The sequence below is a fragment of the Paraliobacillus ryukyuensis genome (assembly GCF_003315295.1).
GTDB classification, from domain to species: domain Bacteria; phylum Bacillota; class Bacilli; order Bacillales; family Amphibacillaceae; genus Paraliobacillus; species Paraliobacillus ryukyuensis.
Genome location: NZ_QNRI01000005.1, coordinates 1 through 57,671 on the forward strand (window position 1 = coordinate 1; position 57,671 = coordinate 57,671).

The 57,671-nt window shown below is 34.8% G+C and carries 63 protein-coding genes, 1 tRNA gene and 1 riboswitch; of the genes, 24 read left to right on the plus strand and 40 right to left on the minus strand.

Features of this window, described 5'->3' with window-relative positions; translation table 11 throughout:
• Positions 1-150: 150 nt before the first annotated feature.
• A riboswitch (TPP riboswitch) is annotated at positions 151-260 on the minus strand.
• 149 nt (positions 261-409) lie between these two features.
• On the plus strand, positions 410-1,114 hold the full coding sequence (locus tag DES48_RS08675) for a DsbA family oxidoreductase (RefSeq protein WP_113868529.1): 705 nt from the start codon (positions 410-412) through the stop codon (positions 1,112-1,114).
• Positions 1,115-1,277: 163 nt separating this feature from the next.
• Entirely contained in the window at positions 1,278-1,979 is a 702-nt protein-coding gene (locus DES48_RS08680; RefSeq protein ID WP_113868531.1) for a thermonuclease family protein, read from the plus strand.
• A gap of 90 nt (positions 1,980-2,069) precedes the next feature.
• On the opposite strand, the gene DES48_RS08685 is transcribed toward DES48_RS08680, so the two are convergent.
• Both DES48_RS08685 and DES48_RS08690 read right to left on the minus strand, forming a co-directional pair.
• Positions 2,070-3,152, minus strand: a complete 1,083-nt coding sequence (locus DES48_RS08685; protein WP_113868533.1) for a GGDEF domain-containing protein — start codon at positions 3,150-3,152, stop codon at positions 2,070-2,072.
• 109 nt (positions 3,153-3,261) lie between these two features.
• On the minus strand, positions 3,262-4,308 hold the full coding sequence (locus DES48_RS08690) for a M42 family metallopeptidase (protein WP_079709993.1): 1,047 nt from the start codon (positions 4,306-4,308) through the stop codon (positions 3,262-3,264).
• A 200-nt stretch (positions 4,309-4,508) separates the two neighbouring features.
• Between DES48_RS08690 and DES48_RS08695 the strand changes: the two genes are divergently transcribed.
• Positions 4,509-5,483: a S8 family peptidase gene (locus tag DES48_RS08695; protein WP_113868535.1), complete on the plus strand. Its 975-nt coding sequence runs from the start codon at positions 4,509-4,511 to the stop codon at positions 5,481-5,483.
• A gap of 69 nt (positions 5,484-5,552) precedes the next feature.
• Positions 5,553-5,942, plus strand: a complete 390-nt coding sequence (locus DES48_RS08700; RefSeq protein WP_170126191.1) for an SLAP domain-containing protein — start codon at positions 5,553-5,555, stop codon at positions 5,940-5,942.
• Positions 5,943-6,024: 82 nt separating this feature from the next.
• Here the strand turns inward: DES48_RS08700 and DES48_RS08705 are convergent, their stop codons facing one another.
• The 4 genes from DES48_RS08705 to DES48_RS08720 form a co-directional block, all read right to left on the minus strand.
• Entirely contained in the window at positions 6,025-6,255 is a 231-nt protein-coding gene (locus DES48_RS08705) for an excisionase family DNA-binding protein (protein WP_113868539.1), read from the minus strand.
• A 6-nt stretch (positions 6,256-6,261) separates the two neighbouring features.
• Entirely contained in the window at positions 6,262-7,143 is an 882-nt protein-coding gene (locus DES48_RS08710) for an RluA family pseudouridine synthase (RefSeq protein WP_113868797.1), read from the minus strand.
• Between the two features lie 151 nt (positions 7,144-7,294).
• On the minus strand, positions 7,295-7,846 hold the full coding sequence (locus DES48_RS08715; protein WP_079709193.1) for a TVP38/TMEM64 family protein: 552 nt from the start codon (positions 7,844-7,846) through the stop codon (positions 7,295-7,297).
• A gap of 38 nt (positions 7,847-7,884) precedes the next feature.
• Positions 7,885-8,385 carry an antibiotic biosynthesis monooxygenase family protein gene (locus DES48_RS08720; RefSeq protein WP_113868541.1) on the minus strand — a complete coding sequence of 167 codons (501 nt, stop codon included), beginning with the start codon at positions 8,383-8,385 and terminating at the stop codon, positions 7,885-7,887.
• Between the two features lie 141 nt (positions 8,386-8,526).
• On the opposite strand from DES48_RS08720, the gene DES48_RS08725 reads away from it, so the two are divergent.
• The gene (locus DES48_RS08725; RefSeq protein ID WP_113868544.1) at positions 8,527-9,762 is read left to right on the plus strand and encodes a GGDEF domain-containing protein; all 1,236 of its coding nucleotides are present in this window, start codon (positions 8,527-8,529) and stop codon (positions 9,760-9,762) included.
• 101 nt (positions 9,763-9,863) lie between these two features.
• Here the strand turns inward: DES48_RS08725 and DES48_RS08730 are convergent.
• A tRNA-Val gene (locus tag DES48_RS08730) sits at positions 9,864-9,935 on the minus strand.
• Positions 9,936-10,195: 260 nt separating this feature from the next.
• Here DES48_RS08730 and DES48_RS08735 point away from each other — a divergent pair.
• Positions 10,196-10,786, plus strand: coding sequence for a cell wall hydrolase (locus DES48_RS08735; RefSeq protein WP_113868546.1), 591 nt, complete (start codon positions 10,196-10,198; stop codon positions 10,784-10,786).
• A gap of 52 nt (positions 10,787-10,838) precedes the next feature.
• Here the strand turns inward: DES48_RS08735 and DES48_RS08740 are convergent, their stop codons facing one another.
• Positions 10,839-12,590, minus strand: coding sequence for a methyl-accepting chemotaxis protein (locus DES48_RS08740; RefSeq protein WP_113868548.1), 1,752 nt, complete (start codon positions 12,588-12,590; stop codon positions 10,839-10,841).
• A gap of 159 nt (positions 12,591-12,749) precedes the next feature.
• On the opposite strand from DES48_RS08740, the gene DES48_RS08745 reads away from it, so the two are divergent.
• Complete coding sequence (locus DES48_RS08745; RefSeq protein ID WP_113868550.1) at positions 12,750-13,178, plus strand: GNAT family N-acetyltransferase; 429 nt, start codon at positions 12,750-12,752, stop codon at positions 13,176-13,178.
• Between the two features lie 63 nt (positions 13,179-13,241).
• Complete coding sequence (locus tag DES48_RS08750) at positions 13,242-13,919, plus strand: DUF421 domain-containing protein (protein ID WP_079709187.1); 678 nt, start codon at positions 13,242-13,244, stop codon at positions 13,917-13,919.
• Between the two features lie 47 nt (positions 13,920-13,966).
• Here DES48_RS08750 and DES48_RS08755 read toward each other — a convergent pair whose 3' ends face one another.
• The 3 genes from DES48_RS08755 to DES48_RS08760 all read right to left on the minus strand — a co-directional run bounded on the left by DES48_RS08755 (position 13,967) and on the right by DES48_RS08760 (position 14,793).
• Positions 13,967-14,251, minus strand: coding sequence for a hypothetical protein (locus tag DES48_RS08755; RefSeq protein ID WP_113868552.1), 285 nt, complete (start codon positions 14,249-14,251; stop codon positions 13,967-13,969).
• A 57-nt stretch (positions 14,252-14,308) separates the two neighbouring features.
• Positions 14,309-14,473 (minus strand): hypothetical protein, encoded by a 165-nt coding sequence (locus tag DES48_RS15910; RefSeq protein ID WP_170126192.1) that lies wholly within the window; start codon positions 14,471-14,473, stop codon positions 14,309-14,311.
• A gap of 71 nt (positions 14,474-14,544) precedes the next feature.
• Entirely contained in the window at positions 14,545-14,793 is a 249-nt protein-coding gene (locus tag DES48_RS08760) for a hypothetical protein (RefSeq protein WP_079709185.1), read from the minus strand.
• A 203-nt stretch (positions 14,794-14,996) separates the two neighbouring features.
• Here DES48_RS08760 and DES48_RS08765 point away from each other — a divergent pair, with 203 nt between their 5' ends.
• The gene (locus DES48_RS08765) at positions 14,997-15,446 is read left to right on the plus strand and encodes a CotY/CotZ family spore coat protein (protein WP_079709184.1); all 450 of its coding nucleotides are present in this window, start codon (positions 14,997-14,999) and stop codon (positions 15,444-15,446) included.
• A 45-nt stretch (positions 15,447-15,491) separates the two neighbouring features.
• On the opposite strand, the gene DES48_RS08770 is transcribed toward DES48_RS08765, so the two are convergent.
• The 4 genes from DES48_RS08770 to mgtE all read right to left on the minus strand — a co-directional run bounded on the left by DES48_RS08770 (position 15,492) and on the right by mgtE (position 20,450).
• Positions 15,492-16,049, minus strand: coding sequence for a CotO family spore coat protein (locus DES48_RS08770; RefSeq protein WP_170126193.1), 558 nt, complete (start codon positions 16,047-16,049; stop codon positions 15,492-15,494).
• 146 nt (positions 16,050-16,195) lie between these two features.
• Entirely contained in the window at positions 16,196-16,975 is a 780-nt protein-coding gene (gene fabI, locus DES48_RS08775) for an enoyl-ACP reductase FabI (protein WP_079709182.1), read from the minus strand.
• 211 nt (positions 16,976-17,186) lie between these two features.
• Positions 17,187-19,055 carry a monovalent cation:proton antiporter family protein gene (locus DES48_RS08780; protein WP_113868556.1) on the minus strand — a complete coding sequence of 623 codons (1,869 nt, stop codon included), beginning with the start codon at positions 19,053-19,055 and terminating at the stop codon, positions 17,187-17,189.
• Positions 19,056-19,085: 30 nt separating this feature from the next.
• Complete coding sequence (gene mgtE, locus DES48_RS08785; protein ID WP_113868558.1) at positions 19,086-20,450, minus strand: magnesium transporter; 1,365 nt, start codon at positions 20,448-20,450, stop codon at positions 19,086-19,088.
• Positions 20,451-20,647: 197 nt separating this feature from the next.
• Here mgtE and DES48_RS08790 point away from each other — a divergent pair, with 197 nt between their 5' ends.
• Both DES48_RS08790 and prpE read left to right on the plus strand, forming a co-directional pair.
• Positions 20,648-21,811: an FtsW/RodA/SpoVE family cell cycle protein gene (locus DES48_RS08790; RefSeq protein ID WP_113868560.1), complete on the plus strand. Its 1,164-nt coding sequence runs from the start codon at positions 20,648-20,650 to the stop codon at positions 21,809-21,811.
• Between the two features lie 26 nt (positions 21,812-21,837).
• Positions 21,838-22,578, plus strand: coding sequence for a bis(5'-nucleosyl)-tetraphosphatase PrpE (prpE, locus tag DES48_RS08795; RefSeq protein WP_113868562.1), 741 nt, complete (start codon positions 21,838-21,840; stop codon positions 22,576-22,578).
• 31 nt (positions 22,579-22,609) lie between these two features.
• Here the strand turns inward: prpE and DES48_RS08800 are convergent, their stop codons facing one another.
• The 3 genes from DES48_RS08800 to yjbM are packed head-to-tail and all read right to left on the minus strand — an operon-like array spanning position 22,610 to position 24,953.
• Positions 22,610-23,488 carry an RluA family pseudouridine synthase gene (locus DES48_RS08800; RefSeq protein WP_113868564.1) on the minus strand — a complete coding sequence of 293 codons (879 nt, stop codon included), beginning with the start codon at positions 23,486-23,488 and terminating at the stop codon, positions 22,610-22,612.
• Positions 23,489-23,516: 28 nt separating this feature from the next.
• Positions 23,517-24,317: an NAD kinase gene (locus DES48_RS08805; protein ID WP_079709176.1), complete on the minus strand. Its 801-nt coding sequence runs from the start codon at positions 24,315-24,317 to the stop codon at positions 23,517-23,519.
• Positions 24,318-24,320: 3 nt separating this feature from the next.
• Positions 24,321-24,953 (minus strand): GTP diphosphokinase, encoded by a 633-nt coding sequence (gene yjbM / locus DES48_RS08810; protein WP_113868566.1) that lies wholly within the window; start codon positions 24,951-24,953, stop codon positions 24,321-24,323.
• Positions 24,954-25,138: 185 nt separating this feature from the next.
• Between yjbM and DES48_RS08815 the strand changes: the two genes are divergently transcribed.
• The 3 genes from DES48_RS08815 (at position 25,139) to DES48_RS08825 (ending at position 27,082) form a co-directional block, all read left to right on the plus strand.
• A complete protein-coding gene (locus tag DES48_RS08815) occupies positions 25,139-25,723 on the plus strand; it encodes a CYTH domain-containing protein (RefSeq protein ID WP_245911351.1) in 585 nt (194 codons plus the stop codon).
• Between the two features lie 82 nt (positions 25,724-25,805).
• Positions 25,806-26,207, plus strand: a complete 402-nt coding sequence (locus DES48_RS08820; RefSeq protein ID WP_113868568.1) for a globin domain-containing protein — start codon at positions 25,806-25,808, stop codon at positions 26,205-26,207.
• Positions 26,204-27,082 carry a ClpXP adapter SpxH family protein gene (locus DES48_RS08825; protein ID WP_079709173.1) on the plus strand — a complete coding sequence of 293 codons (879 nt, stop codon included), beginning with the start codon at positions 26,204-26,206 and terminating at the stop codon, positions 27,080-27,082. Before DES48_RS08820 ends, DES48_RS08825 begins: the two co-directional genes overlap by 4 nt.
• A 507-nt stretch (positions 27,083-27,589) precedes the next feature.
• Here the strand turns inward: DES48_RS08825 and pepF are convergent.
• From pepF to DES48_RS08885, 11 genes are all read right to left on the minus strand, one after another.
• Entirely contained in the window at positions 27,590-29,407 is a 1,818-nt protein-coding gene (gene pepF / locus DES48_RS08835; protein WP_113868572.1) for an oligoendopeptidase F, read from the minus strand.
• Positions 29,408-29,486: 79 nt separating this feature from the next.
• Positions 29,487-30,668, minus strand: coding sequence for a competence protein CoiA (locus DES48_RS08840; RefSeq protein ID WP_113868574.1), 1,182 nt, complete (start codon positions 30,666-30,668; stop codon positions 29,487-29,489).
• Positions 30,669-30,832: 164 nt separating this feature from the next.
• The gene (gene mecA, locus DES48_RS08845) at positions 30,833-31,522 is read right to left on the minus strand and encodes an adaptor protein MecA (RefSeq protein WP_113868576.1); all 690 of its coding nucleotides are present in this window, start codon (positions 31,520-31,522) and stop codon (positions 30,833-30,835) included.
• Between the two features lie 275 nt (positions 31,523-31,797).
• Complete coding sequence (gene spxA, locus DES48_RS08850) at positions 31,798-32,193, minus strand: transcriptional regulator SpxA (RefSeq protein ID WP_113868578.1); 396 nt, start codon at positions 32,191-32,193, stop codon at positions 31,798-31,800.
• A gap of 799 nt (positions 32,194-32,992) precedes the next feature.
• Positions 32,993-33,580: a GNAT family N-acetyltransferase gene (locus DES48_RS08855; protein WP_113868580.1), complete on the minus strand. Its 588-nt coding sequence runs from the start codon at positions 33,578-33,580 to the stop codon at positions 32,993-32,995.
• A 190-nt stretch (positions 33,581-33,770) separates the two neighbouring features.
• Positions 33,771-34,985: a putative glycoside hydrolase gene (locus DES48_RS08860; protein WP_113868582.1), complete on the minus strand. Its 1,215-nt coding sequence runs from the start codon at positions 34,983-34,985 to the stop codon at positions 33,771-33,773.
• 163 nt (positions 34,986-35,148) lie between these two features.
• Positions 35,149-36,078, minus strand: a complete 930-nt coding sequence (locus tag DES48_RS08865) for an ABC transporter ATP-binding protein (protein WP_113868584.1) — start codon at positions 36,076-36,078, stop codon at positions 35,149-35,151.
• Positions 36,078-37,127, minus strand: coding sequence for an ABC transporter ATP-binding protein (locus DES48_RS08870; protein WP_113868586.1), 1,050 nt, complete (start codon positions 37,125-37,127; stop codon positions 36,078-36,080). Before DES48_RS08870 ends, DES48_RS08865 begins: the two co-directional genes overlap by 1 nt.
• Positions 37,128-37,144: 17 nt before the next feature.
• A complete protein-coding gene (gene opp3C / locus DES48_RS08875; RefSeq protein ID WP_079709163.1) occupies positions 37,145-38,296 on the minus strand; it encodes an oligopeptide ABC transporter permease in 1,152 nt (383 codons plus the stop codon).
• Positions 38,296-39,228 carry an oligopeptide ABC transporter permease gene (gene opp3b / locus DES48_RS08880; RefSeq protein WP_079709162.1) on the minus strand — a complete coding sequence of 311 codons (933 nt, stop codon included), beginning with the start codon at positions 39,226-39,228 and terminating at the stop codon, positions 38,296-38,298. The genes opp3C and opp3b overlap by 1 nt, the downstream gene beginning before the upstream one ends.
• A gap of 159 nt (positions 39,229-39,387) precedes the next feature.
• Entirely contained in the window at positions 39,388-41,064 is a 1,677-nt protein-coding gene (locus DES48_RS08885; protein WP_079709161.1) for a peptide ABC transporter substrate-binding protein, read from the minus strand.
• Positions 41,065-41,371: 307 nt separating this feature from the next.
• Here DES48_RS08885 and DES48_RS08890 point away from each other — a divergent pair, with 307 nt between their 5' ends.
• Positions 41,372-41,734 (plus strand): DUF3899 domain-containing protein, encoded by a 363-nt coding sequence (locus DES48_RS08890; protein ID WP_113868588.1) that lies wholly within the window; start codon positions 41,372-41,374, stop codon positions 41,732-41,734.
• A gap of 308 nt (positions 41,735-42,042) precedes the next feature.
• Positions 42,043-43,038, plus strand: a complete 996-nt coding sequence (trpS, locus tag DES48_RS08895) for a tryptophan--tRNA ligase (protein WP_113868590.1) — start codon at positions 42,043-42,045, stop codon at positions 43,036-43,038.
• A gap of 213 nt (positions 43,039-43,251) precedes the next feature.
• Here trpS and DES48_RS08900 read toward each other — a convergent pair whose 3' ends face one another.
• The 6 genes from DES48_RS08900 to DES48_RS08925 form a co-directional block, all read right to left on the minus strand.
• Positions 43,252-44,016 (minus strand): DUF3603 family protein, encoded by a 765-nt coding sequence (locus tag DES48_RS08900; protein ID WP_079709990.1) that lies wholly within the window; start codon positions 44,014-44,016, stop codon positions 43,252-43,254.
• Positions 44,017-44,155: 139 nt separating this feature from the next.
• Complete coding sequence (locus tag DES48_RS16665; protein WP_079709158.1) at positions 44,156-44,365, minus strand: YuzI family membrane protein; 210 nt, start codon at positions 44,363-44,365, stop codon at positions 44,156-44,158.
• 121 nt (positions 44,366-44,486) lie between these two features.
• Entirely contained in the window at positions 44,487-45,725 is a 1,239-nt protein-coding gene (gene fabF, locus DES48_RS08910; RefSeq protein WP_113868592.1) for a beta-ketoacyl-ACP synthase II, read from the minus strand.
• A gap of 78 nt (positions 45,726-45,803) precedes the next feature.
• Entirely contained in the window at positions 45,804-46,739 is a 936-nt protein-coding gene (locus tag DES48_RS08915; protein WP_113868594.1) for a beta-ketoacyl-ACP synthase III, read from the minus strand.
• A 148-nt stretch (positions 46,740-46,887) separates the two neighbouring features.
• Entirely contained in the window at positions 46,888-47,850 is a 963-nt protein-coding gene (locus tag DES48_RS08920) for a BMP family ABC transporter substrate-binding protein (RefSeq protein WP_342769939.1), read from the minus strand.
• 105 nt (positions 47,851-47,955) lie between these two features.
• Complete coding sequence (locus DES48_RS08925) at positions 47,956-48,528, minus strand: NAD-dependent epimerase/dehydratase family protein (protein ID WP_113868596.1); 573 nt, start codon at positions 48,526-48,528, stop codon at positions 47,956-47,958.
• Between the two features lie 123 nt (positions 48,529-48,651).
• Here DES48_RS08925 and DES48_RS08930 point away from each other — a divergent pair, with 123 nt between their 5' ends.
• A complete protein-coding gene (locus tag DES48_RS08930) occupies positions 48,652-48,843 on the plus strand; it encodes a DUF2929 family protein (RefSeq protein ID WP_079709154.1) in 192 nt (63 codons plus the stop codon).
• Between the two features lie 54 nt (positions 48,844-48,897).
• Here DES48_RS08930 and DES48_RS08935 read toward each other — a convergent pair whose 3' ends face one another.
• Entirely contained in the window at positions 48,898-49,257 is a 360-nt protein-coding gene (locus tag DES48_RS08935; protein ID WP_211318484.1) for a hypothetical protein, read from the minus strand.
• Between the two features lie 104 nt (positions 49,258-49,361).
• Between DES48_RS08935 and DES48_RS08940 the strand changes: the two genes are divergently transcribed.
• Positions 49,362-50,180: an undecaprenyl-diphosphate phosphatase gene (locus DES48_RS08940; protein ID WP_079709153.1), complete on the plus strand. Its 819-nt coding sequence runs from the start codon at positions 49,362-49,364 to the stop codon at positions 50,178-50,180.
• A gap of 51 nt (positions 50,181-50,231) precedes the next feature.
• Complete coding sequence (locus DES48_RS08945; protein WP_079709152.1) at positions 50,232-50,933, plus strand: Crp/Fnr family transcriptional regulator; 702 nt, start codon at positions 50,232-50,234, stop codon at positions 50,931-50,933.
• 46 nt (positions 50,934-50,979) lie between these two features.
• Here DES48_RS08945 and DES48_RS08950 read toward each other — a convergent pair whose 3' ends face one another.
• A complete protein-coding gene (locus DES48_RS08950) occupies positions 50,980-51,291 on the minus strand; it encodes a metal-sulfur cluster assembly factor (protein WP_079709151.1) in 312 nt (103 codons plus the stop codon).
• A 79-nt stretch (positions 51,292-51,370) separates the two neighbouring features.
• Positions 51,371-52,135 (minus strand): dienelactone hydrolase family protein, encoded by a 765-nt coding sequence (locus tag DES48_RS08955; protein ID WP_113868598.1) that lies wholly within the window; start codon positions 52,133-52,135, stop codon positions 51,371-51,373.
• Positions 52,136-52,291: 156 nt separating this feature from the next.
• Here DES48_RS08955 and DES48_RS08960 point away from each other — a divergent pair, with 156 nt between their 5' ends.
• The 3 genes from DES48_RS08960 (at position 52,292) to DES48_RS08970 (ending at position 53,589) form a co-directional block, all read left to right on the plus strand.
• Positions 52,292-53,125, plus strand: coding sequence for a Cof-type HAD-IIB family hydrolase (locus DES48_RS08960; RefSeq protein ID WP_113868600.1), 834 nt, complete (start codon positions 52,292-52,294; stop codon positions 53,123-53,125).
• 134 nt (positions 53,126-53,259) lie between these two features.
• Positions 53,260-53,385: a competence protein gene (locus tag DES48_RS08965; protein WP_079709148.1), complete on the plus strand. Its 126-nt coding sequence runs from the start codon at positions 53,260-53,262 to the stop codon at positions 53,383-53,385.
• Between the two features lie 12 nt (positions 53,386-53,397).
• Entirely contained in the window at positions 53,398-53,589 is a 192-nt protein-coding gene (locus tag DES48_RS08970; protein ID WP_079709147.1) for a DUF3813 family protein, read from the plus strand.
• A gap of 46 nt (positions 53,590-53,635) precedes the next feature.
• Here DES48_RS08970 and DES48_RS08975 read toward each other — a convergent pair whose 3' ends face one another.
• Positions 53,636-55,225: a GGDEF domain-containing response regulator gene (locus DES48_RS08975; protein ID WP_113868602.1), complete on the minus strand. Its 1,590-nt coding sequence runs from the start codon at positions 55,223-55,225 to the stop codon at positions 53,636-53,638.
• A 144-nt stretch (positions 55,226-55,369) separates the two neighbouring features.
• Here DES48_RS08975 and DES48_RS08980 point away from each other — a divergent pair, with 144 nt between their 5' ends.
• The gene (locus DES48_RS08980) at positions 55,370-55,633 is read left to right on the plus strand and encodes a NifU N-terminal domain-containing protein (protein ID WP_113868604.1); all 264 of its coding nucleotides are present in this window, start codon (positions 55,370-55,372) and stop codon (positions 55,631-55,633) included.
• 125 nt (positions 55,634-55,758) lie between these two features.
• Here the strand turns inward: DES48_RS08980 and DES48_RS08985 are convergent, their stop codons facing one another.
• On the minus strand, positions 55,759-56,607 hold the full coding sequence (locus DES48_RS08985) for a YitT family protein (protein ID WP_113868606.1): 849 nt from the start codon (positions 56,605-56,607) through the stop codon (positions 55,759-55,761).
• A 197-nt stretch (positions 56,608-56,804) separates the two neighbouring features.
• On the opposite strand from DES48_RS08985, the gene DES48_RS08990 reads away from it, so the two are divergent.
• The gene (locus tag DES48_RS08990; protein ID WP_079709143.1) at positions 56,805-57,665 is read left to right on the plus strand and encodes a DegV family protein; all 861 of its coding nucleotides are present in this window, start codon (positions 56,805-56,807) and stop codon (positions 57,663-57,665) included.
• The last annotated feature ends 6 nt before the right edge of the window (positions 57,666-57,671 follow it).

Below are 57,671 nucleotides of genomic sequence, written 5' to 3' on the forward strand. Positions count from 1 at the left end.
CGGCCATCTCTATTATACGATTGGAGATTCTTTTGTTACATCCCTTAAAGGTTTATTTTCACACAGGCATAGCCTGTGGTTTTAAAAGCATTAATCAAAAATGCACGCTTAGCAAGAGCTAGCGTGCATATCTTAGTCATTATGATTGATAACGTGTTAAGATATGTTCCCTACGCTGGTCTCAGCCAGATCAGGTTCCAAGGGTCAGTACCTACAGGATACAATCTCAACCGGCAACACCGGTCCCCCCACATGAAACAATCTATTAAATTTTCTACATTTTCTACTTTGCCATACCTAGATAATAAATGCAAGCGTTTTTCTTCTGCAGTAACGTTAAGCATATTTATTTATCTTTCCGTTCTGTTGTGGCATGATTATATAGTAATTAAAAACTGGAGGTCTTATCATGAAAATTGAAGTATGGTCAGATTTTGTCTGCCCGTTTTGTTATATAGGAAAACGCAGATTAGAAGAGGCATTACAAAACTTTGCACATCGTGATGAAGTAGAAGTGGAATTTAAAAGCTTTGAATTAGATCCCAATGCAGCTGAATATAATGGAAAAAGTATTCATCAAGCCATTGCTGATAAATATAATATTCCGTTGGATCAAGCCAAACAAGCAAATGCTAATATAATTGAACAAGCAGCTACAGTTGGTCTAGAGTTCCGCTTTGAAGAAATGAAACCGACCAATACATTCTTAGCTCACCGTCTAGCAAAATATGCTAAATCAATGAATAAAGATACAGAACTAACAGAAAAACTGTTGCACAGTTACTTTACCGACAACGTAAACTTAAGTAACCATGAAACATTAGTATCGTTAGCTGAAGACGTTGGTTTAGATCGCAACAAGGCTATTGAGGTATTACATGATGACAGTGCCTATGCTGAAGAAGTACGTGCAGACGAATCATTAGCCCAAAGCTATGGTGTTACAGGTGTTCCATTTTTCGTGATTAATTCAAAATATGCTATTTCTGGCGCACAGCCATTAGAAACGTTTACAGGTGCGATAGAAAAAGTGTGGGAAGAAGAAAAGCCAAAATTCCAGGACTTATCTTCTACTGATGCTGGTATGTGTACAGACGACTCTTGCACTATCTAACGAATCTTTTATTCAATCATTAAAAGCCAACAAGCTTCTCTCCTTTGCTTGTTGGCTTTTTATTGTCCTTTTGTTATTTTCTTACTTGTCTCTCATTAAAAGAATTGCTAAACTATAATAGTTTTTAGAATCTCGAATTAAAAGAAAAGAAAGGGTATAGCGTATGCAACCGAAGAAACTTCTGTGTCTTTTAGTCATCTGGTTACTACTAATATTGGCAGGATGTGCGTTAGATAATTCAACGAATTCTACAGAACAACCGGATACAGTTATCGCAAAAGTAAAACGAGTGATTGATGGGGACACAATTCAAGTTGAGGTTAATGGTCAGGAAGAAAATGTGCGGATGTTGTTAGTAGACACACCAGAAACAAAACATCCTAACTTACCAAAACAACCATTTGGAGAAGATGCCACTGCTTTTGCTAAAGAGATATTAACCGATCAGAATATTAAATTAGAATTTGATGGCCCAACACGCGATAAATATGATCGTCTACTAGCTTATATATGGATTGATGGAAAATTATTCAATGAATGGTTATTAGAAAAAGGCCTCGCTCGTTATGCTTACGAATATGATCCCCCATATACCTACAAAAAGCAAATGAAACAGGCAGAAAATAATGCAGCAGAACAAAAACTGGGTATTTGGAGTATAACCAATTATGTTACTGAAGAAGGTTTTCAATTTAATGAAAGCGAGACAGAAATAACTAATAACATACAAGCAGAAGTTAATTCCGCTCACGTTTATCAAACCTGCAAAGATGCCAGAAAAGCATCTGTTACTCCACTTTATAGAGGAGATAAAGGTTACAGTGATCAATTAGATGGCGATGGAGATGGCGTTGCTTGTGAATAGAAGCTAAGCTCACCATGCGTGTTTAGACTTTTTACATAAGGGCCGCTCCCTTCATGTTTACTTTTTATTACAAAAAAGAATCTGTGATTATCACTTTCGATACCCACAGACTCTATTTCTACCAGTATGTTTTGCTTCGTAAAGGGCTTCATCGGCTTTATGATATAAGTCATTAATTTCTTCTGCTTGTTCTGGATAAGTTGCAACACCTATCGATAACGTAATCGTTAATTCCTGTAACCCATCTTTAATATAAAACACATTTTGTTCCATATTACTTCTTACTTTTTCCGCTAGCACCATCGCTTCTTGATGCGATTTTGCTGGAGCAATAATCGTAAATTCTTCGCCACCATTCCGTGAGACAACATCATCTTTGCCAGCAAGTTCTTGTAATTCATGCGCTACCCCACGTAAAATAGTATCTCCTTCTGGATGACCATAGGTATCATTAATATGTTTAAAAAAATCAATATCCATGATCATGAGACTCACATGTTGGTTTTTCTTCTTTGCTTTTTGTTGTAATTGATTAATTGCAATATCAAAGCTACGCACATTATTAAGACCAGTCAAGCTATCAGTATAGGAATTTCTCCGATATTCTTTAAATAGCTGATTTGTTTTTCGTAAATAGTTATTCATATACACGGCAATAAAACCCGAGACAAAGGAGATAAACCAATAGATTATTAGCAATTCTCTGTATATACTATTTATTGGAATAGAGAGAAACATTACAACACTAAAAATAACATTTGACACAAATAAAGCAGTGGCAGTCAACAACCAGATATGATCGATTTTTTTAGAAATATAATAGAATGCTAAGCCCGATCCAACTATAAATAGGACATTTAAGAAAGTCGACAAACCAATTCCAAGTAAAAATCGGACACAGACGATAATCAGACTACTTACCATCATTGGAATCCAACCACCAAAGATAGTGACTAATAAAATAGGAATATGTCTAAGGTCAATTAAAGTTGTATCATTTATTCTAATACTAAAAAGCATTAGGATAATACCTAGTAAACCTGCAAGGATACCAACAAGTAATTGATTTAATCTATTTCGTTTTACAGCATACAAACCTTGCCGAAACAGTTGATGATAAAGAAATAAAAAAGACATAAGAATGGTAAGGTTCACAAATAACTCTTTAAGCAAGATGAAACACTCCTCTTTCCTCTTTAAACAAATTAAGCCAATAGTATTTAAGGTCGAAAAAGAGGACTTGTTGTAATTTAATACTTGAACACATCACTTATTATGTGATTTATTCAACTAAAGCAGATTGAACATAGTTAAATAATAATTTTTCAGTTTGTAATAATGATTCTTCATGTGTGCGCTCATATGCATGTGAAGCATCAATTCCAGGTCCGATTAAACCATGAATCACATCGTGTCCAGCATGAATAGCTGCTGATGCATCAGATGCATAATAAGGATAAATATCAACTTTGTATGGAATATTATTTGTTTCACATAAGTGAACAAGTTGCTTTCTTAGTCCATAGTGATAAGGACCGCTTCCATCTTTAGCACAGATAGAAACGGTATATTCATCGGTACGTTGCCCGTCTCCCATCGCTCCCATATCAACTGCTAAGTATTCAACTGTTTCTGGACTAATATTTGAATTCCCTCCATAACCAATTTCTTCATTGTTTGAAATAAGAAAATGCGTTGTATATGGTAGCGTAATATTTTCTTCTTTTATTCTGCGCAACAACTGGATTAGCATCGCAACACTCGCTTTATCATCCAAATGCCTTGATTTGATAAAACCGTTATCGGTTAATTCCACACGTGGATCGAAAGAAACAAAGTCACCTACTTCCATCCCAAGCGCACGCACATCTTGATCATTTTCTACTTTTGCATCAATACGCACTTCCATATTTTCTTGATTTCGTTCAGCTGATCCAGCATCTTTGTAGACATGGACAGAGGTTTGGTGCATTAGGATCGTCCCTGTATATGTAGTGCCTTGCGCAGTTTCTATTGTACAATATTCTCCCTCTGTAGCGTTATAACGAAAGCCACCAATGAGATCTAGTTTTAAACGACCATTTGGTTTAATTTCTTTTACCATAGCTCCTAAAGTATCAACATGTGCAGTTAACATACGGTGATGCGCGTTATCTTTACCAGGTACGGTTGCAATTAGCCCTCCCTTTCGATTAGTTTTTGTTGTTACACCTAAGTCATCAAGTAAGTTTTTTACAAACTGTATAACCTCTTTTGTATTTCCTGATGGACTTGGTATGGATACTAATTCTTTAATTAATAATTTCGTTTCATTAATAGTTGGATACATGGTCAATGTCGTTTCTCCTTTCGAATTACTTCTATCTAATATTTTAGCGTTATTCGATTTAAAGGACAACCATCTAGTAGCTCCTTTAAAATGTGCAAAAATCTATTACTTATTAGCACACCTACCTCTACTGCAATAGAAAAATAATTGATAAACTTTAAAGACTTACAAATCTATTACATTAGAGGTGATCACTTGTTATGAAATTGAAAATGCAACTTGCTAACTTTCAAATTCTGAAACAAATGAAAAATGTAAAAGAAGTTCCCAAAGGGGTTAAAATGATTCAAGCACCAGCGATTTGGGAAAACACACAAGGAGAAGGTGTTACAATTGCCATTCTTGACACAGGTTGTGATACATCACACGTTGAATTAGCTAGCCAAATTATTGGAGGCAAAAATTTCACCACAGATGACAAGGCTAATCCATCGATTTATCAAGATTACAATGGACACGGTACCCATGTTGCTGGAACAATCGCTGCAGCACTAAACGACAGTGGCGTTGTTGGAGTTGCTCCTAAAGCGAACCTGCTAATTGTAAAAGTTTTAGATCATCAAGGAAGCGGTGAATATGATTGGATTATTTCCGGAATAGAATATGCCATTGACCAACAAGTAGATATTATCTCTATGTCACTTGGGGGTCCCGAAGACTTGCCTGCCCTTCACCAAGTAATAAAAAAAGCTGTGGTAGAACATGACATTTCAGTCGTTTGTGCAGCTGGGAATGAAGGAGATGGCAAAGAACAAACCAGGGAACATTCCTACCCTGCTTTTTATAATGAAGTAATCAGTGTTGGAGCTATTGACTTTAACCGTCAATCTTCCCCATTCACTAACTCGAATAACCAAGTTGATCTGGTGGCACCAGGGGAAGAAATTACCTCGACTTACTTAAATGGCTCTTATGCTACTTTGAGTGGAACGTCAATGGCTGCTCCACACGTAACTGGAGCGTTAGCATTAGTTAAAAATTTATCAACCAAACAATTTGAACGCGAGCTAACGGAAGTAGAATTATATGCGCAATTAATTAAACGCACCCTTCCACTTGGATTCTCAACAAAACTAGAAGGTAATGGTCTCATTTACCTTACCCTCATAAATAACCTTCCATATTCATTTAAACAACTACTCTTAACTGCTTACACACAACTCACCCAAAAATAATTATTTTACCCATCATTCTATTTCTGATAAGCTATGGATGAAATCATGTATCACAAGAGGAGAAGAAAGATGCAACAATTACAATTTGAAGATGCTTGGAAGCGTACCATAAGTGACCAAGACAGAAAGCTAATCTATCAAGTGTTCAACGATACAGTGATTGATACATCGTCTACAATTAAAGTTAGCAATGTTAGACACGACACCAATCATAAAGAGGAAGAACTAATGATCTCGATCATTCATAATTTTTCTGAAAGTAATTTTACGCTATCAAATTGTTATATCGAGTATCTAGAAAACAAAACAGTCATTGCAACACATCAACTTCATTTCCCGACTTTAACAATTCCTGCTCATACCAGTATGCCTTGGACATTCATTTTTCCAAAGGAAAGTTTTGAACAGCAGCCCTCATGGGAATTGGGAGAATTGCGGATTGGCGAAGGTGCAAAGTAATTGCGATTGCTAAGAGAAAGATAATAGCCACAAGAATCGAGGGAAAAAAGATGGTTCTTCGTTTCTTGTGGCTATTTTCGGTTCAATCCTCATCCTTAACATCAATATCTTCAGGTATTGGTTCACGAAGATACTCAGCGAGATATTGTTTATATCTTTCTAGCTGTTTAAAGTGCTCCGTGAATTGCTCTTGATTAATTAAATAATGTTCCCCATCATATAGTGCTCGAATGCGCTGTTGAAAAATTAATTGCCTTACTTCTTTTTCTGTAAGATCTAAATACGTAGCCGTTTCGTCTATTGTTAAGTACAACATTCATCATCCTTTCACTAATTGATAAAATGCTTCAGGTGCCTCCACTTGAAAATGCATTGTTTTTTTGGTTATTGGATGTTGAAACGATAGCACATTCGCGTGTAAGGCCAACCGATGGATTGGATTCACAGATGAGCCATATTTCTTATCACCTATAATTGGTTTTTTCATTGATTCCAATTGCACACGTATTTGATTTTTTCTCCCGGTGTCCAGCTCAAGTTCAATTAATGTATATTTTTTATTTGTAGCCTTTTGTTTAAGATGGGTAACTGCTTTTTGTCCACCATTATCTTTTGAAGATGCATACATTTTATGTGTTTTTGACTCTTTCAACCATGAGACAAGTGTTTGTTTTTCACTCTTTAACACTCCTTCAATCACAGCAATATAGGTTCTTTTTTTAACCATCTCTTTCCAATTGTCTTGCAACATTACCTTCACTGCTTCTGTCTTAGCAAACACCATTACTCCTGATGTCTCTCGATCAAGCCGATGAACGATGAAAACTCGATTGCTAGGATGTTGTTGTTTTACATAATTCATCAGATAACGATATGCTGTTTCTTGTTTCTCTTTATTAGAAGCAATAGTCAATAATCCAGATGCTTTATTAATTACAATTAAGTGTTCATCTTCGTATATTATCTCTATCTCTTGTTTGACTTGTTTCGTTATTGCATGTTTTAAGATTGCAACCGACTGTCCAACTTTTACTATTCGATTATAACGTGTCTCTACCTGTTCATCGACAACTATTTGTCCCCTTGTTAGCATTGCTTTGGTACGATTACGGCCTTGATTTAAATGTTTATACAGAAAGGATAACAATTCACTTTCTTCTTGTACTTCAAATTGATGTTGATACTTACTTCTATTTTTCATAATAAACAAACCAACCTTCTACTATAGCTAAGTTTATTATGCCATATCATGTCAGATAGAAGCTACCAATTGCTAAAATTTGCAGTATCAAGTGTTTAGACTCCACAGTAAAAAGTGCTATTACTTTTTGTAATAGCACTTTTATATGGTACTAATCGACTTGTATGTCTAGTTTATTTTTTTTATCAATAAGATAATAGATGAGAGCTAAAATTAAAAATAAACTAGCAGTCATATACCAAGGAAAACCAGTGATCGCTTTTCCAAAAGCTGTGTAGACAATTGCTGGAGCAATCACTCCCAATACCGAATAATACATATATTCCCTTAGATTTTTGGTCATTTCCATCAAATAAAAAGACAGCAAGTGAAAGTGAACAAAAGGTGTAATTCTTAATACCATTACTTGAGAAACGGTCATAGTCCGGTCTTGAAAAACACGTTGCTTCAATTTAGCGATACGATCATGCAGTTTCGGAAAACGATACACAATTTTGTAAGAAAGAAGACTCATTGCGGATAAACCAATAACAGATAGAATGGCGCCTTCAACAAACCCAAATAATACACCTCCAGCAATGCAAACAACGATAACTGGAATAAAAAGTATTGGACGGATGATGTGCAACAAAACAAAAAGTATTGGTGCAAACCAACCCGAGTGATCAATAAATAATTCAATAGAATGGTTCATTTGTTCCATGAACCTTATCCCCCCATCTTTACACAGTATACGCAACTTTACAAATGATGTACATGATACTTGTTTACGTATGATGACCGAGGAAAGATTTCTGGCCGTTGATGATCAATCCCACTTGCTGTTCTTCGTTTTTTGTGCGCTTCTTTATAGGCATTAGACTGTTGCCAAATGGTAAATGCCTCTTCGGATTGCCAAAATGTAATAATGACATATGTATCCGAATTTAATGGACGACATACCCGAATAGCAACGAAGCCAGGCTCATCTTCTACTTTTCGAGCTCGATTTTGAAATCTTTCTTCAAATGTTTCCATACCTTCTTGCGTTACAGGTATATGATTGCAAACCACATATATGTGCTGTTCTGATGGCAGAAGTTGCGTACCATCGATTACTTTATAACTATTATCTTCCTTAGATAATAAACTTGGATCGATTGCTTGTTGCGTCTCAGTTAGATATAATGTTTTATCTTTATTAGTTAAAACAAACATGCTTTGATCTATATGCAACTTATGATCAAGTAAATATAAAAACATGCTTTAATCTCCTTTTCTTATAGCTCACTAGTGTTAGTTTATCGAATTTTTCTGCAAAAATAAAACAAAATTACTTATACATCCAATAAAGGTTTATGTTAAACTTTATTATAAAATAAACGTTAAAAAGTAGGTCGTTTCATGATTAAGTTTCAAGAACGGATCATTGATTTTTCATTGTTAATTCTAGCTATTTTTTTTGCTATTTATGCTAGAGATATTGACGTTGATTACATTACATACATAAAAGCCTTCGTTATCTATTGGTTTTTCTCCACACTCTATTATCACTTTTCCTTAACTACCCGGAAAGGAAACATTAAGATAGATTATGGCATTAGTTATAGCACTTCATTTGCTATTTTCACTGGTCCATTAGGAGCTTTTCTATTTGAATTTGTACTTCGCTTTACAATATATTTCTATAAAAAAATAACTAATAAAGCAGATTCTGAAGAGTTCTTAGACACTCTTTATAATATTGGTTCGTTTACCGTATGTGGTGTGCTAGCGTATTCGCTTTACCACTGGCTCATTTCGTTTTTTATGAATTTTCCATTTGGATACTGGATCCTATTGCTTATTATTGTAGCAGTTGTTTTTATTACATCTTCTATGTTTTTGTTGCTTATCTCGATTATAGATGGACAAGTTCATTCGTGGAAGGATGTGCCAAAATACTTAGTAAGTGGAAGAAGTTCATTGGATATTTGGAAAATAACTATTTCTAACGGTCTTTTATTAATTTTTCTTCAAATGAAATTTTGGGATCTTGTTATCGTCCTATTCATAATGAACTATATTCTTAGTCGTTCGATTTATTCAAAATCACAAAGTATTCAACATAAAAATGAGCGAGATTATTTTGAACAGTTAGCTTATACAGATTTCTTAACTGCCATTCCGAATCGAGCAGCCATGGGCAAAATGATGGAACTATTAGCAACAAAAACTGAGCCTATTGCTATTATTGTGACTGACATCGATTATTTTAAAAAGATTAATGATTCTTATAATCATGCGGTTGGAGATCGAGTAATACAATCATTTGCTAGTATATTACAAACAAAATTAGGAGATTCTGAAAATGTGTTTCGGTCTGGGGGCGAAGAGTTTACGATAATACTACAAGGATTAGACTATCGAACTTGTGTAGATAAAATTGAACAAGTAAAACATTATGTAACTGACAATCATGTAACATCGTACTATCAAGATGACATCGTTCATATTCATTTCACAGCATCGTTTGGTTTGTATTACTTCATTCCTGCACAACTTTCTATTGAAAAAGGTTATATTGAAGCAGATACATTGTTAATTGAAGCTAAGAATAAAGGACGAAATTCGTTATGTTATGATCGTCATCAAGCCTAATATAGAAAAATTTCGGCAATAATTTGGTGCTTCCCCCTGAAAGTTAGAGTTTTCTACTCTAGCTTTCAGGGGGAAGCACCTTTCTCAACTTTCTTCAATAATGTCTCGTACTGGGATTGAACCAGTGACCCCTTGCCTGTCAAGCAAGTGCTCTCCCGCTGAGCTAACGAGACGAAATGTTATAGTAATACTATGATAATAATGGATGATTGTATTGTCAATAGCTCCTGTTAAGAAAATGTAATAGTCCTGACATAAACATATGTAATTGTGGAACAAATACCATCTTTTTCATGCAGAAAAAATTACCTGTTAACTAGTGATCGTATAATTTAACTATCTTTCTAGCAATCTTCCATTTTTTTGATAAGGAAATACTATGTTACAACTGATAGCCTTTTAACTAGAGTCACAAATTACAAGGAGGGCTATTATGTTTAACATAAAAAAAATTGCAGTTATAAGTAGTTTATCTTTTTCTTTATTTTTTGCACCAACGATTGCTAATGCAGCTACGCACACAGTTCAAAGTGGAGAATCATTATGGAAAATTGCAACTAAACACGGTGTTTCTATACAAGAAATTATGCAGTCAAATAAATTATCAGGAACAATCATTTATCCAGGTCAACAATTACAATTACCTTCTAATCTATCAAACGAAGAACTTGATTTGATGGCGAGGCTGGTTAATGCAGAAGCAAAAGGAGAATCTTATGCTGGTAAAGTTGCTGTAGCAACAGTTGTATTAAATCGCGTTGATCATGCCGACTTCCCTAATACAATTAAAAGCGTCATCTATCAACGGTCAGCGGGTGGGTATTATGCATTTACCCCAGTCCAAAATGGAGAGATAAACCACGCAGCTGATAGTGAAGCGAAGCGTGCAGTTCAAGAAGCACTGGCTTTCCGTGGACAAGGACAAGGATCAATCTATTTCTACAACCCCAGAACTGCTAAAAGCGATTGGATTCTATCGAGAGAAGTCACAATTACTATTGGTAATCATCGTTTTGCAAAATAATCATTATATAATAAACGCATGAGACAAAATGTCTCATGCGTTTATTCATCTACTATTCTTTTTCAATTGAATATTTTACAAGTAAATCATTTAATTCTCGATTTAGATCAGTCAATTGCTCTGCTGCATTGGCAACATTCGTAATCGCACTAATTTGTTCATCAATTGATGAAGTGATTTCTTCCACTGAAGCTGCTGTTTGTTGAGAAACACTTGAAGCATTTTCAACACCTTCTGTAATATGTTGATTATGCGATGTGATACTATCAATTTCATTGTTAACCGCATTTAGTGAAGTAACAATGTCTTTAATCGATTGAGATAATTGGTTAAACTTACTTTGTGTATTTAATACATCTGTGTTTAACCCTTCCGCGGTCTTCACTGTCTGCTCTACTGTTTCTACTGTCTTATCTGTCTCATTTACAATATCAGATACAACTTGCTGTACTTGGTGTGTTGCATCTTTTGATTGTTCAGCTAACTTTCTAATCTCGTCTGCTACGACAGAGAATCCTTTGCCGTGCTCTCCAGCACGAGCCGCTTCAATACTTGCATTTAAAGCCAGTAAATTCGTTTCTTCGGCAATCGTTTCAATCGTTTCCAATACTTTAGTAATTTGTTGTGTTTTATTACTTAAACTTTGAATCTCTTCACTAATTTCTTGAGAAGCAGTTAATGAACTTGCATTGGATTGTTGTAATGATTGAACAATTGTTAATCCTTCATTTGATACTTTATCTGTCTGCTGCGTAATTTCTTCCATCTTATTACTCTGTTCACGCATTGTCTTTATTGCAGTTGTTAGCAGATCTACGCGACGGTTTATCTCTTCTAAATCATTCGATTGCTCTTGTGTACCCGTTGCAATCTCAGAAATAGCGTTTCCTACTTCCTCACTACTTGCTGATGTTTGCTCGGAAATGGCTGACAAATCGCTTGAAGAATCAAGGAGTTTATTGCTTGATTGTTGAACATTTGAAATCAATTGACGCAATTGGTCAGACATCTTGTTAAAGGAGGCTGCTAGTTGACCAATTTCATCGGATGATTCAGGTAAATTTGTTTTTACAATCTTACCTTCTGCAATATGAGCTGATACCTTTGTAACATCTTTTAACAAGTTCAATTTCTTTCGAATAGCTAAGAACGCTATTAGTACACTTATCAACACAATAATTACAGTGACAGCTATAATTATATATTTAAGTACCTCTAATTCTTTATAAAATTCATCTTGATAGACCGCTATCCCAATGGACCAGTCCCATGGCTCAAAATAGCGCATATAGGCTGCTTTCTGTCTGATTGAACCATCTTCTTGTTCATCTGCATACGTTACATAATTTGCTGAACCTTCGGCAGATTTTGCTGCATCAACCATATTTTGGCGGTTGGTCCGGTTCGACTCATCTGGTCCCTCTCCAACTCTATTTGGATGCACCTGTAACGTTAGATCACTATCATAGGCTAAAAGATAGCCATTGTCTTTATAACTGAAATTTGATTCTTGAAAATTGTATTCATTGTTGTCATTTACTTCTCCATTTAAAATCCGACGCGCTTCTTGTTTCGCCTCTTCTAACCTTATATCCCCATTTTCCACATGGTGGTTTAACAACTCTAATGTTGCATACCCTGCATCTGTAATACTAATTAAGTTTCTTTTCCCAGCATCAAGTAACGTATTTTTAGCCATTATGTAGCTAGTAATGCCGATGACACTACCTGTTAAAACTATAATAACTAGAATTAAACTAAGTAACTTTGTTGAAATACTATTAAGCTTAACCTTGTTTTTCATCCGTCTTCCTCCTCCAAAAAATTTCAGGTATTTCTACTTTTATCGACAAAAAATGCAAAATGTGAATATTAGTTGAACAATTTCTATTTTTACAGAAAATTAAAAATATCGATGTGTTACAATTTAATTAAAAATAAATTTTATTGAGGGAGGTTTGTTATGCGTATCGAAAACGTAGTAGATAATCAACAATTAAATGATGCATTTTCGGTAAGAAATAAGGTATTTGTTGAAGAACAAAAAGTACCATTACATTTAGAACAAGATAAGTATGAAAACGAGGCTCTCCACTTTGTTGGATATGTTCAAGATCAACCAGTAGCAGCAGGACGTGTGCGAATAAACAAAGATTATGCCAAACTCGAACGTATTTGTGTCCTAAAATCTCACCGCGGTCACTCATTAGGAAAACAATTAATTCTAGCTATGGAACAAAACTTAATTAAACAAGGCGTTAAGAAAGCTAAGTTAGGAGCTCAAACACATGCAGAATCTTTCTACCATAAGTTGGGGTATAGTGTTATTTCTAACGTTTTTTATGATGCCAATATGCCTCACATCATGATGGAAAAGGACCTAATACAATAAGTATAAAACTCCTCCTCATTGTCAATGCTGAAACGTAGCATAACTTGTTAGGGGGAACCTTTTTTGGAACACATATCACCTATATTTTTTGAATCTTTATTTGGTTTTTTTGGCTTGTTTGTTTTGACTAAAGTACTTGGAAAAACACAAATCAGACAATTGACTGCTTTTGACTTTATTTCTGCTTTAATTTTAGGTGAACTTGTTGGAAATGCGTTGTATGATGATGGTGTAGGTATAATTGATATTGGTTTTGCCATTTTGCTTTGGGGAGGATTATTATTTGTCACTGAAATAATAACCCAAAAACTAAAAGGGAGTAGATCTTTACTTGAGGGAAGACCTTCTATTATCATTCATCAAGGGAAACTGCAACGTGAAGTAATGGCAAAAAGTAAATTAGACATTAATCAGTTACTTCATTTATTGCGATCAAAAGATGTCTTCTCTGTACGAGAAGTTGATTATGCAATTTTGGAAACAGACGGCACTGTTTCAGTACTTAAAAAGACATTTGCACAACAACCAACGCGGTCGGATCTTCAACTCCTTCCTGAAGAAGTGAGTTTGCCTATAATGCTTATTAATGATGGTGAAATTATAAAAGATAACCTAGCGCAAATTAATCAAGACAGAAACTGGTTAGAAAATGAATTGAAAAAACAAGAAATTAGTTCTTATAAAGAAGTCTTTTACGCAGAATATAAGAAAGGAGAAAACTTATATGTGCAAACATTATAAGTTTTCTCCTAACAAAATAAATCTATAATGGTAACCTAAAAAACTACTTATATTAATTCATTAATATATTGGCCAACTCCTGTTAGCTCGGCATAAATCATATTTGCCTCCACAGACATTCGAGGGGGAGATAATATTGGTGCAGTATTTTGTTGCACTTGTTTACTTAATTCAGTGTGTTCCATCTGTTGTTTTTCTAATTCTTCTTGGTAAGACATATCCAATTGAATTGGGTATAATTGTTCGATCGGATAAGGATCACGCTCTGGTTGTGTTACACGATTTTGATATTGTTGGTATTGATAATTATCAACTGGTAATACGTATCCCATAAGCTTTTCCCTCCCTATATAAAGGATATACCCGTTTTCAAAGAATTTATTCCTATTTCATTGTTCAAATACGCTCATTTCTTTTTCTAGTTTCTTGATCTTTTGTTCTGTCTCTTGAATCACTGGCTCTATTTTACGCTCTGGATAACGTAAATATTTTTCGTTTTTTTCTAAATATTTAGCTATAACTCCTAAGTTAGTTATTAATCGAGTGATAGTCAAATTTCTTTCCTCCCTTGTAGTTTATTGTATAAGAAAAGAGATAGCCCATTGATTGGTACTATCTCTTCTTTTTATAACCACGAAAACGGTCGTTTATCCTGATGTCCTTCTTCTTCATCATCTTGTTCTTCATGTTTCTCTTCCTCAGCTTCTATTCTTTCTTCATGCGGAGGTTCTGGTTGCGGTCTACGAACACCACCAAAAAAGGCATCAAATGGCCGCGGTCGCTCCGTATGTGGCGTTGGTGTGGGTTCAAAATGAACATTGTCTGCTTTAATAATAAGATCTTTCACATGGATCACTTTTTTTGATTCCGACATGGTTATTTCACTCCTTTTCACTTATGAACTTATTCGATATTAGTCTATGTGACGATTACCGTTTTGTTTGTGACATTCGCCCGTTTTATTTAAATTACTCATTTTATTCGCTTAGCGGATGAATGCCTACACAAAGCTTTTAATTGTACATACGCTATAAGTGACGATAAAGTCATTAACTATTAGAAAGGAGTTCATCATTTATGACATGTGGAGGTAAATACGATTCTGGAAGCTGTGTAGCTGATATCCTTCGTGAAATCGCTGATGCACAATCTGATTTGCTTAGCGATTGTACAACGAGCTGTGAACAATCCATTGCGGATTTATTAGGGGACACAAGTCCTTCAAGCAACTTGGATACGGTACCTGTTCTTTTATACTGTAAAGATTGCAAACCATTTAAAGGATATGGTGTACCAGTGGAAGATCTTGGAGATGCATTTGCTAGTTTTTATTTCCGTGTAAAAAGCATAGACGACAAAAACTGTGCAGTACTTGAATTGCTACGTGAAGAAGAGGATCATAAAAAAGATCCACACTCTCCTGTAGAACAAGATACAAGTGACTTAGAAGTTACTGGTGTATGTATTACGGTTGATGTGGATTGTTTCTGCCACATTACTTGTCTACCTGCTATTAGTGCATTCTAAATTATTTAGGTCTGATGCCCTTGCATCAGACCTTTTTACATAATATTAAAAACTTAATAAGCGAATCATTTTAATATCATCTAATGTAACTTGATGAAACTTAGGGCGTTTTAATGTTTCAACAAATACTGTACTATCTTCTCGTTTAGTAATGATGCCCTTTAGCCGATTATCTGTTGTAATAATTTCACATTTTAATTTTGGCGTGAAACGTGGAGAAGTTGCTAAATAATCTACTTGTTCCAAAAGTGTCATTTCTTTGAAAGGAACTTTATTAATTGTATTGGTTACTTCAGCTGTTGTGTCGTTATCTTCTAATACTTCTATATGATTTTCCTCTAAAGTTTCTTCCCAGTTAGGTTTATCTATAGTATCTTCTTCCGCAAAAAGTACATCCGTTTTTTGATTGTTTTCCTCATCTGCTTGATTCGTACGTTTTTTTGATCGTTTAGTTGGACGATCTGATATTGTTTTTTCGATATTATCTACACTTTTCTTAGGTGATTCGTAGTCTTCTTGCATATTCGCAGCTGGCGTTGCTAAGTTTGGTTGATCAATGTACAATTTGGGACGTCGCTTAGCTACTTTTTTTCTTCTAGACACAGGATATTCCTCCTCAAAATCATTCTCTTCGATACTATATGTTAAGAATGATTGAGTTGTGCCCATTTGCTAAAACGTACTATTTTAATAATTTTACATAAAAACAGAAAGCATTACGTAACTAGCACGCAATGCTTTCATTTGAATTAAGATAAACCTAAAATATTGTAACCTGAATCTACATGAATAACTTCTCCAGTTACCCCTCGTGAAAGATCACTTAATAAGTAATAAGCGGTATCGCCGACTTCTTCTTGTGTTACAGTGCGACGTAATGGTGCTTTTTCTTCAATATCTTTTAACACGGAATTAAAATCTCCAATTCCTTTGGCAGATAATGTTCGAATTGGACCAGCAGAAATCGCATTAACACGAACACGATGTTTTCCAAGATCATTCGCTAAATACTTCATGCTTGCATCTAAGCTAGCTTTCGCTACACCCATGACATTGTAATTTTGCACGACACGTTCACCACCAAGGTAAGTAAGCGTAATAATTCCACCACCATCAGTCATTAATGGTTGTGCTGCTCGAGCGACTGCCACTAGTGAATAGGCACTAATATTATGTGCTAGTAAATAGCCATCGCGACTAGTTTCAACGAACTCCCCTTTTAAATCTTCCTTATCTGCAAAAGCGATACAGTGTGCTAAACCATGAATCGTTCCAACATCTTGTTTAATTTGATCAAATGTATGTTGAACAGCTTCATCATTTGTTACATCGCATTCGTAGAATAAGGCATTTTGACCTTCTAGCGTTGCTACTAAATCTTCTACCGGTTTCTTAAAGCGTTCATTCGCATAAGTAAAAATTAATCTTGCCCCCGCATTATGGAGCGAGCGTGCGATTCCCCATGCAATACTTCGCTTATTTGCAACACCCATAATGACATATGTACGACCTTCTAAAGAAAAATTCATATTATTTCCTCCCATTAACATTCATAGGTTGTTATTAGTACCAGATACTATTTTATCTTAATCAAGCCAGAAACACAATTATAATCAAACTGTCAGTAATTTGTACTAACTTATTTTCACTTACTTTTAGAGTAAATATACCACATTATGCAAGTGATGTATAAAAAAGAGACTACAAACATTTAATGATTGTAGTCTCTTTAACTGGTTATTAACTAAATTCCAATAAATTTTGCAATTCTTCTACATATTCCGTCGACCCAGTAACAACTAAATGATCATTTAAGAATAAACGAGTATCACCGTGCGGAACAATGGAATCGTCTCCTCTGAAAATCCGAACCATAATAACATCACCAGTAAACGGAAACTCTCGTAACATAATACCATCATATGCTGAATTATTCATTCTAATTTCATATAATGCACTTTCTTGGTTGGTAAGAATATCAACCACATTTGGCGATTCGATCATTGCTTTTAGTAACGTTTTGCTAGAAAGTAAATAAGAGAATACTTCAACCCCTTGTTCTTTTAATTGTTTATCAATATCAGAACGTTCTGCTCTAGCGATGACGCGTTCAACGCCTTTGTTTTTTGCATAACAAGCAATTTTCTTGTTAATGTCTTCGGTACCTGTTGAAACAACAACTATATCTGCATCAAACACCCCTAATTGTTCTAATTCATCGATTTCATAAGCTTCTAATTCTCTAATATCAAAGACAGATCGTGTTATTTTCTCATCAATTTTATCCAGACGTGTATGGTATAAATGTGATTCAAATAATTCTTTATCTAACTCTCTCACGACAGGCAGTGTTGCTTGATTGGAACCGATAAAGGAAACAATCTGTTTCGGAATCGCTTCTTCTTGGTGTACATATAATTTTTTGAAAAATGGAGGTGTAATAATACAAGTTAAAACGGCTACAAGTATTAACGCACTTTCCATTTGGCTATCAATAACACCCATTCTTTCACCGATTGCAGCAGCTGCAATAACTAAAGACAATGTTGATGTCAAAATCATCCCAGCGCCTATTACCGTTCTTGTATCATACCATTTTCTTAAGATCGCCAATGGAACAAGTTTAGATAAAAGTAATGCAATTAATAACAATGGAATTAGCATTAATACCTTAGAATCGCCAAAAAGAGTCCAAATGTTTATATCCACACCTATCATTACAAAGAAGATAGGAATCAAAAATCCATAGCCAAAGCTGTCTAATTTATGCACCAGGTCTTGATTAGGAGCTAGTAACGACACAAGGGCACCAGCTATAAATGCACCAAGGATATTTTCTGCTCCTACTGATTCGGATAGTGCAACTAAAAAGATAATTAACGTAAATATTGCTCGTGTACCAATCTGAATCGTACCCTTTGACAATGCTTCAATAAATGACTGATTCTTAAAGTGTCTTCCGACAAAGTACAAGACGATGCCTACAGCGAACAAGATAAGCAATAGCCACATATTTCCTGATCCGTCGCCATAAATAGATACAAATACAGCTAATAAAATCATGGTAACTAAGTCAGCGATTACAGCAACCAAAAGGATGGTCTGACCAATTGGTGTCTTCATAGCTTGTGCTTCTTTTAATGTTGGTACTACAACACCCAAAGAGATGGTTGAGATAATCAATGTCATTAAGAAAACATTGTCAATAAATCCTGCTATTACAAACAACCAAGATAATCCGACCGATAAGAGTAGTATTCCAATAAATACAATGATTGCTAAAAATACCGGACTTGGGTCATTGTTTTGCCCATTTTGATTAGTGCCGCGTGGCCTTCCTTGCTTCTTTTTCTTTGAGAATAGTGAGAAATCAATTTCAAGACCGCTTAAGAACATTAAAAAAATAAAGCCTAATGTAGAAAGGGTTTCTAACCAACCGCTTTCTTCTACTAAATTAAACCCACTATGACCTATAATTAAACCAATAATAATTTCTGCAACTACAACTGGGATAACATTCAAGCGAAGTCGATGCATTAGAATTGGTGTTACAAATGCAGCGATAATAACAATGAGCAATGAACTTACTGATTCTCCATGTGCCTCCATATAACAAACCTCTCTTTCCCTTGGTAATTTTTAAAGTAATAAATTCATAAACGCTGTGGCGAGTCCAAAATAAATTAATACAGAAATAATATCATTAATTGTTGTAATAAAGGGACCTGAAGCAACTGCAGGGTCAACATTAAATCGATGCATGACTAACGGTACTAATGCCCCAGCAATTGTCGCTGCAATAAGTGTTGTCATGATAGAAATGCCAACCAGCATGCCTAGGAAAATATCCCCTTGCCAGAAATAAATTACTACGGTAATTACGAAGCCGCAACTCATTCCTGTAATCAACCCAGTAGCAGCTTCACGCATTAGTATTTTCCATTTCCCCTGTTTTTCAATTTCACCTGTGGCAATCCCTCTAACTGCGACTGCAAGTGCTTGTGTTCCTGTATTTCCTGCCATACCAGCAATTAAAGGGATGAAAATAGCCAGAATAGCAACTTTGTCTAATGTTGCTTCAAACCGACCAATAATACTTGCAGTAAATAAACCTAGAAATAACAAGATAATTAGCCAAGGAAGTCTCTTTTTGGCAGATACAAATGCATTATCATCTGCACGATCCATATCAGATACACCAGCAAGTTTTGAATAGTCATCACTTGCTTCTTGATCCATGACGTCCATAATATCATCGACTGTAATAATCCCTAGTAAATGATCTTGGAAATCGACAACAGGTAAAGCAAGAAAATCATAATCACGCATCATCTGGGCGATATCTTCTTGGTTTTCTCCTACTTGTACAGAGACGATTCGATCACTCATAACATCAGAGATTAACCAATCTCCTTCTGCTATAATTAAATCACGTAAAGAAATAACACCAACTAAATGCTCAAATTTATCAACCACGTAAATATAATAAATTGTCTCTGCTTCTGGTGCTTCTTTCCTTAAATGTCGCATGGCTTCTTTAACAGTTTGTTCGGTATGGATAACAACAAATTCTGTAGTCATTATACTTCCAGCAGTTTTTTCTTCATAATGAAGCAATGTCTTTATCTCTTCAGCAGCATCTTGTTCCATGGTAGTTAAAAAGCTAGCAACTTTATTTTTATCTAATTCATTTAAAATATCAACAGCATCATCGACTGACATTTCTGCTAAGACTTGTGCAGCAAATGCTGGATTCATTTCAGTAATATATTGTAATACTATTTCTTCATCAACTTGTTCGATAACATCTGCGATCTCTTCAGACGATAAATAGGTATATATAAGAAAACGAGTTTCTTCTGGCTGTTCTTCAAAGATTTTCGCTTGATCATATGGGTGCATTTCTAAAAATTCCGCTCGAAATTCGTCAATCTGCTCATTTAGTAGTGCACCTTGGATTTTTTCCCATAACTGTTCTCGTTCTAGTTGATCTAAATGTTCCATTTTAGTCCCCTCCTTTATCGCCTTAGACCGTATAATAGTAATCGCCCACAAGAAATTTGTCAATAAAATGATTTTTGTCGTTGTACTATAAAACAATCTGAAATATTTCTTACTTCTTCACTTAAAAAATAGTTCATTTTAAGGTAAACTATTCATTAGAGTTTTTTATAATTATATGGAAAAGAGAATGATAATAAATGAAAAAAAATGCAACGCCTAAAATAGATTATACATTAATACTAATTGTTATTTTATTAGCAATTGTGAGTATTTTTACGTTATATACATTAGAAGCAACATTAGAAGGATCTTATTATCTAAAACAATTAACATGGTACATTATAGGGAGTGTCGCCATTGGATTAATTATGCTTTTCGATTATGATCGATTACGTCAAGTTGCCTGGATTTTATATGGCTTTGGGATTGTTATGTTACTTATGCTTTTTTTTCATTTCCCACCTGGAATTGCCAATAAAGCAGGTGGTGCTTGGGCATGGTTCCAATTTGGTCCAATTTCATTACAGCCTGCTGAATTTATGAAAGTTTTCTTGATTATTGCTTTAGCTAATCTCATTGTCATGCATAAAGAAAAATTCAAAACACCAACTACTAAAAGTGATCTTTGGTTATTAGCTAAAATTGTGATCGTAGCCATCGTTCCAATGTTATTTATTATTAAACAACCTGACTTAGGTGGGTTTTTAGTTCTTTCTTCAATTGTTTTTTGTATGTTACTTGTTTCAGGAATAAGATGGCGGATTATTTTAACGATGTTAGGGTTAGCAGTCATTATATTAGGTACAATTATTCTGTTATTTGCAAAATTCCCGGAAACAGTTGAGCAATTCGCTGAAGATCATGATCTACAATATGTGGAAGACAGGTTTACGTCTTGGCTAGATCCTAAAAACAATAGACAAGGGACCGCTTTTCAAGTAACACAAAATATACTTGCTATTGGATCTGGGCAACTAAGCGGTAAAGGAATCGGTGAATTTGAAGTATCTCATGTCCCTGAAAGACAAACTGACTTTATTTTCTCAGCAATTGGTGAACAGTTTGGCTTTATTGGGTCAAGTGCTCTACTTGTGTTATTTTTCTTATTAATTTATCGGTTAATTCACATAGGACTACAAAATAAAGACCCATTTGGCAGCTATATTATTGCTGGAATGACCGGCATGTTTACCTATCAAATTTTCCAAAACATTGGTATGTCAATTCAATTGTTACCTATCACTGGGTTACCTCTACCATTCATTAGCTATGGTGGTAGTTCTACTTTAACGTATATGATAGCAGTTGGTATAGTATTAAATATTCATTATCGGACCAAAGTATATATGTTCGATTCTTAATCTACGATGTAGCAAGGAGGGGTATTATGCATGCAGATATTATTGGTGATGTACATGGCTGTTACGATGAGCTTTTAGCTTTGTTTAAAAAATTAGGTTATGATATAGAAAATGGCATCCCACATCATCCTGAAGGACGTAAACCTATCTTTATTGGTGACATTACCGATCGTGGCCCTCATTCGTTAAAAACAGTGGAACTTGTATATGATATGGTAATAAAGAAAAAGATAGCCGATTACGTACCAGGGAATCATTGTAATAAATTATACCGGTATTTCCTAGGAAATAAGGTACAAGTCAAGCATGGATTAGAAACAACAGTAGCCGAATATGAATCGTTAGCAGCAAATAAGCAAATGGAAATAAAAGATAAATTCACCACATTGTATGAGCAAGCGCCTCTATATCTTGTATTGCCAGAGTTGCAAGCAATTATAGCTCATGCTGGTATTCGAGAAGATCTTATTGGTCGCCAGGATAAGAAAACAGCTACATTTGTTTTATACGGTGACATTACAGGGGAAAAACATGAAGATGGCCGTCCAGTTCGAAGAGATTGGGCGCAGGACTACAAGGGGGCTAACTGGATTGTTTATGGGCACACCCCTGTCAAACAACCTCGCGTAGTTAATAAAACAATTAATATTGATACAGGTTGCGTATTTGGTAATCAATTAACCGCATTTCGCTTACCAGAAGAAACAACAGAAAGTGTTCCATCCGACCAACCTTATGTGGAAGAAAAATTTAGTTACTTTGATTAATAGAAATCCCAGTTTAAGCATCATTTTGATGTCAAAACTGGGATATTTTTTTCATGTCATTTGGTATGTCAGAAGTGCATTCAATCTTCTTCTTTGTCCTAGGATGGATAAAGGAAAGATCGGTACAGTGTAAAGCTTGTCTCGAGATTTTATCTGTCGCACCTCCATACAAATCATCTCCAACTAATGGATTGCCAAGGTATGAAAAATGAACCCTTATTTGATGGGTTCTCCCCGTCTCAAGTTGTATCTGAATAACTGTATTATCATTCGTTTCTTCTACTACTCGAAAATGGGTAATGGCTTTCTTACCAGTAGGATCGACGATGCGCTCAATAATAGAGGTTGACTTTCTGGCAATCGGAGCGTCAATGGTTCCTTCTTTAAGCTTAAGGTGACCTGAAATAATCGCTTGATAACGTCTATTCACCTCTCCTCGTTGCTGACTTAGTGAAAGAATCGAGTGACTTAATCGATGTTTGGCAACTAACATTAATCCAGAAGTATCTCGGTCTAACCTTGTCACAATATGCACCGTGTAATCTAGTTGCTGTTGCTCATAATGATGTAATAGTGCATTGGCTAACGTCCCTTGTTTGTGTAAATGAGAAGGAATACTCGGCATGCCTGCTTGTTTATCAATGACGATAACATCTTCATCCTCATAGATAATAACTAATGGAATAGGCTCTGCGTGCATCAATGGTCCTCGTTTTTCAGATGGAAAAATAACTTCAACCATATCTCCTTCAACAAGCTTTCGGCGTACAGTGGCAAACATTTCATTAATAAGTAAACACCCCTGCTCACTTGTAATACTCCTGATAATACGCCTGGAGAAACCATGTACCTTTGTTAAATATTCTTTTAATAGTAAGCCATCTTCTGTTTTGGAAACTTGCCATTTCATTTATTCTTCACTTCACCTTTTTTGTGTTCTATCTTTCATCAGAGACAAATGAATCTCGTACTCGCTTCCAAAAAGGGAAAGATTTAAATCTTGCAAAACGTATTTTCTCTTCTGCTACTTGGCATTCTATGGAATGAATGTTTGCAACATTTTTGGTTATATGATCAATGGTTAATAAGAAACTTTGATTTTTTTCTACAGGGTTAAATTTACATACATGGTGCTTTGGTAAAATTAACGGAGAGCCAATTGTCCGATAAACTCTATTATTAATGGATGACATTTCGGTTATTTGCACGGAAGCCAACGATGGATGAATAATCGCCCCACCAAGCGCCTTGTTATATGCCGTACTGCCAGATGGTGTTGATATACATAAACCATCACCTCTGAAACGTTCAAAATGTTCTCCTTTAATACTGACATCTAGTACAACTGATCCTTCTACTTTTTTGATAGACGATTCATTTAATGCCAGATAACGTGTAGCTTCATTATCATTAGAATGAATCGTTAATGATAATAGTGGGTACTCGACAACTTGATAAGGTTTTTTAGCAATATCAATAACCAATTTTTCAATCTCTTCCGGTACCCAATCTGCATAAAACCCTAAATGACCTGTATGTATACCTAAAAAAGCTGTCTTATCTAATCGATGACTATAATCATGAAATGCTTGCAAAAATGTCCCATCTCCACCAACGGAAATAACTAAATCAGGTTCATTTTCATCATAATCAAGTTCAAAATCAATTAAATATTGGTAGATCAATGCTTTAATACTATCTGATTTGGCATCACCTCTAGATGTTATCGAAAACTTCATAAGCTAACTGCTCTCCCCTCGTTTATGTTTATATTGATTAAATATACGTTGTGCTTCTTGTACTTCATCCTTAATCATTGCCATTTCTTCATCAAGTTGAAATGCTGCTTCTGCTGCACGCTTTAATCTTGTTTTTATATGCGTAGGGATTTGCCCTTTATATTTATAATTTAACGAGTGTTCATTTGTAGCCCAAAAATTCATCGCTAGTGTACGAATTTGAATTTCTGCAATAACTTGTTTTTCTCCTTGAATAGTGGCAACGGGATATCGAATAATAATGTGGTAGGATCGATAGCCACTTGGTTTTTTAGAAGCAATATAATCCTTTTCTTCTATTATCTCAAAGTCACTTCGCATTTGAATCATCTGAACAATGGTATAAATATCATCAACAAATTGACATACCACACGCACACCTGCAATATCTTGCATTTTTTCTTCTAAATGGGCAAAAGCTATATTTTTACGATTTGCTTTATCAACAATACTGGAAACAGGTTTTACTCGCGCTGTAACAAATTCAATTGGAGAGTGTTTAGACTCCAATTCGTATTGTGCTCGAATTCCTTTTAATTTTACCTTTAGTTCTTCGGTCACTTGTATATATGGGGCAAGAAATGCATCCCAATTCAATCTAGACACCGCCTTCGGTCGAATACTTTATGTATTTAGGTAACACTATTCTTATTGTATCATATGTGTAGCAAAGAATATGATAGGTTTAGGCGAACGATTTTATTCGACAACCTTTCAAAAATTACACTATACTGAATATAACAAATTAAACGAACATAGACCATTGTTAAGGAGTTGTTAATGTGCAAGAAATTGAAATGGAAAGTAAAAATTTATTAACTAAAAAAGAATATGAAGCAATTATACAATTTTTTCAATTATCAGAGGAACAAGCAAAAACACAAATTAATTATTACTTTGAAACCAGTGATTTTAAATTAAAAGCAAATGGAGCTGCTTTGCGAATTAGAAAGAAAGACAATGATTGGGTGTTAACATTAAAGCAGCCATATCAAGATGGTTTAATCGAAACCCATGATTCCTTATCCGAAATAGAAGCGATGCAAGCCATCGAAGGAAAAATGATAGATAAACCAAATGTAAATAAGCAACTTAACAAATTGAATATTAGTATAAATGACCTACAATATGGTGGTTATTTACAAACAGATCGATTAGAAGTGACGTATAAAGAAGGACTAGTTGTCATAGATTATAGTATATATAATGGCAAATCAGATTATGAGTTAGAAGTTGAAGCTGTTTCAAAAATAACAAGTGAAACCATTATGCAAGAATTAATGGAACACTTAAATATCAAGAAAAAAGCAACACCAAACAAAATTGAACGATTTTATCAAACGTTAACACAATCAAACGAGCTTTGAAACAGATAAGTTGCTGTTTTTGAATGAACCCTGTTAGAATAAAAAACATAGAGAGATTACCATTTTAAAGGGGTTAGTGCGGATGTCACAAACAAATTCCGTTTATGAGTCAATTGGTGGACATGACACCATTCAAAAATTAGTTCATGCTTTTTATAGCAAAGTGAAAAATCATCCAGAATTACAACCAATTTTTCCTGATGATTTAACCGAAACCGCTCGGAAACAAACACAGTTTTTAACACAGTTATTTGGCGGTCCACCTTTATATAATGAAGAACATGGCCATCCTCGCTTGAGAATGCGTCATTTACCATTTGAAATAACACCTATTCGTCGAGATGCATGGCTTTTCTGTATGAAACATGCATTAGATGAAGTTAACATTATGGAACCGTATCGTTCATTTATATTTGAACGATTAACGAAGACAGCACACCATATGGTAAATACAGCTGAGAATAAGAAAGGAGAATCGATGTGAGCTGGAATTTATCTGGGCCATCAAAACAGACAACGGCGCAGCTTAGCTACTTTGATTTTCTTCAAAAACCAATTGAAATTTATATTTTTGTTGATCCACTCTGTCCCGAATGTTGGTCGTTAGAACCATTGTTAAAAAAACTAATGCTTGAATATGGTCGTTTTTTTACCATTCGATTCATTATAAGTAATCAAACATCAATGGTTGACCAAGAGAACATAAAGATCGAGCGTTTAAGGCAACAATGGGAAAAAACAGGTCATTTATCTGGTATGTGTTGTGATGGTGACTTATGGTTAGAAAATCCAATTAACTTTCCAACTACTGTTTCTATCGCAATTAAAGCCGCTGAATTACAAGGAAAGAAAGCTGGTAAGAAATTCTTACGGAAAATGCAAGAATATATCTTTTTAAATAAATGCGATATGTCAATTGAAGATAATTTAGTAAATTGTGCTGAAGAAGTAAAGTTAGATATTGAAGAGTTTAAAAAAGATTTACATTCCAATTCTGCTAAAAAGGCATTACAATGCGACATTAAGTTAGCGAAAGAAATGGAAGTTGACTACATGCCTTCTATCGTTTTCTTTAATGAAGCAATTGATGATGAAGGATTAAAACTTTCAGGTATTTACCCTTATGAAGTTTACGTAAAAGTTCTTAAACAAATGTTGGATAAAGAAGTTAAACCAGCAGAGAAACCTGGTTTAGAAGAATTTTTAGCACATTTTCAATTTATTGCAACAAAAGAAGTAGCCGTTGTGTATGACTGGTCGATTGAACGTACAGTAAAAGAATTGCGCAAATTACAATTAAAACAAATTGTACAAGAAGTGCCTGTAAAACATGGATCTTTCTGGGAATATGCAAAATAAGAATGGCAGAAGTTTTGCTATAGCAAAATTTCTGCCATTCTTATTTATAGAACAAAAAAGAGTATACAAACTGTATACTCTAACTTTTTCCTAACCCTAGGAAAAAGGGGGATGGGAGAAAGTTTCAGGTCAAACAAAGGGGTTTTGTTTGTTAAACATCTCACAATTTAAATATACCAAGTTCTTCTATACGTTGCAATGACTTGTCGCTTCATTTCACAGAACTGTCAAACTTCTAATTATTACCTTCTTATCATACAAATTACTAACTGGCTTTTAACAGGAGGAGAGAACATTGCGCGCATATGCACACTGGGTATTTTTATGTTTGACTTGTATTGCATTCATTGTAAATATTTTTGGTCTAATGAATTTAATTTCTAAATACATTACCCTCCCTTTTTTGTTCATTTGTATTTACCTTACTTTATTTTCATTTACTCATCGGAATACCTTTCGAGGCAAAAAATGGAGTTGAGCATCGCTCAACTCCATTTTCTACTCTATTTATGCTTCCATCTTGTCTAGCAAAGCTTCCATTTCATTTAGTTTCTCTTCAAATACATCTAATGCTTGTAAAATAGGTGTTTTCTCTGTCATATCAACACCGGCTTTTTTTAATACTTCAATTGGATAATCACTACTTCCAGCTTTTAAAAAGCCTAAATAACGTTCTACTGCAGGTTCTTTTTCATTCAAAATTTGTGAAGCCAATGATAGTGCAGCAGCATATCCTGTCGCATATTGATAAACATAATAATTATAATAAAAATGTGGGATTCTGGCCCATTCTAAACCTATTTCATCATCGATATGAATTGCATCACCAAAGTATTTTTGGTTAAGTGCATAATATTCTTTGGTTAATTTATCAGATGTCAAGGCTTCTCCGTTTTGGACTTCTTGATGAATCAAATGCTCAAATTCAGCAAACATAGTTTGACGGAATACCGTGCCACGGAAACCTTCTAAGAAATGATTTAATAAGAATAATTTCTCTTTATCATCTGTCGTTTCTTGGATCATGTATTCGTTCATCAATGCCTCATTACAAGTGGAAGCAACTTCAGCTACAAAAATGGAATAATCACCATAACGAAATGCTTGGTTTTCTCGAGTATAATAACTATGTAACGAGTGACCAAGTTCATGAGCAAGTGTAAATACATTGTTTAAGTTGTCTTGCCAATTCATTAAGATATATGGATTTGTTCCATAAGCACCTGATGAATATGCGCCACTTCGTTTTCCTTTGTTCTCTTCTACATCAATCCAACGATTGTTAAACCCTTCTTTTACCCTTGAAACATATTCTTCTCCTAATGGAGCAAGTCCTTTTAAAATATGATTTTGTGCGGATTCATAGCTATACTTCATGTTCACATCTTTAACTAAAGGTGTATATAAGTCATACATATGTAATTCATCTAAAGCCAAGACACGTTTACGTATTGCTACATAACGATGTAATAAATCAATGCGTTCATTCACTGCTCCAACTAAATTGTCATATACTTTTTCAGGTATATTATTATTATCTAGTGCGGCTTGTCTAGCTGAATCATAGTAACGAACTTTTGCATTAAAATTATGTTTCTTGACTGCACCTGATAATGTGGAGGCAAAGGTGTTTATAAAATTACCATACGTATCGTACATTGCTTTAAAAGCATCTTTTCTTACTACTGGGTTATCAGACTCTAGAAAATTAATATATCTACCATGCGTTAACGCAACGTATTCGCCATCTTCTCCTTTCACATCAGGGAACGTTAAATCAGCATTGTTTAACATCCCAAATGTTTGGGATGCATTATCCGTCACTTCAGAAACTTCAGCTAATAAAGCTTCTTCTTTTTCTGATAAAATATGCGAACGTCTTCTTGTAATTTCAGTTAAAGCTTGACGATAGTGCATTAGTTCAGGTATCTCATTAAAAAATTGTTCTAAAGTGGACTCTTCTATTTGCAAGATTTCTGGTACGATAAAACTCATTTGACTGGCAGCTTGTGTGATCAAACTTTCCGCTTTAGCATTAACTGCTTGATAAAAACTATTGGTTGTATCTTGGTCATAACGCATATGGGCATATGTATACAACTTGCCTATTCGTTCAGAAATGGTATCTTGTAAAACGAGCAAATCATATAAATTGCTTGCTTTGTCTGCAAGCGTTCCTTGGTATTCTTGAAATTTTGTGATAGCACTCTTTAGATTATTAAGTTCTTTTTCCCATGTCTCATCACTTGAAAAAATATCTTCCAACCGCCATGTATTCTCGACTGCTACCTCTTCTCTTGTTTGTAAACGTTGATTTTCAGCCATGTTACAAAAAACCTCCATTTCTTCTTTAGCAATTTCGTTTTTCATACTATTACTATATCTTACTATTATAACGTAATTTCTAGAATTCATGTTTCATTTTGCTTATTTTTCCTAATTTACTTAAAATAATTTTATCTGCTGCTAGTGCTTGCTCTATCGTTGCATGTGGTTGGAAATCAGTATTCCAATGATACAAATTTGAGGTGGTTCGTTTTACAATATCTAGGTAAAAGAGTTGATTGAGATATTCAAGAACAGGAGAATGTGTTGGAGAAATAAGGGGAAATTGGTTAGCGTTCTGTTCGTAACGTATTAAGAATTGAGAACATTCCCTTACAGTAAAAGTTTTCTGCTTCATTAATAAATCAATACAAAGCCTACTTTGCCAATTCCAAGATGGAATAGTCATTTTCCATTGACTTATTGTTGGTAAGTGAATATAAGAGGGTAGCTGACTAGGGACCAAACGATGTAAATACAACCATTGTAGCCAATGACGTTCATCACTATTGGGGTGTTGATTTAATCGTAAACGCCACCGCTTCTTTTCTTGGATCCAAAAAGTATATATTGGTTGACTAACGTGTTGAAGTCTAAATATATTAGTAAAACGGATATTAGAAAGTGGATGAAACCTAATACTACCAGTGGCATATGTTAAATTTGTAAAATAAATATTATGGATAATTGCAAGTTGTTTGGTGTGGGGGCAGTAGTAAAACATAGCGGTAGGTAAGTGGTTACTTAGCTGATGGATAAAATAGTGATCGACGGAGGTAAGACGAAGTTTTTCATTTTGCTTTCGCTTTAAGCGATTCCCGCCTAAAATCCAAATAGGAACGATGCCTAGATGCTGATAACCCCTAGTCCTTGTTAAAATTTCTTTTGCACCTATTTGGGCGCATTGGTATTCAATCGCAATTTTTTTATTGGTTGATGTTATAAATAGATCAGGACGTTGTTTTATAGCGGGTAAGTACTTTTCTAATTCCACATGATAACCTTGGTTGAAAAACCAGTGAAAAAGATCCAATTTTCCTTGTTCATGGTAACTTCCTTCTCCCTTGGCAAATGCACAGCTGCTACTTGCTTGATGAGCAAAATGAGGAACTCTCTTTTCACCACTTTTGATGATGACTTTTTCATGACAAGAAGGACAATAAAATGTTATGTTCTTTTTTAACTTTAACAGCTTTATTTGATTCTTTGTTAATGAAGCTAATACATAACTCTCTCCTTCACTAGATAGAGCCTTTAACATAAAAATAAACGCCTCCCTTAATCTTTTTCCCTATATCTATTCTCTATTCGACATTACCAGTAATATTCCTTCTAAAAAAAAAAAGAGTTGTCTATAATTGACAACTCTTGGACCCTCTTTATACTTATTTTATTTAACTGCGCTTTTGATCCATTGATACCAAGTTAGCTATTAGGAAAGTATTTTCTAACCTGTGCCAGTACATCCTCAGCAAAGATCACTTTACCATATTCATCTAATAAATGCATTGTGATATTCGTATCTAGACCGTATTCTTGCAATTGGCTAACAATATCATCTTGTTGATCTTCATCTAAATATACATCATCAAATTGGACTAATAAGACGTACTTACCTTGATAATAATATAAGGTATCTTGTGCACCTTCCATATTAAAATTGCGATGGCTTAATTGTATGATATCTTCAAAATCATTAAATCGAATAATAGAAATTAAATTCTCGTCTATAGATGAATAGTACTCATCTTCTTGATCGTCAGACGAATCATCACCAAATTTTTCATCAAGCAATGACTCTATTTTCTCATCCATTGGTACATCTAAATTACCTGCTTCTGTAGGTAACTCCAAGTTTTGCCCATCTTTAGAAAGTTTAGCCTTCGTAACTACAATTTCTAAACCTTTATCTAATGCTTGTACTTGAATCCATAATGGCCCATCTATATTAAATTCATCTTCATTATAATTCACTTCATCCATTACTTGCCAAAATAGTTGTTCGCTTTTCTCACGGTTATACCATATCTCTTCTCGATCAAATCCTCTATTTTCGATATCCATATAAGAAATATAAAACTTCACCGTATTCTCATTAATTCTTTCAATTTCCATTTTTCATTACCTCTCCCTTCTAAAATATATTAGGTGGAAGGGATAACTTCACCTATTATACCTTACCCAATTTTTACGCGATTTAATCATCTAACAGTTATAAAGAAACTTTACTCTATTTTATGATAAATTGTTGTAAAATGAAAATAGATATGCCTAAAAATTTTAATTTTTTTATCAAAAAGTCATATAAAATTTAAATTATGATGACACGGTGCTTGAAATATAGATTATCACAGAAAAACGCAGACCACCTAGGCGGTTCTGCGTTTATATTAATTAACCATACGTTGCGCTTCTCGTAAATGGAATGTACGAACTTTCCGTGGTAAAAATCTTCTAATTTCGTCTTCATTATAGCCAACTTGAAGTCGTTTTTCGTCAATAATAATTGGACGTCGAAGAATACCAGGATTATTTTGGATTACGTCGAATAAATCTTTCATCGGCATTTGATCAAAATCGACATTTAGTTTTTGGAATGCTTTTGACCTTGTTGAAATGATCTCATCAGTACCGTCTTCTGTCATTCTGAAAATTTCTTTAATCTCATCCAAAGTCAGTGTATCGGAGAAGATATTTCTTTCAACAAACGGAATATCATGTTCTTCTAACCATGCTTTCGCTTTCCGACAAGATGTACAGCTTGGTGAGGTATAAAGTGTTACCATGTTACTTCACTCCTCAAAATGTTATATTTTTTTTAATTTAAAAATTATTAAATTAAAATTACTTTAAATAGATATCTTACTTATAAGTATACTACAGCTGTCAATGTTACGATATACCTTCATACTATTTTACTTAGAAATTACTTATTTAATGCTAAAAAATATACGGTTATAAATATTATTCCACGTGCACAGCAACGTTAAACCATTTTTTAAAAATAATTTAACTTTATTATATATGATGTAGATATAATAAGCTAGTATTTTATCTCGAGTTAGAGGCTTTTCACTTCTTCATTACTAATTGAAAATAATGACGTGAGATCTGCTTGAATATGAATCAAAATCAGCTTCAAATCCGGTTCTCTGTCAAATTTCACTCCACCATCTCTTTTATTACACTTACATTAGTAATCATACTTGCACCTGAACCGCTGGGGAAATATACTCGCTTTCCTCGGGCACACAGGACGTGGGTCAGTTAGACGTTGTCACAGGACGTGACGGTTTTCGTCTAACTTCTAGCCGCTTTACAAAGTGGATCTTCGGCTCGTGGGACTGCGATTACTCGTCCCATCGAAAACATTTGCTGTTCTCGCAGGAGTCTCGTATATTACCTCTGCTTTAGGGGAACAAAAGAGAGGGGATTGACTGTGTTTTTTTTGCTTCGATGGAACCTTTGATAAATCAAGGGATAACACCACATTTAGTATAGAGCCTCAAATCCTCCATATTTATCTAGTATAGTAATATAAAAAAGGAAACCATTGTTAAACATCTTCATGGTTTCCTTCTGTATTTAAACTTTTTCTGTTAATATGTTAAAAATATCAGCTGATTCTCTGTTATTATCATACGTTAAAACTTCATCTGCAGGTTGGTATGCTTTACCGTATATTTCTTTATCCTTATACGTATGAATGTCTTCATACATTTTGCGCATTTGCGTAAATATTGTTTCTTCATCGTCATTGTTGGGGGTCCAATATAAAATTTCCATTTGGTTTTCTTCATTTGTGGCAAGAGAACGCCGGTTATAACCTATTGATTGAGCGTGCGTAAAACCTTCTCTTTTATAAAAACGCAAACGCTTTTCTGAATCGGTATCATCATAATCAACAGGTTCAACTTCTAGAATTATTGGCTTCCCTTTTTCTTTTAGTTTTTTTATTAGTTGGCGACCGAGTCCTTGACCTCTTGAACGAGAGGAGACATATACGTAATCAATAAACAAAAATGTATCGAATTCAGCGTACATTAAAACATGATCTGGACCTTCATCTTTATAATATACGTCTCCTTTTTCTTTTAAAAGCATTTCCATATGTTCTTTTGATTTCATTTCTTCAATTGGAAAATACTCATTTAGTTTTTTATACCAGTTCATCGATCTACTCCCTTTTCGTTTATTTTCTCTTATATCTGCCATTATTAAGTATAACGAACTCTTAATTATTTGTTAACCGCGCTTAATCAGCTTATAGAATGGTATATACTTATATTTGTTCGTATAGCTTATTTTATACATGTATAATTAAAAAAGCTCCCTTTTCATTAGTAAAAGGGAGCCTTTACACTTAATTTAATGGGGTATAATCTACCCCTTCAGTATATGAATTGCCAGCATTCCACAATAGAAACTCATTGATGCCGTTCTCATTTAAGGCTCGAATCTGCGCTTCAACTTCCTTCACACCATACTGCTTCGTCGCACCACTGTAGAGCCAAGGAGCTTCAAAATCTTGGATCCAAGGACGCGAACGTGGAGGAGTATCCAATTTGGACAATACTTGATTTTCTAGTTTGCTGTACTCATCCACCAATTTATATGGTTCTTTATCCGGAAAATCAATGCCAAAATATGGCGTCCAATGACTTGGATATATCATTGAAGAGATAACGTCTACATTGCTAGAGATTTTCGAAAAATTCTGCCCTATACCAGGTGTTTCCTCTACTGTCGCAGCATAACCAAATATGTCCACTGACACATCAACACCAAAGTCTTTTAATTCACCTTTAGCATAACTTACAAAATCTGTGACAGCTTGCACACGTTTTTTCACATTATTTAGATCTGAATCTTTATAGTCACCTAGTGTGTACTCTAATTCATCATCTCTTTTTTCAAAACCTTCTGGGAAGCGGACATAATCAAATTGAATTTCTTGAAATCCAAGTTTAACAGCCATTTTTGCAATAGCTAAGTTATATTCCCAAACCTCTTTTTTAAATGGACTGACAAATGAGTCTTCCTTTCCATTTGACCATACTTTACCATTTTCTTTAAACGATAATTCAGGCCGTTTATTTGCAAGTACGGAGTCTTTAAATACTACAATCCTTGCAATAGGATAGATACCTTTTTCCTCTAATTTCTTTAACATTTTCTTTGGGTCTTTAATATAATTTTGTGCTATATCATAGTAAGGTGAGTCTTTATCAGGCTTATATGTTAGATTCCCATGGTCATCTTTAATATCAATAACCATTGTATTTAGTTCACTATTATCAATCAAGTTAATGAGTTTTTCAAAGCGACTTCCGCCAGCAGAATGGCCTGTTACATAAACACCTCTTACAGCATCTGGATATGTAAATTCTAAACCTGAATCAAACATAAAACGAGCAAAACTCTGTGAAGTGTTATAGGTCGTTAATTGCATTTGCTTTTTGCTATGTGTTTTCCCCTGTAGTTTTTGGTTCTCCTCTGCATTTGTCACCATTGTTGGGATAAGTAGCAATAAAACTATGGTGAATAGCAGGAAACTTTTTAGATGCTTACTAGTCATTTTTTGAAACTCCCTTAAAGTTAATTTTTGCAGTGTCCTTTTATTATATAAGAGTTATCGACAAATTCATACATTCTCTCCTCACTTTTTGTTGAGTGTACCAAAAATTTAGATGAAGAAAAAGCTTTATGCATCTAAAAGATACATAAAGCTTTTCTATCACTTAATTTGCTTTATATGCTTCAAATTCTTTCGTTGTACACAACACCCAATGTCCGGGGGTTACTTCTCTAAATTCAGGCACCTCGCTAGTATCGTGATCGTTGGGGTCATACTCTGCACGAACACGATTTCTTTCATAGTCAGGATCCGGTAATGGAATTGCTGATAATAATGATTTTGTATAAGGGTGAAGCGGATTTCTATATAACTCATCACTATCCGCTAATTCGACCATTTTTCCAAAATACATGACAGCAATTCGATCACTAATATATTTCACCATTGATAAGTCGTGGGCAATAAATAAAAACGTAAGTCCACGATCTTTCTGCAATTTTTTCAACAAATTAACAACCTGTGCTTGAATTGATACATCAAGCGCTGAGATTGGTTCGTCTGCAATAATAAATTCTGGTTTCACTGCAAGTGCTCTTGCTACACCAATACGTTGACGCTGACCACCACTAAATTCGTGTGGATAACGATTGGCATGCTGTTTGTCTAAACCAACTAACTCTAATAATTCGTATACGCGTTCTTTTCTTTCATTTTCATTGTTAGCAAGATTATGAACATCAATACCCTCAGCAATAATGTCCATTACTGTCATACGTGGATTTAAGGAAGAGTATGGGTCCTGGAAAATCATTTGCATTTCACGATTGAATTTTTTTAATTCTTTGTTGCTTAATTTTCCTTGTACATCTTCACCTTTAAAAAGTACTTGCCCATCTGTAGCATCATAGAGACGAATAATTGTACGTCCTGTCGTGGATTTTCCACAGCCAGATTCACCTACTAATCCAAGCGTTTCACCTTTATATACATCAAAAGTTAGTCCATCTACTGCTTTGACGACACTCTTTCTACCTGTACGGAAGTGTTGTTTTAAATTTTTTATTTCTAATAGTTTTTCTCGTTCTTGACCCACTACATATCACCCTTTCCATCATTTGAGGCCATACTATCTATTCGTTTTTGAACAGATTCAGGTGGATCGATTTTTGGTGCTCTTTCATCTAAAAGCCATGTTGCTGCATAATGCGTGTCAGATACCTTAAACATTGGCGGCTGTTCCTCAAAATCAATATCCATAGCAAATTGATTTCTAGGAGCAAACGCATCCCCTTTAGGAGGATTAAGCAAGTCTGGTGGTGTACCAGGAATAGCATATAATTCTGAGTCATCACTGTCTAATGTAGGCATAGATCCAAGTAATCCCCATGTATAAGGATGTTTTGGATTATAGAAAATTTCATCCACTGTACCAATTTCAACAATTTTACCAGCATACATAACAGCCACACGATCAGCTACATTGGCTACAACACCAAGATCGTGGGTAATGAAAATAATAGAGGAATCCGTTTTCTTTTGGATATCTTTCATAAGATCTAAGATTTGCGCTTGAATCGTAACATCTAATGCAGTTGTTGGTTCATCAGCAATTAAGACCTTTGGATTACATGCTAATGCGATGGCAACAACAACACGTTGCCGCATTCCACCTGAAAACTGGTGTGGATACTGTTTAATACGCTCTTCAGCATTCGGTATTTTTACAAGTTTCAAAAGTTCTAATGCACGTTCTTTCGCCTGTGTCTTCGACATTTTTTGGTGCTTAATCAGACCTTCCATAATTTGTGTTCCGACTTTCATTGTAGGATTTAATGAAGTCATCGGATCTTGGAAAATCATTGATAAGTCTTTCCCACGAATTTTCTGAAGTTCTTTCTCAGATAATTTGGCAATATCTTTATCTTCAAAAAGGATTTCTCCTTCTTTTACATAACCATGAGGTTTTGGTAATAAACCCATCAAAGCTTTCGTTGTAACTGATTTACCAGAACCTGATTCACCTACGATAGCTAGTGTTTCGCCTTTATGCAAATCAAAATTAACACCTCTAACAGCTTTGACTTCGCCGCCATAAGTATTAAAGGATACATTTAAATTTTTAACATCTAAGATTTTTTTCAATTTTCACACCTACCCCTCTATTTACGCATTTTCGGATCAAATGCATCTCTTAATCCATCACCTAATAAATTAAATGCAATCATGATAACTGAGATTAAAATCGCTGGGAAAATTAACATATGCGGATATGTTGTTAGTGATTTAAATCCATCATCAATTAATGTACCTAATGATGCAGTAGGTGGTTGTAAACCTAAACCAATAAAGCTTAGGAACGCTTCGAAAAAGATAGCACTAGGAATTGTGAACATAGTATTGATGATAATTAAGCTAGCAACATTCGGAATTAAATGTCGTGATATAATTCTTCCATTAGGTGCGCCAAGAGTTCTAGACGCTAATACAAATTCCTGATTTTTTAATTTCAAAACTTCTCCACGAACAATCCGTGCCATACCAGTCCACCCAGTGATAGCTAAGGCTAAGGAGATAGAAACTATACCAGATCCCATTATGATAATCATCAAAATTAAAACAACCAAGTTAGGTATACCTGTGATAATTTCTATGATACGTTGCATCACGTTATCAGCTCGTCCTCCGTAGTAACCAGAGATACCACCATAAGCTACGCCAATTACTAAGTCAATTGCGGCTGCTAGAAAAGCAATAAATAAGGAGATTCTTGTTCCTTCCCAAGTTCTAGTCCATAAATCACGTCCTAGACCATCCGTACCAAACCAAAAATAAGTATCTTCCATATCTTTTGAAGCATAGACGTCATGCGTCGCTACGACTTTTGCTGAATCTTCAGTGCCATCGCCTTCTGACTTCACATCAAACGTAATATGCTCTTCATCATTTTTAAATCTTGCTAGACCTCTTTCTTTTGCTGCTTCAACGGTACTTGCCTCAATTGTTTCACTATCCGTACCATCTAGGCCTAACCAACCTATATTTTCTAACCCTTGAACTTTTGGTGGCATTTTTGCCCATGAAAGGTTTTGTGTTGTTGAATCATATTCATTCATTTGCCCTCCAAAAGCTGCCATTACAATAATTATGATCAGTACCACTAAAGAAATCATTGCAGCTACATTTCGTCTTAAACTTCTAAAAGCATCTTGAAGAAACGTGGTAACTGGTCGGTTAATTTTCTCGTTACTTTGTTGATTATCTTCAGTGAGCACAAATAAATGATCTAAATTCTTTTTGTTATCATCTGCCATTATTTGTCTCCCCCTGTCAAACGAATTCTAGGATCAACAATACCATAAAGTATGTCAATAATTAAAATAACTAAAATAAAGAAGAACGCAAAAAACAACGTCGTACCCATAATAATTGGATAATCATTTTGTGTAATAGAGTTAACAAACTGATCACCAATACCTGGAACCCCAAATATTTTCTCAATAACTAGTGTCCCTGTTAATAAAGAAACGGCCATCGGTCCCATAATTGTTATTAATGGAATTAATGCGTTACGTAAACCGTGTTTAAATACGACACCAAATTTACCGACACCTTTTGCTCTAGCTGTAGTGATAAAGTCAGATCCTAAAACTTCTACCATCTCAGTACGCATAAACCTTGCGGATGTAGCTAGAGGGAATATTGCTAGCGCTATTGTAGGTAAAATGGAATATTCAAACCCATCCCAAGTGGCGACTGGTAACCATTCTAATTTCACACCAATATAATATTGTAATAGCCCAGCAAATACAAATGATGGAATTGATGTTCCGAGGACGGCTATAATAGTTGAAGTAAAGTCGATCACACCATTATGATATACAGCAGCAATTAATCCAAATAATATTCCTATTACCGAACCTAGTATTAATGCTTGTAAACCTAATTGTAATGACGGACCAAATCGATCGAGAAGAATACCTGTTACTTCTCTGTTATCAAATTGGAAGGAAACTCCTAAATCCCCTTGAACCAAATTCTTCATATATGTGTAATATTGAACCGGTATTGGATCGTTTAATCCATATTTATCTAAAACGATTTCTAGTTGCGATTCAGATAATTTTTCTTGTGCGGCACCAAGTGGTGACCCGGGCATTAATTTCATAAGAAAAAAGGACACTGTGGCGATAATGAACAGTGTGATGATCATGTAGCCCAAGCGCTGTAATATATAACGAGCCATTTTTTCTCCTCCTGTGTTATTGTTGCAAATTTAAATTTACAGAAATTTTTATATTATTCGACAGTTTCTTTAAATTGGAAGAGAGAGAGCACCAATCAGTCTCAGAACTGAAGCACACTCTCTCTTCGAAACAAAAGTTATATAATTTTAACTTTTCATTTATTCAATATGAGCCCATTTATATTCGTATTGAGGTCCCGCTGGGTTAACGATAACACCTTGGATATCTTGATCCCAAAGTTGTGTACGAGCACGTTGGTACAGTGGAGAAATTGCTGCATCTTCTTGAATTAGAATTTTCTCAGCTTCTAAGAAAGCATCCCAACGAGCTGCTGGATCTTGTGCTAACTCACCGCTAGTAGAAGCGATTAGCTCATCATATTTTTCATTAGAATAACCCATGTTATTGTTTGGACCATCAGTAACAAACAAGTTCATAAATGTAAGTGGGTCAATATAGTCTGGTCCCCAACCTGAAACTTGTAAATCATAATCCATTTCTTCATTCAAACGAATACGTTCTTGGAAAGGAACAGATTTAATCTTAATAGTTAATCCAGGTAAAGTTGACTGTAATTGTTCTTGGAAATATTCAGCTGTTTTCTCAGCACTTTCCCCGTCATCACCTAGCATTTCAATTTCAACACTGTCAGTACCAAGCTCTTCTAAAGCTTTGTTCCAATATTCTTTTGCTTTTTCTTTATCAACTACTGGTACTAAATCGCCATTGATTTCACGGAAATCTTCACCAGTTTCTGGGTGGTTAACAAAGTTAGCTGGCACTAGACCACCTGCAACTACAGAACCGTTATTAAGAATTACATCTGTATAACCTTGTTTATCAATTGCTAATTGGATTGCTTTACGTACATTTAAGTTTGCTAAAGCTTCACTTCTTGTTTGGTTCATTTTTAGATAGAATAATGTTGGCTCTTCAATAACACGCATTCTTTCATCGCCTGCATATTGGTCAACATACTCTGCACTTAAACCAACCCGATCAATTTCACCAGTTTCATACATGTTTACTGCAGTTGAAGTATCTTTAACAATATCTAAGTTAATTTTTTCAAGATCAACTGAGTCTGCATCCCAATAATCAGGGTTTTTCTCAATGACAAAGTTTTGATTGTGGTTCCATTCTGTCATAGTAAATGGACCATTATAAAGAATTGTATCTGCTTCAAGTGCGAATTGATCGCCTTGTTCTTCAACGAATGCTTGATTTAATGGTAAATAAGTACCGAATGTAGCTAATGATTCAAAATATGGTGTTGGGTTTTCAAGTTCAACGACAAGTGTATAGTCGTCTTCAGCTTTAACACCCAGTTCTTCCACATCCATTTCACCTTGGTTAATTGCTGTTGCGTTTTTGATAACGCCACCCATCATGTATGGACCGTATGATGAACCTGTATCAGGATCTACAGCTCGTCTCCAAGAGTAAACAAAGTCGTGAGCAGTTACTGGGTCACCGTTTGACCATGTAGCATCTTCACGTAGATTGAATGTCCATGTTAAGCTATCTTCACTTACTTCATGATCAGTTGCAATACCTGGTTTGACTTCACCGTTTTCACCTAAACGATACAAACCTTCCATTGTAGCACCTAACCATTGAAAAGCGATAGCGTCGGTTGCCATTGATGGATCCATACTTGGAATCTCATCAACTTCAATTAAGTTCAATACTTGTTCTGCAGAACTTTCTTCTGCGTTTCCTTCTGAATCTGATCCTTCTGAAGAACTATCAGAATCATCACCGCCAGAACATGCAGCAAGGAAAAGTGTTAATACTAGTCCGAAAACTAGCAATAGCCAATTTGACTTTTTCATTGTCTTAATGACCTCCCCTAAATTTAAATTTTCTAAATATTTTGCAGATAAAATATCCACAAATTGAATTATACAAGTTTTCTCACAATTTTGCATTATTTTTTTACAAATAAATTTAATAAAATTTTAAAAACCTTGCTACAATAAGGGGTTTTTAGCCTAAAATAGGTAATTGTGCCTAGTTAGTATTTTTACAATCTGTTTACATTTTTATTTTTCACCCGGTTATCGTTGGTTTTTTTTATTATTTGAATGTGGACGATATGCTATACTTTGTTTGTCTAAAAATAAAATAGGATGTGAAAATTTGAAACGTAGTAAACCAATTTTAGTTTTTTTCATTCAGATCTTTTGTATTATTGTTTTAGCTTATATATTAAATAAAAATGCTTTATTATTGATGAATATTAATATATTTTTCTATGTTTCCTCCATTTATTTATTGCTGTGGTTACTTTTCTTTACTATTAAAGGCGGTTTTTTTGACGGTATTGTCTATAGTTTTAGAAAAGTTGGAATGAGCATTTTTAGCAAAAAAGCAGCCGTTGAATGGGAAGATAAACCTTCTCCTTCTGAACAAGTTCACATGCGATTGGTTTCCTTTTTTCGCTTTCAAGCTTTAGGTTTAATAATTATTTTAATTGCATTGCTAATCATTTACTATCAGTAGTATTGCATCTTTTTTTTTTATTATATATAATTAAGAAAATATGTAGGCGTAGATGAAGCATAGGATTTATTCCCGCTGGTTAAGTAGAGAGTCTGACATGGTGAAAGCAGACACCAAGGAATAATGAAATTGGGGCTTTGGAGTTGTAGTTTTTACTACCGTAAATTAGGCGTTAACTATGCTAGAGAGATCTCATATTCTTGAGATAAGAAGGGTGGCACCGCGTATTATCGTCCCTTTTTTATTCGGAATATGTTTTTTTTTATAATAAAATTCGCTTAAAAAATAACGAAAAGGATGAATTTACCATGCAAACGATATTCTCAGGTATTCAACCAAGCGGCTCTTTGACGCTTGGAAATTACTTAGGCGCTTTAAAACATTTTGTTGACTTACAGGAAGACCATAACTGTTATTTTTGTATTGTCGATGAACACGCTATTACCGTTCCACAAGATCGATTGAAGTTACGCGAAAATATTCGCTCTCTTGCTGCACTTCATTTGGCTGTTGGTATTGACCCAAACAAATCAACCATATTTATTCAATCAGAAGTTTCTGCACATACGCAATTAGGATGGATTATGCAGACCATAAGCTATATAGGTGAGTTAGAGCGAATGACGCAATTTAAAGATAAATCATCCGGAAAATCAGCTGTTTCTTCAGCATTATTAACTTATCCACCTTTAATGGCATCGGATATTTTACTGTATAATACAGATATTGTTCCGGTTGGTGATGATCAAAAACAACATTTGGAGTTAACGCGTAATCTCGCACAGCGGTTTAACCAAAAATATAATGATATTTTTACTATCCCAGAGATCCGTATTCCTAAAGTTGGTGCACGTATTATGTCTCTACAAGAACCTACCAAAAAAATGAGTAAATCCGATGAAAATCAGAAAGCATCGATCTTTATACTCGATGATCCAAAAAAAATTGAAAAAAAAATAAAAAGTGCTGTTACCGATTCTGAAGGAATTGTCAAATTTGATAAAGAGAACAAACCAGGTGTTAGTAACTTGTTAACGATACATGCCAGCTGTACTGGTGAAAGCATTGAAGCCTTGGAGAGAAAATTCGCGAATACTGGCTATGGCGTCTTTAAACAAGCCACAGCCGATGCAGTTATTGCGCTATTAGAACCGATTCAAAATCGTTATCATGAATTAATTCAGTCATCTGAATTAGATGAGATATTAGATCATGGCGCAGAGAAAGCAGCATTTACTGCAAATAAAACGCTCGCAAAAGCGAAAAAAGCAATGGGACTTGGAAGAGTAAAGAAAAAAAGATAATCATTTTATTTCAAATATATTTTAAAATTATAGATACCATCGAATAAGCAACCCCAAATCCCAGAAGAGTGGTTTTTGGGGTTGCTTATTGTTTTGTTTTATTTTTGCATGATCATTGTTCATTTGGTCTGCCTTCCCGCTCTGTATTATAAAAAGCATGTAGCCTTTAGATCTTATGTTGTTAAAGGCTACATGCTTTTTATCAGTTGTTTTTCACAATATCCGTTTATAAGTAGGTTTTTCTGCATTATTTTTCTCCAGTTGCCAAAGCTGTTCAAAAAAAGGTTGCCCTTTTATCATCTTTCGGCAAAATAGTTCATGTTCCGTTGACCATCCGTTTACGAGTGATAAATATAGTTCATTCCAAGCTTGTGCAAACGTCATTTTTTGAATTGCTTGATAATCATCAGGCTTCCATTCTGTCAACCAATATTGTGCTTCTTGCGGATTTTTAATTTGTTTTAACTGATCAAGAACCATCATAAGTAGTTGTTTTAAATGTCTTTCTCGTCTTGTTAATCCGATCATCACTTTAGGAGGTAAAGAAAGAATGTGATATGCCTTTTCTGATTCTGTTTCTAGTGTAAATTGACTTTCCTTTTGATCGTTTATTAAGTCAAGCACCAGTCTCTCTTGACGCGGAATCATTCGGCTTTTCCGTATCGGTATTTGATAACCTAAAGTATCAAATACGATGATATTGTTTCCGTCCGTCACAATACTCGCATATTCCACGGTTATTCTTTCTTGATTCTTTCTCAGGTACGTGCAGTTTTTAACCAGCTCTAACATTTTCTTAGGAAGATCAATTAAATCGTTTTCGATCTGATCAAATAACTCTGTATTGATGCGTAACACTGGAACTTGATCTAAAATTTCTATTCCATCGTGATTTCGCCATTCATGAAATGCACAAACATTGTAACCATTTTCTTCTCCTTCAAACCAATTCACCCATACATCATGTACATATTGCATATGTATCGTCTCACTTCCAATCATCAAAACAAATAGTTTAGCTATCAATTTTTTTATAGATTCTGAATAAACATTAACTTTTTGGTTTCGTTCTATCAATTTATTTAGCCATCAGTATAGCCAATTTTCATTTTTTTATTCATTTTATAATATGAGTTAGTTTTGGAATTGTTCCAGAAATGATCAATATTCCAATGATAAACAGATAACATTCACTTCTCGTGGCAATATATGTGACATATTCGATCCATGATAAACCTGCGGGGATTAAATTTAAATATAAAATAATGGTGACGCCCCCTGATACAGCTAGTCCAAAACCTATTAAAAATACACATAAGTACAGCATCACCAATTCCCCTTTTTCAGCTTGTCCTTTTTTCTATTGTATGAAGATACCGTAAAAAAATATGTAAAAAAAAACAGGCAGTTGATCTTTATCAACTACCTGTTCAGTATACTGCTTTACATTAATTGTATTGTTTAAAGATTAGCGTAGCATTATGCCCACCAAAACCTAGTGAGTTACTTAACGCTACTGATACGTCTGTTTTTCTTGCTTTGTTTGGAACATAATCCAAATCACAGTCTGGATCTGGCGTTTCATAATTTATCGTAGGTGGTATCACATTATCTGTAATAGATTTAATCGAAGCAATCGCTTCAATCGCACCAGCTGCACCAAGTAAATGGCCTGTCATTGACTTAGTTGAAGATATAGCAACATGATAAGCATGTTGACCAAATACAGTCTTCATGGATTTCGTTTCAAATGAATCATTCAATGCCGTGCTTGTGCCGTGAGCATTGATATAATCTATATCTGATACGTCCACTTCAGCGTCCTCGATCGCTTGTTTCATTGATCGAGCCGCACCTTCTCCTTCTGGTGCAGGAGCTGTAATATGGTAAGCATCACCGGCAGATCCATAGCCAATTATTTCGGCATAAATGTTGGCACCTCTAGCCAATGCTGATTCTAAAGATTCTAGTACTAGGATGCCTGCTCCTTCTCCCATAATAAAACCATCGCGATTTTTATCAAATGGACGACTTGCCGTTTTCGGATCTTCATTAAAAGATAAAGCTTTCGCCATCGAAAAGCCGGCAAATGACATATTTGTTAATGGCGCTTCAGCACCACCTGTTATCATTGCGTCTGCATCGCCACGTTCAATTACCTTAAATGCATCCCCAATTGAATTGGTTCCTGTTGCGCATGCAGTCACCGTACAGGAGTTAATTCCTTTTGCGCCTAACTGAATGGAGATTTGGCCAGCTGCCATATCAGGAATAAGCATCGGAACAAAGAATGGACTCACTCGACGGTAACCTTTTTCACTGAACTTTTTAAACTGTTCTTCGTAAGTTGCCATTCCACCGATACCTGAACCAACCCATACACCTATGCGAGATGCGTTTTCATCATCGATCGTTAATGATGCATCTTCCACTGCCATTTTTGCTGCACCTACTGCATATTGGGTAAATAAATCCATGCGTTTAGCTTCTTTTTTATCCATATATAGCGTTGGATCCCAATCTTTTACTTCAGCCGCTACTTTAGCAGGAAAATCATCTTTATTTACTTTGGTAACATAATCAATACCTGATTTACCTTCTACTAAATTTGTCCATAATTCATCTATTGAATTTCCCAATGGACTAACTGCTCCTAGTCCTGTAACTACAACTCGATTTTTTGTCATCTCTTTCTCCTCCTTACAACAAAAAAATACTTTTATTATACTAGCCTATTAAAAGCTTTCTGTTTTAGCAAGTATGATTTATTTGCCCCATTTTATGCCAACAGCGCCCCATGTTAATCCGCCACCAAAGCCAACTAACACGATGAAATCATCTTCTTTTACTGAACCATCCTCTACTGCTTCTGCAAGTGCGATAGGGATAGATGCGGATGATGTGTTCCCATATCTTTTTATAGAGGTGGCCATTTTTTCAACTGGAATGTCTAATTTGTTTCTAGCCGCTTCCATTATGCGTATATTTGCTTGATGTGGAATTAAATAATCAACATCTTCTTTCGTTAATCCTGCTTTTTCTACGACATGCATTGATGATTCTGGCATTTGGCGAACAGCAAATTTAAATACTTCTCGGCCATTCATTTGAATAAACTGGCCTTCTTGTTGCAAGAATTTACCACCACCGCCATCTGCCCCAAGTTCAAATGACAAAATTCCTCGCCCGTCAGTAACTTCACCGATAACAGCTGCACCAGCTCCATCACCAAATAGTACACATGTGTTACGGTCTTCCCAGTCAGTAATCTTCGAAAGCTTTTCAGCCCCAATAACGAGTATGTTTTTGTAAACGCCAGTATCAATAAATTGTTTAGCTGTTACGATACCGTACATAAACCCTGCACATGCTGCACTTAAATCCATTGCTGCTGCCTTCGTCGCACCTAAACGTTCTTGCAACATACAAGATACTGTAGGAAACGGCATATCAGGTGTCACTGTAGCTACTAAAATAAGATCAATATCCTCCGGTTTTATTCCTGCATCATCGATTGCACGAACAGATGCATGATAAGCCATATCCGAAGTATCAATATCATCGGCAGCTATACGACGCTCTTCAATTCCCGTCCTTGTTCGAATCCATTCATCACTTGTATCTACTATTTTTTCTAAATCATGATTAGTTAGTACTTTTTCTGGAACATATTTTCCTACACCAGTTATACCTGCTTGCATATTTATTCAACCCTCTCGATAGGAATTTAATAATCAATTAACATCAAATATTAAGACTTGGTACTAATATAATATAATAAAAAACGACTTAATAATCAAGTGTTGAAGAATTCTTCCAAAAAAAAGAATAAAAGACAAGTGCTTTATCTCATCTTTCATTCGGTAATAACCCTGTCTTTTTGTACTTTTCAATCTCTTTTTTAATTTCTTTCTGAAATGATTTGGGAACTTGTGGACTAAACGTTCCAAGTGAAACCACGTCATCTTGGAAATCATACGTGAAAATACCACCTGTCAATTCGCCTTCATTAAATTGGTCCGCAGCACGTACATAAAGCTTGTCTACATGTTGTACTGTACTTGTTAACACGGTAGATTCACCTAAATAGGCTTGATCTGTTACAAATCCGATCGCATATTTGGATGATTCTTTTGCTCGTTTGATGATCGAAGAACTAAAAGAATCGCCTGCAGGATAGAAGACATCAGCACCAGCTTCATTCATGTTGTTAAATATTTCTTCTGCACGATCAACATTATCCCAGTCATTAACAAAATTAACCATTACTTTCGCATCTGAATTTTGATAATTAACGCCTTCAAAAAAACCTTCAATTTCTGGTTGCCATTCAAATGCTCCGATAACACCAACTTGGTTATTGTTTGTCATTTCACCTGCTACCATACCAGCGAAAAATCCCATTGCATTTGAATCAAAGTGTAAACTAGTTAAGTTGTTTCCTTCGTAGGCACCATTAAAATAAACAAATTGAACTTCAGGATAAGTATCCTTTAAATTATCAAAGTATTTACCATAAATACTGCTGTGACCAAAAATAAGATTTACCCCTTGATGAACAAATTCATCAACAGCTTCTGTTACTTCAGATTGCGAATCTATTCCTTCTTTTAAAAAGACATCGACGTCATGGTCATCTTTTATTTGTAAAAGCCCTTGATAACCTTGGGAACCCCATGTTTGATCATTAATGGAGTGTTCAACAAGCATGCCAACTTTGTCGATCTCTCCATCTGAGTTACATCCTGTTAGTAGGGTTAAAGAAATGGAAAAAATAATAAGAAAGATGATGTTATTTTTCAATGAGTGCACACCCTTACTCTAAATAAGACTTCTATATTATTTTACCTGTTCCATTTCGAACAGTAAACGCAAAAAAAGATTACAAAAACATTACAATGTAAAATTTTTATATTGTTAGCAACTAATTGAGTGAATAATAAACGGTAGTTCTACTTGTTTTATTTCTGCTTTTTTATGTTTTATTTTAATAACCCCTGGGGTTAAGGAAGCTTTTAAAATATGGTATACAATTGAAATAAATACATCTAAATCCACAACAGGCGCTTCAATCTTGGAAGCTTCCACAGGGAAAAATTGCTGTTGCCAAACAACTCGATTATTCTGTTGCGTAAGCCATCTTCCTTCCAATAAGGGTAACTCTATAGAAGTAACTGTATTTTTTTTAGAAAGTAATTCTGAAGAATTGATAGCATAACAATCTCCTTTGTCTTCGAAATATTCGATAAGATCGGTCTCTTGACCAATAAATATAAAAGAGTAGTTAGCTAGGTTTGACTGTTGATCCTTCAAAAACGCTGCAATTGTCTCGTAATGAATAAAATTAGCATTACGTCCAACCATAAGGCTTGCATGCTCCGCTATTGGTTGATCAAGTTTATCAACTCCAACCACTTCTTCTCCTTGTTTTAATAAATAATCTACAAGATGAAAACCAATCGGTTGAAAAGCATCTTTAATAAGATACATCATTTACACTCCCAACACACATTCTATACGCATATGTAAAAAAGAATTACGAAAAGATTCACTTTATTTTAAAGCAAGTATTTGGTAAGATAAATATAGATTTTATAAATCGAGGTGAGAACCATGCGTTATCTTGGTGTAATTATTTGGTCATTTGCTATAAGTTGTGTTTTAGGATACGTATTATTAAGCATGGCAGGCAAAAGTTTTTCTCTTACACCAGTTCTTGTTTTAACCGTAACATTAAGTATTGTTGTCGCAATCGTCGGGGATGGTATTATAACAAAACAAGATGCTAGTGAAATAGCTGAATAGCTAGGTGGTTCCCCCCTTGCCAAATGACGTTGGTAAGGGGGGATTTTAAAGTGATTAAAACCAAGGAAGTACGCTTAAAGCAGTTAAAGCAGTTAGTGGAAGTATAAGCCTTCTAAATCGTCCACCTGGATAGTACGGTTGGTATGGTCCATATGGCGGTCTTGGTCCATATGGAGGATAAGACCCATAACCATATCCACCGCCATATCCGCCTCCATATCCATATGGAGAAAATCGTTGTTCATATGCCATGTCTGACTCCATATTTGGAATTGCAAGATAAACATTCATTTCATCTACGTCTGTAATAATACCATCAACTGTCGTACCATCTGTTGTTTCTAAAAGTACATAATGGTGCATATGATTTTTACACATATCGAACATATGATGAGATCGTTGTTGTGGTTTCATATAAACCCTCCCTTTCTTCATCAATAACTTATGCGATTAACTTAATTTTCGTGACAAGAGCACAGTAACCACAAACAAACATATTATCAATCGGGGGGATTTTCATGGAATTTTCAGAATCATTAGTACTACTGCTTAAATATGTCTTTTTTGGTTTAGTTCAAGGTTTTACTGAGCCAATACCTATTTCGTCTAGTGGGCATTTAGTTATTGTTCAGAACTTATTTAATTTGAAATTAGAAAGTCTTACATTTGAGATACTGGTGAATTTCGGTTCTTTAATTGCTGTATTAGCTATTTATCGAAAAGATATTATACGATTAGCTACGAATGGAATGACTTACATAACAAAAAAAGAGCCAAAAGCGAAAGATGATTTTAAATTTATTTTGTATTTGATTATTGCTACGGTTCCTGCTGGTGTAATTGGTATGCTTTTTGAAGATCAGATTGCCGACGTTTTTGACAAAAGTAAATATATAGGTATTACCTTGTTCGCAACAGGTATTGCACTTTGGATTATTAGAAATATACGCGGGCGGAAAAACGATGGTGCACTAACATGGAAAGATGCTATTATTGTTGGTCTAGCTCAATCTGTTGCATTAATTCCTGGTATCAGTCGTTCAGGCGCAACGATTGTAGCTGCTATGTTATTGGGTATGAAACAAGAGACAGCGCTTCGCTTCTCATTCTTATTATATATCCCTATCAGCTTAGGGACGATGTTACTTTCTGTTGATGATTTATTTAATGCAGATTTTCAAACCATGTGGCTTCCATTCTTATTGGCGTTTATTGCATCAATAATAGCAACCTATTATTCACTTCGTTGGTTTATGAATATTATGGCAAAAGGAAACTTAAAATATTTTGCACTTTATTGCTTTGTTGTTGGTGTTTTAGCTTTTCTTTTCTTATAAATCGTTCTAGAATTAACGTATCATCGAATTTTTTAGCAGGAGTTGATATCAATGGATGAAACCTTGCAACTCAAAGGAATGTCAAAGGAACTTTCTGCTTTATTAACAGCAGTAGATCATCGGATGCCAATTAAAAAAAATACATTCTTATTTCAACAAGGCGAAGAAATCTCCGATTTATATGTTATCCTTTCTGGCAGAATTCAAATCGGTAAAATCTCGCTTGACGGAAGGGAACTAACACTTCGAATCTGTACAAAAGGAGATATTGTTGGAGAATTGGCGCATACCAACGATGATGTAAAATATATTCTCAATGCCAAAGTTATTGAAAATGGAGAAGTCGGTGTAATAAAAAAACAAACATTAGATGAAAAATTACTCACTGATCCTGCACTAACGTTAGAATTCCTAAAGTTAATGAATCTTAGTTACCGTAAGGATCAGACAAGGTTTAGAGATTTAGTACTTCATGGTAAAAAAGGTGCGCTTTACTCGACGCTTATTCGTTTAACCAACAGTTATGGGATAAAAACAGACAATAGCATTTTAATTGATATTCACTTAACCAATCAAGAATTAGCTAATTTTTGCGGAACTTCACGTGAAAGTGTAAATCGTTTATTAAATGAATTGCGTAGAGATGATATCTTAAAAATTGAAAAAGGGAAAATCACCGTTTTTGATCTGGATTATTTAAAAGAAGAGATCAACTGCGAAAATTGTCCGTTAGTATTATGCACGATTGATTGACTATTACAATTAATAAACAGCCATCTACACAGTAGATGGCTGTTTATTAATCTGGAATACCTAATGCGATTTTTGCATATCTTGACATGCGTTCTTTTCCCCACGGTGGGCTCCACACAATGTTTACTTTTGTATTATTTACTTCTGGGATATCTTCTAATACACGCTTTACATCTTCTTCAATATGAGCAGCTAATGGACACCCCATTGCTGTTAATGTCATTGTAACAACAGCAGTTCCTTCCTCGTCTAGGTCCACACCATAGACAAGACCAAGATTGACAATATCTATTCCAAGCTCTGGATCAATAACATTTTCCAAAGCGCCTAATAAATTTTCCTGTAATGCTTCATCCATTTACTCTACCTCCTTCTAACCTATTACTTCTATTATATACATAATATAGTGAAAGTTAAATACTTAACCAATACTGTTTTTATAATTGCATTTCCAGCCAGTTAACTGTCTCCAAAATAGCAAAACGACTTACTTTATGACCTCGTCCAACTTCACGTAAAAATCGAATACTCTCCGGATTCTTATATAAAGGTACAACTGATTCATGGAAGCTATAAGATTGTTCAAATGGTACTACAGGATCTTCTTCCCCATGCCAAAAGAATAGTGGTCTACCTGCTAATACTTCTGGTTGTAGAGATAAATCAATACTTCTCAAACCTGTTAGAATAAAGTTTATTTCTTCTTCTGTGATAGGTAATTGATATCCAGTTTGTTTTATTTTTTCCATTAATTCTTCAGCAAATGTTACAAGTTTTGGTGTACCCATTAGGACTGCTGAAGCCTTAATCCAATCATACTTTGTTAAAGCTGCTGCTGTGGTAATTCCACCCATACTTGTGCCAGCTAAGCCAAATCGTTTGTCCTTAATCAATCCTTTTTCATCTAATAGCTGTTTAATTTGTTTAATTTCAATTAAATTTTGTTGAACAACTTCAAAAAATTTCATTTGACGTTCTTGGTTACCTACATCTTCTTCTCTTTCACCGTGCAGATAACAGTCAGGTAAAATAACACGATACCCACGCTCTGCTAATAAGTACGCAATCGGTAAATTATGTTCCTTTGCACTCGTAAAACCATGGAGGTAAGTAAGCACAGGTAAAGCTTCATTTGATTTCTCTGCTTCCTCCACTACTAAAAGCGGAATATGATTCCAGTATTCTTTGCTAATATGTATCATTACACATTTCCTTTCTAGATTACGATTAATTATGGTATAGTATCATCATATATTTTCCGTGCTACGTATGCAAAAGAAAATAAACAGAAATAACAAATTCTTTACAGACATCCATTTCTTCTTTACACTATACTTACTGATAAGAGGTGATTATACATGACAAAAAGTCAACATCTAATAGCACTAGATCTAGATGGAACATTATTGACGGATGGTAAGATCATTAGTGATCGAACAAAACGTACGGTTCTTGAAGCAAAAAAACAAGGACATATTGTTGTCATTTCAACTGGTAGACCACATCGTTCAAGTATTGATTATTATCATGAATTAGGATTGGATACACCGATGGTTAATTTTAATGGTGCACTTATCCATCATCCTACAGATAATAAATGGGATGCCCTACATAGCCCACTTCCAGAACGTACCGCAAAAAGTATCATTCAAACGTGCTACGATCTTGAGGTGAAAAATATAATGGCGGAAGTATCGGATGATATATACTTAGATCGTTATGATGAAGAACTAATGAATATCTTGCATACGGATAAAGAAGATAACCCAATTATTATTGGAAGTCTAAAAAATGAACTAAATACGGATCCTACTTCCTTATTAATTCATCCTTCTGAAGGAAATATAGATGCATTGCGTGAACAATTGGATCGCGATCATGCCTCTGTCATTGAACATCGTAAATGGGGCGCTCCTTGGAATATTATTGAGATCGTCCGTAAAGGAATGAATAAAGCGGTAGGCTTAAAACGTATTGCCCACTATTACCATATTCCTCAAGAGCGTGTGATTGCTTTTGGCGACGAAGACAATGATTTAGAGATGATTGAATATGCTGGTGTTGGTGTAGCAATGGGAAATGCCATTGACGAGCTGAAACAACTTGCCAATCATACAACGTTAACCAATGAAGAAAATGGCATTGGATCATTTCTAGAGAATTACCTAGGCTTAACCGTTGAAAAGAACTAATAGTAAATGTTTCATTGTCTATATTGCATAAAATAATAGCAAATAGCTCACATTAAGCTTGCGATCTTAATTAAGTCGCAAGCTTTTTTGTTTATCTAGCCTATCTTTCATGTTTACTGTAGGAGGAATGAACGATGACAAAGAAAAGTAAATCGAAACGTTTTACTGCTCAAGGAGCAGACGCAGTAAAGAAACATGATGAACGATTTCCATATCGCGAGCGGTTGGCAGATACAAACGAAGATAAAAGCAACGTCTAGGAGGGAACTATGATGGCAAACCAATTTATGCAACAAGCTAGAAACGCCATCCAACGTTTTACCAATGGCACTACCATGTCTAACGAAGACAAGCAAGCTGCTTCTCATGCGATTCAAGCAGCTTACGCTAAAGCTACTCCAGAAGAACAACAAGAGCTGCAGCAGCTAGAACAACAGCTTAGAGACCATCAAGAATTGCAATAACGAAAAGACGGTATCCTTTTACGGGATACCGTCTTTTTATAATTAATTATCTTATAAATAAACGCTGGACCAAACGTTTTATTCTTGCATCAAGTTGCTCCAAACTAAACGGTTTTGTGATGTAGTCATCCGCCCCTAGCTCAAGCGCTCTTATCATATCGCTATTCTTTTGCCTGCCTGTTAGCATGATAATCCCTAACTCTTCTTCATTGACCTTTTCTCTAAGCTCCTGAAGAATGTCCAAACCATCTAATTTAGGTAAGACACCATCTAATAACAATATTTTTTTATCTCTTCCTTTGTACCAATCTGATTCCATAAAGGTTTCTCCATCTAAAAATCCTTCAACTTCAATGGTAAATGAGCCAATTTCCAACTCTGCCATCTTATCTTCTAATAATCGTTTTATAAATCGATCATCATCCACAATAGCTATCTTTAACTTCTCTTTTGAGAGTCTGCCTTGCTCTTCCATTGTCAGTTCATTATACTCTACTACTCGTTTTCTTCCTGTATTTTTGCCATAATATAGTGCTTTGTCTGCCTGTACTACCAAAGTTTCAAGCGACTCAATTGTTTCATTCATTTCTGCTACACCTGCTGTAAAGGTTAGATCAATGTTTTTTCCATTTAAGATAAATGGTGTTTCTATCAAAGTTTGCAATAAGCCTTGTACATACGTTTTTGTATCGGCTTGATCATAGTCAGTAAGTACTAATAAGAATTCCTCACCACCATAACGAATAAGATAATCTTGTGTCCGCTTATACTGTAATATAATAGAAGAAAAGTGTTTTAGTACTTCGTCACCTATCGCATGACCATACTGGTCATTAATTGATTTAAAAAAATCTAGATCTAATAAAGCAAAGCTAAATGTATGTTGCCATTTATGAAATTTATTGCTTAGCTCCTTCCAGATCGTATTAAGTAGTGTCCTATTTCCAGCTTTTGTTAATTCATCAATTAACACTATATTACGAAATAAGTCTTGTTGATGAATTCGATTTTGCATCAGCGCCTCTAAAAGTTCGTAATTAATCGGTTTATCAATAACATCAGTTACATGATGCGCATATGCGTTTATTTTAAGATTGGTGTCCTCTTTATTTCCTATAATAAAGATAATTACTCCTGCTTCTGTTGCTCGATCTTTAATGCGACTAAGTATAGTAAAGGCCATCTGTTCATTACTACATGCATCAATAAAAAGTATATCCGGATGAAAATCATAATAAGACTTAATAGCGCGTTTCGTATTCGTTGCTAGTAATACTTCAAAACAATTATCTTCTAAAGCTTCTTTCATTTGATGCATTGATTGTTCAGCGCTATCTATTAATAGTACACGTTTTCGGTCAGTTATGTTTTGGGTTTGATCATAAAAAAGAAAGGTAAGTGGTTGAATAAAATTACTCCACTCTTCTTCTCCCCATTCCTTTTTATCCATTACATCTAGTTTATTTAATAACATAGCAGCTGTTTCTGCTATTTGCGTTAATTCGATATAGGAAGCATTTTTCTTCATATTTGTTATACCACTTTTTAGTTGCTCCGTAGTTATAACTTGTTGTTCTCTCCATTTGCTTATGTCTTGTATTAGACGATTGACAAATATCTGTTCATAGTTGTTCATAAGCACATTTCATCCTATTTCCTCATTTTTTGTACCATACAATCTTAAATCATCCACTTATGTATAGCAATGTTTTTTTCTTTCGTATTTGAGTTATTTTTGCTAAACTTATAACCGAAGTAGCAGACTTAGGGGGTTATTAATATGAGTGTTATTGTTGAAGCAACACCTAATCCAAATGCAATGAAATTTAATACAGAGTCTATGATTTTCGAAGGTAGCAATAGTGTTTCCGTTATGCCAGGCCAAACAAGTGATTATCCAATTATGAATGCATTAATGGGATTAGAAGGTGTTGATAATGTATTTGGTTACCAACATTTCATTACAATCAACAAAAAATTTGATGCTGAATGGGACACCATTATACCTGAAGTAGAAAAGGTTATTAACACCTACGGATATTAATACAAGTTAAATTACTATTTAAGCAAGTTATCAGCCGTATTTATTATGAACAAGTTCTTTTCTTATCATGCTAACTTAAAAAGGTACAAAGTTGTCAAATATAGCAACTTTGTACCTTTTTGTGTTTAATCGTTTCTTCGAAAGAATCCAAAGATACCTGTTGTTTGTACAACATTGGTAAATGCATTAGGATCCACTTCATTAATAATCCGCTCTAGATCATATAATTCATACCTTGTAATAACTAAGACGAGCATGGACTTATCTTCTTTGCTATACGCCCCACGCGCTGGTAAAATGGTAATACCTCTAATCATTGTGTCATGGATTGCTTGCTGCAATTCATCTGTTTTCTTGGTCACAATCATTGCGGTTACTTTTTCATGACGCGTATGTACCGTGTCAATTACTCGTGTAGACACATAGAGTGCAAGTAACGTGTACAATGCATTTTCTGGTTTATTTAAGTAACCAGCTAAAAGAATGATAATACCATTAATAAACATCAGATAATTGCCAATAGGACGATCTTTTAATCTTGAAAGTACCATTGCAATAATATCAGAACCACCTGTAGAAGCACCCCATTTGAGTGACATCCCAACGCCTATTCCACCAATGACTCCACCAAACACAGCGTTCAGCATAATATCGTTTGAGAAACTTACAACCGGAATAATTTCTAAGGCTAAAGTTGTAATGGCTACTGATAAGAAACTATAGACCGTAAAGTATCTTCCAACCTTAAACCAACCTAAAAGAGCAACTGGAATATTGATAAGAAATAGCCAGATACCTGTGCTAATAAAATCAATCCCAAGATAATCCGAAAAGATCGTAGATAATAATTGCGCTAGACCTGTAAATCCACTAGCATATACATCTGCCTCAATTAAAAAGAAATTTAGCGCGATTGCGTTTAGTACCGCACCAATAACAACAATAATAACGCGTTTTGATTCTAATAAGAACATGCATAAACCTCCTATCAACTACATTAAATAGCTTTTGCATATCTTTTGTTTACATACCCAATCTATCAATTGGTTAACCTATCTTGAATTATATTCTTATTTTTATTTTGACGAACATCATCCGTAACTATAAACTAGAAGTAAGACTTATGCAATACATTGAAATTATTTAGTTACTTTTTTATGGAGGTAGTTGTATGAATGTGCAAATAATAACAGATTCTGCTGCTGATTTGACACAAGAAGATTTGAACACCTATCACATTGATTCTGTTCCGTTAACTGTAGAACGGAATGGAGAAATTTTTGAAGATGGGAAAACGATTTCTGCTAAAACAATATATGATGGTATGCGAGTGGGAGATACACCAAAGACATCTCAGGTATCTCCGCAAGCCTTCGAAACAGTTTTTCGTAAATATGCAAAAGAGAATAAACCTTGTGTGTATCTCTCTTTTTCATCACAATTATCTGGTACATATCAGTCGGCTAAAATCGCTGAAACAAGTGTAAAAGCTAATTATCCAAATTGGCAACTTACGGTCATTGATACTAAATGTGCATCATTGGGGTTTGGTTTAGTTGTGCTTCGAGCAGCAGAATTAGCCAATCAGGGTGCTTCATTAAGTGAGATTGAAGAATTAAGTCATTATCATGCTGCGCATATGGAACATATTTTTACCGTAGATGATCTGGAATATTTATATCGTGGGGGTAGAGTGAGTAAATCTGCAGCTTTTGTTGGAACGTTGCTAAAAATAAAACCGCTTCTGCACGTAGATGATGGAAAACTTGTGCCTTTAGAAAAAATTCGTGGTTCAAAACGCGTATGGAAACGTATGTTAGAGCTGATGGAAGAACGCGGACAAGACCTTAATAATCAACGGATTGGTATTAGTCACGGGGATGCTTATGAAACCGCTGATCAATTAGCGGAGATGATCCGAGAACGATTCGATGTAAACGAGATAAAAATTAACATGGTAGGGTCAAGTATCGGCGCACACTCTGGGCCAGGAACAATTGCATTATTTTTCCTAAATGATACGTACCGATAACCTATT

Bases quoted from the DNA above. Each gene is read 5' to 3' on its own strand.
- DES48_RS08675 (WP_113868529.1), top strand. From the start codon at position 410: ATGAAAATTGAAGTATGGTCAGATTTTGTCTGCCCGTTTTGTTATATA.
- DES48_RS08680 (WP_113868531.1), top strand. From the start codon at position 1,278: ATGCAACCGAAGAAACTTCTGTGTCTTTTAGTCATCTGGTTACTACTA.
- DES48_RS08690 (WP_079709993.1), bottom strand. From the start codon at position 4,308: ATGTATCCAACTATTAATGAAACGAAATTATTAATTAAAGAATTAGTA.
- DES48_RS08695 (WP_113868535.1), top strand. From the start codon at position 4,509: ATGAAATTGAAAATGCAACTTGCTAACTTTCAAATTCTGAAACAAATG.
- DES48_RS08700 (WP_170126191.1), top strand. From the start codon at position 5,553: ATGCAACAATTACAATTTGAAGATGCTTGGAAGCGTACCATAAGTGAC.
- DES48_RS08710 (WP_113868797.1), bottom strand. From the start codon at position 7,143: ATGAAAAATAGAAGTAAGTATCAACATCAATTTGAAGTACAAGAAGAA.
- DES48_RS08715 (WP_079709193.1), bottom strand. From the start codon at position 7,846: ATGGAACAAATGAACCATTCTATTGAATTATTTATTGATCACTCGGGT.
- DES48_RS08720 (WP_113868541.1), bottom strand. From the start codon at position 8,385: ATGTTTTTATATTTACTTGATCATAAGTTGCATATAGATCAAAGCATG.
- DES48_RS08725 (WP_113868544.1), top strand. From the start codon at position 8,527: ATGATTAAGTTTCAAGAACGGATCATTGATTTTTCATTGTTAATTCTA.
- DES48_RS08735 (WP_113868546.1), top strand. From the start codon at position 10,196: ATGTTTAACATAAAAAAAATTGCAGTTATAAGTAGTTTATCTTTTTCT.
- DES48_RS08740 (WP_113868548.1), bottom strand. From the start codon at position 12,590: ATGAAAAACAAGGTTAAGCTTAATAGTATTTCAACAAAGTTACTTAGT.
- DES48_RS08745 (WP_113868550.1), top strand. From the start codon at position 12,750: ATGCGTATCGAAAACGTAGTAGATAATCAACAATTAAATGATGCATTT.
- DES48_RS08755 (WP_113868552.1), bottom strand. From the start codon at position 14,251: ATGGGATACGTATTACCAGTTGATAATTATCAATACCAACAATATCAA.
- DES48_RS08760 (WP_079709185.1), bottom strand. From the start codon at position 14,793: ATGTCGGAATCAAAAAAAGTGATCCATGTGAAAGATCTTATTATTAAA.
- DES48_RS08765 (WP_079709184.1), top strand. From the start codon at position 14,997: ATGACATGTGGAGGTAAATACGATTCTGGAAGCTGTGTAGCTGATATC.
- fabI (WP_079709182.1), bottom strand. From the start codon at position 16,975: ATGAATTTTTCTTTAGAAGGTCGTACATATGTCATTATGGGTGTTGCA.
- DES48_RS08780 (WP_113868556.1), bottom strand. From the start codon at position 19,055: ATGGAGGCACATGGAGAATCAGTAAGTTCATTGCTCATTGTTATTATC.
- mgtE (WP_113868558.1), bottom strand. From the start codon at position 20,450: ATGGAACATTTAGATCAACTAGAACGAGAACAGTTATGGGAAAAAATC.
- DES48_RS08790 (WP_113868560.1), top strand. From the start codon at position 20,648: ATGAAAAAAAATGCAACGCCTAAAATAGATTATACATTAATACTAATT.
- prpE (WP_113868562.1), top strand. From the start codon at position 21,838: ATGCATGCAGATATTATTGGTGATGTACATGGCTGTTACGATGAGCTT.
- DES48_RS08800 (WP_113868564.1), bottom strand. From the start codon at position 23,488: ATGAAATGGCAAGTTTCCAAAACAGAAGATGGCTTACTATTAAAAGAA.
- DES48_RS08805 (WP_079709176.1), bottom strand. From the start codon at position 24,317: ATGAAGTTTTCGATAACATCTAGAGGTGATGCCAAATCAGATAGTATT.
- DES48_RS08820 (WP_113868568.1), top strand. From the start codon at position 25,806: ATGTCACAAACAAATTCCGTTTATGAGTCAATTGGTGGACATGACACC.
- pepF (WP_113868572.1), bottom strand. From the start codon at position 29,407: ATGGCTGAAAATCAACGTTTACAAACAAGAGAAGAGGTAGCAGTCGAG.
- DES48_RS08840 (WP_113868574.1), bottom strand. From the start codon at position 30,668: ATGTTAAAGGCTCTATCTAGTGAAGGAGAGAGTTATGTATTAGCTTCA.
- mecA (WP_113868576.1), bottom strand. From the start codon at position 31,522: ATGGAAATTGAAAGAATTAATGAGAATACGGTGAAGTTTTATATTTCT.
- spxA (WP_113868578.1), bottom strand. From the start codon at position 32,193: ATGGTAACACTTTATACCTCACCAAGCTGTACATCTTGTCGGAAAGCG.
- DES48_RS08855 (WP_113868580.1), bottom strand. From the start codon at position 33,580: ATGAACTGGTATAAAAAACTAAATGAGTATTTTCCAATTGAAGAAATG.
- DES48_RS08860 (WP_113868582.1), bottom strand. From the start codon at position 34,985: ATGACTAGTAAGCATCTAAAAAGTTTCCTGCTATTCACCATAGTTTTA.
- opp3C (WP_079709163.1), bottom strand. From the start codon at position 38,296: ATGGCAGATGATAACAAAAAGAATTTAGATCATTTATTTGTGCTCACT.
- opp3b (WP_079709162.1), bottom strand. From the start codon at position 39,228: ATGGCTCGTTATATATTACAGCGCTTGGGCTACATGATCATCACACTG.
- DES48_RS08885 (WP_079709161.1), bottom strand. From the start codon at position 41,064: ATGAAAAAGTCAAATTGGCTATTGCTAGTTTTCGGACTAGTATTAACA.
- trpS (WP_113868590.1), top strand. From the start codon at position 42,043: ATGCAAACGATATTCTCAGGTATTCAACCAAGCGGCTCTTTGACGCTT.
- DES48_RS08900 (WP_079709990.1), bottom strand. From the start codon at position 44,016: ATGCAATATGTACATGATGTATGGGTGAATTGGTTTGAAGGAGAAGAA.
- DES48_RS16665 (WP_079709158.1), bottom strand. From the start codon at position 44,365: ATGCTGTACTTATGTGTATTTTTAATAGGTTTTGGACTAGCTGTATCA.
- fabF (WP_113868592.1), bottom strand. From the start codon at position 45,725: ATGACAAAAAATCGAGTTGTAGTTACAGGACTAGGAGCAGTTAGTCCA.
- DES48_RS08915 (WP_113868594.1), bottom strand. From the start codon at position 46,739: ATGCAAGCAGGTATAACTGGTGTAGGAAAATATGTTCCAGAAAAAGTA.
- DES48_RS08925 (WP_113868596.1), bottom strand. From the start codon at position 48,528: ATGTATCTTATTAAAGATGCTTTTCAACCGATTGGTTTTCATCTTGTA.
- DES48_RS08930 (WP_079709154.1), top strand. From the start codon at position 48,652: ATGCGTTATCTTGGTGTAATTATTTGGTCATTTGCTATAAGTTGTGTT.
- DES48_RS08935 (WP_211318484.1), bottom strand. From the start codon at position 49,257: ATGAAACCACAACAACGATCTCATCATATGTTCGATATGTGTAAAAAT.
- DES48_RS08940 (WP_079709153.1), top strand. From the start codon at position 49,362: ATGGAATTTTCAGAATCATTAGTACTACTGCTTAAATATGTCTTTTTT.
- DES48_RS08945 (WP_079709152.1), top strand. From the start codon at position 50,232: ATGGATGAAACCTTGCAACTCAAAGGAATGTCAAAGGAACTTTCTGCT.
- DES48_RS08950 (WP_079709151.1), bottom strand. From the start codon at position 51,291: ATGGATGAAGCATTACAGGAAAATTTATTAGGCGCTTTGGAAAATGTT.
- DES48_RS08955 (WP_113868598.1), bottom strand. From the start codon at position 52,135: ATGATACATATTAGCAAAGAATACTGGAATCATATTCCGCTTTTAGTA.
- DES48_RS08960 (WP_113868600.1), top strand. From the start codon at position 52,292: ATGACAAAAAGTCAACATCTAATAGCACTAGATCTAGATGGAACATTA.
- DES48_RS08965 (WP_079709148.1), top strand. From the start codon at position 53,260: ATGACAAAGAAAAGTAAATCGAAACGTTTTACTGCTCAAGGAGCAGAC.
- DES48_RS08970 (WP_079709147.1), top strand. From the start codon at position 53,398: ATGGCAAACCAATTTATGCAACAAGCTAGAAACGCCATCCAACGTTTT.
- DES48_RS08975 (WP_113868602.1), bottom strand. From the start codon at position 55,225: ATGAACAACTATGAACAGATATTTGTCAATCGTCTAATACAAGACATA.
- DES48_RS08980 (WP_113868604.1), top strand. From the start codon at position 55,370: ATGAGTGTTATTGTTGAAGCAACACCTAATCCAAATGCAATGAAATTT.
- DES48_RS08985 (WP_113868606.1), bottom strand. From the start codon at position 56,607: ATGTTCTTATTAGAATCAAAACGCGTTATTATTGTTGTTATTGGTGCG.
- DES48_RS08990 (WP_079709143.1), top strand. From the start codon at position 56,805: ATGAATGTGCAAATAATAACAGATTCTGCTGCTGATTTGACACAAGAA.